Source organism: Thermogutta sp. (genome assembly GCF_039793925.1).
GTDB lineage: Bacteria > Planctomycetota > Planctomycetia > Pirellulales > Thermoguttaceae > Thermogutta.
In genome coordinates this window covers 1-47,310 of record NZ_JBAMME010000200.1, presented here as the reverse complement: position 1 = coordinate 47,310, position 47,310 = coordinate 1, and the positions used below count along the sequence as shown (strand labels likewise).

Here is a 47,310-nt window from a genome sequence, read left to right as displayed (position 1 = left end):
CACCCCCTTTCGCCGGGGACTGAAGTCCCGGGCGCAAAGCGGGGCTAAAGCCCAGCACTCCATATGTTCCGAGTTATCCGGTCGTTCGGCGTTCGCCAACATCCCTCCGCGCGCGTATCATTGACAAATGGGCGTCCTTACATGGACAGAACGTGAATCGGTCTCCCCTCAGGATCGCACCTCTATACCGGTAATGTTCCAAAAATAATCGACACAGCCTCTGGGCTCATGAATACTTCCCCAGAGGGACGATTGCTTTGCAATAAAATCTATACGGTACTTGACAGGCGTTTAGCACAGCCTCACGCAGCCATGTACGATCCGACAGCACTTCTGAATGAGCTTATCCGCCAGCGCATCTTGATCCTCGATGGTGCGATGGGGACAATGATCCAGACCCTGCACCTAGACGAGGCGGCCTACCGGGGCGAGGCCTTCGCGCATCACCCATTCCCTCTCAAGGGGTGTAACGATCTTCTCTCGATCACTCAGCCCGATGCTATCACGGGCATCCATCTCGGCTATCTTGAGGCGGGCGCCGACATCATCACGACCAACACATTTAACGCCAACCGGATTTCGCTGGCCGACTATGGCCTGACGGACCATGTCGCCGCCATCAACGCGGCCGCGGTTCAGTGCGCCAAAAATGCTATTGCCCAGTATCAGTCTGCGCATCCCGATAGCGGCCCCTGTTTTGTGGCGGGATCGATCGGCCCAACCAATCGGACGGCCTCCCTTTCGCCGGACGTTAACCGACCGGGATATCGCGCGGTCACATTTGACGATCTCTACGGGGCCTATCGAGAGCAAGTGGAAGCCCTTTTGGCGGCCGGGGTGGATCTCTTGCTCGTGGAAACGATTTTCGACACGCTCAACGCAAAGGCCTGCTTTGTGGCGATTGAAGACGTTTTTGAAACTATCGGGAGGCGGGTTCCGGTGATGGCCTCGGTGACGATCACCGATCGGAGTGGTCGGACGCTTTCCGGACAGACGCTGGAGGCTTTTTGGATTTCGATCTCGCATGCACCTCTTTTCAGTGTGGGGATTAACTGCGCGCTGGGTCCGGAGTTGATGCGCCCGTTCGTGGAAGAGCTTTCGACCATCGCACCTATCTGGACGAGTTGCCATCCCAATGCGGGACTGCCCAATGAGTTCGGCGGCTACGACGAAACGCCGGAGCAGATGGCCGCCGTTCTGGCGGAGTTCGCCCAGAATGGATGGATCAACATCGTGGGCGGCTGCTGTGGGACCACACCTGCGCATATTCGGGCAATCGCGGAAGCAGTCCGAGACAAGCCTCCGCGGACGCCTCCCGACATCCCGCGCTGGACGCGTCTCGCCGGGCTAGAGCCGCTGGTCATTCGTCCGGACAGCAACTTTATTCTCATTGGCGAGCGGACAAACGTCGCAGGGTCGCGGCGGTTTGCGCGACTGATCCGGGAAGGCCGCTACGATGAGGCCGTGGCGATAGCACGCCAGCAGGTGGAAGGTGGGGCGAATATTCTCGACGTCAACATGGATGATGCCCTTCTGGACGGCGAGCAGGCCATGCGGGAATTCCTCAATCGACTGGCCGCCGAACCCGATATCGCCCGCGTTCCCATCATGATTGATAGCTCCAAATGGTCGATCCTGGAAACCGGGCTTAAGTGTCTTCAGGGCAAAGGGATTGTCAACTCAATCAGTCTGAAAGAAGGCGAGGTTGTTTTTTTGGAGGAAGCGCGAAGAATTCGCCGTTACGGGGCGGCGGTTGTGGTCATGGCGTTCGATGAGGAAGGCCAGGCAGTCACGATCGAACACAAGGTCCGTGTAGCGGAGCGGGCTTACCGTCTGCTGACTGAGAAGGTGGGCTTTCCGCCGGAAGACATCATCTTTGACCCCAATATACTGACGGTGGGGACGGGAATCGAAGAACACAACCGGTATGCGATCAATTTCATCGAGGCCGTCCGCCAAATCAAGGAGCGTTGCCCTGGTGCTAAGACTTCCGGCGGAGTGAGCAACATTTCGTTTTCTTTTCGCTCCAGCGAGCCGGTTCGCCGCGCGATGCATTCCGCGTTCCTCTATCACGCCATTCAAGCGGGCCTCGATATGGCGATTGTCAATGCGGGGCAACTCGACGTGTACGAGGAGATCGATCCCGAATTGCGGCAACTTGTGGAAGACGTGCTTTTTGATCGTCGGCCAGATGCCACCGAACGTCTTATTCGCTTTGCGGAAAAACTTTCCACGACCTCCACGGATGCCGCGGCCAAGAGCGAACAAAAATGGCGACAGGCCCCGGTCGCGGAACGGCTCAAACATGCTCTTATTCACGGGATCGACGAGTTCATCGAACAGGATGTCGAGGAGATCCGTCAGCAGATGCCGTCAGCCCTGGCGATCATCGAGGGCCCCCTCATGGACGGGATGAAAGTTGTTGGTGACCTTTTCGGCCAAGGGAAAATGTTCCTTCCCCAGGTTGTTAAATCCGCGAGGGTGATGAAAAAAGCGGTGGCCTATCTGACACCCTATATGGAAGCTGAGAAAGCCCTGGCCGGGGGCAATGGGGAACATCGGGGAACCATAATTTTGGCAACGGTTAAGGGCGACGTGCACGACATCGGCAAGAACATCGTGGGCATTGTCCTGGCCTGCAACAACTATCGCATCGTCGACCTGGGGGTAATGGTCCCCTGTGAAACAATCCTGGACACAGCGGAGCGTGAGAAAGCCGACATTGTCGGACTGTCGGGTCTCATCACTCCCAGTTTGGAAGAGATGGTCCATGTCGCCCGGGAGATGAATCGTCGCGGGATGACGCTACCGCTTCTTATTGGTGGAGCGACGACCAGCGCGAAGCACACGGCGGTGAAAATTGCTTCGGAGTACTCGGGAATCACGGTGCATGTGCCCGACGCCTCAAAAAGTGTGGGTGTCGTGGAGCGGCTGATGAATCCCGTGGAGCGAGCCGCTTTCGCACAAGAAATTCGCCGAGAGCAGGCCAAACTGGCGGAGAGTTACGCCCAGCGTCGCACGGCCAATTTGGTTCCCTATCGGGAAGCGGTGGCGCGTCGATTCAGGTGCGATTGGGGTACTGTGGACATCCCGCAACCGAGCTTTCTGGGCACGCGGACCGTGGAGGTGTCCGTGGAGGACCTCATTGGCTACATTGATTGGACGCCGTTCTTCATTGCCTGGGAATTGCCCGGCACATATCCCAAAATCTTCAGTGATGCCCGGTTCGGTCAGCAGGCAGAGGCCCTCTGGCGGGACGCGCAGCGGATGCTTGAGGAAATCGCCGCTGGCAATCTTCTTCATCCGCGGGGAGTTTACGGATTTTGGCCGGCCAATTCGGAGGGTGATGATATCCTGGTGTACACCGACGAGACGCGCACCCAGGTGCTTGCACGATTCTATACATTGCGGCAGCAGTGGCGACGGCAGGGGCAGGAAGTGTTTTTCGCCCTGGCTGACTTCGTCGCACCGGTGGAGAGCGGCCGTCCGGATTACATCGGTGCGTTTGCCGTTACGTCGGGACATGAGGCAGCGGCGCTGGCACGAGAGTACGAAGAACAGCGCGACGACTATCGGGCAATCATGGTGAAGGCGCTGGCCGACCGGCTCGCCGAAGCATTTGCGGAAATGCTCCATGCCCAGGCCCGGCGGGACTGGGGTTATGGGCAAAACGAGAACCTTTCCAACGAGGACCTGATCAAGGAACGGTATCGGGGAATTCGACCGGCACCGGGATACCCGGCATGTCCGGACCATACCGAAAAGGCCACGCTTTTCAGGCTTCTTCGAGCCACCGAAACGACGGGTATTCGTCTGACGGAAAGCTTTGCCATGGACCCACCGGCCTCGGTGTGCGGATGGTATTTCGCCCATCCCCAGGCCCGGTATTTCACGGTCGACCGCGTGACCCGCGACCAGGTGGAGGACTACGCCCGCCGCAAAGGGATGCCCGTGCAGGAAGTTGAGCGGTGGCTGGCCCCGTATCTTGCCTACGAACCGGAGAGCTGATCGCTATTCGCGTTACTTCGCACTAAGGATAGACCGCCGTGGTCAAACCGGTGCTGGCCTGCACCTGGTCAGCGATGGCTTCCAGCTCTTGGCGCGATAGCGCACTGACGAATGATTCGGCAGGCGGGCGCGCCACGGAGTAAATCTGCACCAGTTTAATCTGCCCGCCAACTTCGAGGATTTCATTCAAACGTTCACAGTAAGCGGCGATCTCGGCGGCTGGTGGTGCCTGGCCTTCCAACCGCATAAAAAGCGATTGGATGACAAGCGGGCGAATGCGAGCGGCCTGTGTGATGTTTTCCAGAATTCTCCGGAAAGGAATGGACGTGCGGGCAATCCTTTGGAAATATTCTTCGGTGCCCGCGTCCAGTTTGGCCCAAATTTCACCTCCATGGGCATCGAGAATGGCCAGTCCCCGCTGGACACCGGGGCGGTGGAACATGGAGGCATTCGTTATGAGAACCAACTTGACCTCATCCAAGCGCTCAGTCTGGCGAACATCTGCCGCCAGTTGGCAAATTTGCTCGAAATTGGTGAACGTGGTGGGCTCGCCATCTCCACTGAACGCAATGTCGCGGAGGTGTCGGAGAGGCAGCGGCGTATCTACGAACTTCTCCATCGCAAAAAGCTCACCCTGCCGAACGAGCCGAATAGCCTCATGGAGCTCTTCCCGAAGCCGGTCCATTTCGACGAAAACGCGACCCGGCATCTCCCGCCGATCCACCTGACAATAGACACAATCGAAATTGCAAATTTTATCGGGGTTAAGATTGACGCCGATGGAAACCCCCCCTGCCCGACGGCTCACTACCGGATAGACAAACCGGAAGCTTCCGAAGCTGCGTTCGTGACGGGTGAAGACGGCAGGCAAATGATCAGGCGACGACATTGGTGGGCAAGGTAAGCTGGGATCAATGAGCTCCGATCACTGATGAATCAGGGGAAGTTCTTGCGGGGATTCGGATCCCATTAAAAAATGCCGCCCCCAAACTTCCATAGATTGCCGTCCAACGGAATCCCTTCAACAACGGACGAATCTTCACGGTGCTCGCCGGATCACAGTGAATTCGTCCAGCGTGACAGTGGTGAGCTCACCGTCCGGGAGCTCAAGGAGAATCACATCGCTATAGGTTTTTTCGTCTGGGGCCCTATCGAAATGGAGGCCATGAGCGACCCGCTCGGTCCGCACCACCGTCCCCACGGTGCGGGTGGTCCAGCTTTTGCTGCCCACCGTAACGCGGTGTTCCACCTCGATCCGATCACCAGGTTTGAGCTCCTCGATGCACGGAATCGTGTCCAGTTCGCTCCCGATCATGACTCGACCCTCACCTTTGCCCGCCGATGAAAAGATGCCGACCCCGACTCTTAATTAGTCTACCAATCCAACCCCGAAAAAGACAAGTTGACATTTGCGATCTAATTTCTACGTTTATTTATTCGCTTCAGCGATTCCCTGATCGTGACCTGGGGGGCCTACCCAGTTGTCACGATTTTGGTTTCGGTCGAGCTCGAACCGACGCGATTGCCGGATTACTGGCGAGCTCTGGTTGCCCTGGCCTCGTTTGCAAAGGCCTGTTCAGGCGGAAAACCTTTTGCGCAACCTTACGGTCGCAACTTTGATTGCGCTTTCTCCGCCGCTGTGATGGCGTCGTCTTCCTGCTGGATTTTGGCCTTGAGGTCTTCCGTAGGCGGAGGCGGTGTCGCGCTCCGACCGCAACCAATCGCACTCCCTAGCGTAAGCCCCAGGAAGACCGCACCAACCACCGCCCATTTGCGGGAAGAACTTCTTTCATTGCGGGCCACTGTCAGAATCCTCCATTAACTTAACTCCAGAAAACCTCAAAAATGTTGCTTCACACAGCGCCCAAACTCGTTGCCAGGCGTATTCTGTGGCTGACGTCATCGAGCGCGAGGTAACGACCACGATTGTCGCTCTCGCACCCTCGGTGGATGGCTTTTGCTTTCTTCGAACGTTTCCCTTCAGCTCTGAGCATCGTTTTCAATTTGTCTGCGTTGTCGGCGAGTTGTTTCGACGACGGACAAAAGATGGTCGGCTGCCCGCGAGGCTCTGGCGTGGTGACACACATGGGGGGAGGGTCCGCGGGCAGCCAACCGGCGGCGTGAGGGTGGGGAGAGTTTGAATTTGCGGAGCACCTCTCAGTACTGGACGGGCTCGCCGTCATCGCTGAGGCTCAGCCGTCGAAACACTTGATGCTCAATCGTGAAGCTTAGGAACCGCACACCTCCATCGGCCATACAGGCGTTGAATCCACCTGGATGGGACGACCCAAAGAAGGGATGCCACTGGCCCCACACCCGGCCATCTACGTCCACAACGGTGGTCCAACCGGAGCCCGGATTGTAGGGGGCTTTATTGTCTGGGATGGGCGTCAGCCCGTATTCTGTGCCGTCAGTTTTGCGGAAGGCACCCCAGCGGATGATGTCTTCATCCCAGCCCGGGTTGTTCCACCTCTCGTTGTCTCCCCCTTCTGAACCGAAGGCCTTAGGGTTGAGCGCTTTCTCAGCCACCATGATCGTGTTGGAAGAGCCGTCACGAACCATTTCGACACGGATTCGTTTGGCATCTGTTTGAATCACGACGCCGCGGAGACCGTTACTTCCCGAGCCTCGCACATTTCCGCCATCGCGCTGACCTCCGTTTCCAGCATAGTCCGAGCGGTAAAACCTCCCGCTGCCGTAGAACTCCATGTAGCGGCGGGACGGGCAATAATAGGTCGGGATTCCCTGCTGCGCCACGATGTTTTCCTTGCTGTTCTGACCTGAACCGGGGGTAGGCGGATCGTCAGCGTCGCTGGCTAGGTCATAGATGGCTTTCTGCTCGATAAACGGAGTGATGTGGTAGAGCCAGCTCCAGCCATGGCGGGTCCGCGAATTGCAACAGGCGTCCAACGGATCGGGAACCCGGTGGTCACCATCCCGTGCTCCGTTCGGCAGCCAACCGTACACATCCTGAAAATTGTGGAAAGCCAGCCCAATTTGCTTGAGGTTGTTGCTGCACTGACTTCTCCTTGCGGCTTCGCGGGCCGCTTGGACCGCCGGCAGAAGCAACGCGATCAGAATCCCGATGATCGCGATGACCACCAGGAGTTCGACTAGTGTGAAACCGTGTTGCGAGGGTCTGTCACTTCGACCAGCACGAGTCATGGACTTCCTCCTACTCTGGAGTGCGGGACCCCTTCCCGCTTCCGCGTTGGCGCTGTCCCCGAGAGGGTCCCTATCCCGGAGACTCGCACAGATTGCCGGATCATGTCCCGTAGCCTTGGTTTGTCTTCCGTTGTTCGTTGTTCAAAGTCACTATACGGAGGCTGTGTTAGGAAACCGTTATGAGAGCGCTAAGAATCTGTTAAAATGGCGTCGCATTGAGGGAGCCGAAGGAATCCCGCCAAGTGAAGTGTTTGGCAACAGTACAAGGTGACTTTATGCTGAAACGCGTCTTGCCTACTGTTCTTTCAGTAGCAATTCTGAGCCTGAGCAGCTTTCTGAGGTCGCTGGCAACCGAGCTTCCCGACGAGCTGGTGTTGGGATTTCGTAATCCCCCGGACTCCGCACGACCGGCTGCCTACTGGTGTTGGATGAACGGCTACGTCGATGTTCCCCAAGCCCTGTGTGAGCTGCGACAATTCCGGGAAAAGGGCCTCAGCAGTCTGTACGTCTTCGATATCGGCGCGCGTGACCCCGACAAGGTCATCCCTGCAGGACCGGCTTTCATGAGCCGAGAATGGGTTCGCCAGCTTGTGCCACTCCTCAGCAAGGCCAAAGAGATGGGCATGGAAATTGGCCTCATCACGTCAAGTAGCTGGAATGCGGGTGGTCCCTGGGTAACCCCCGAATACGGGGCGATGGGGCTTTTCACCAGCCAGGTCAGTTGCGAGGGTCCCGGGCATATCGAGACCACTGTTCCGCACCCGCAACTCCCTCCCACTGCGTACAAACATCCTAGGGGATTTTCACCGATTTACCGGGATATCGCGGTGCTGGCGGTACCGGCCGACAGGGTTTACGATCGACCCACGTTTGTTTTCCAACTCGCACCACCTGGTCGCCACCTGGTCGATCACCTCATCCTTTGCAACACAGAGTCGGAAGACGCTGGCAAAACGGGGCCGCTTCACCGGTTCGTGAAGGGTTTTGCGGTTTACTTGTCAGACACCAGCGATGCTCCGGAAGCGTTTCGCCTTGTTGTGAAAGGCGAACTTAAACCGACGAAGGAGCCGCAGCGGTTCGATTTTCCGGCCACTTATGCGCGCTATGTCAAGCTGGAACTTCTTTCCAAACACAATCCCCGGGAATCGCGATGGGAACTGGGGGAATTTGAGCTCTACACCCCAGAAGGCCAGAACGTGGTCTGTCGAACGGTCGATGGTGGAAGCCGGACTGGGGCAGCTCTCGTGCGATTCACCACGCAGTGGAAAACATCGGGGCCCTGGTCTGCTGATTGCATTCACGACGGCATTCGCAACGGCCCGCGGAACAGCTGGGCATCGGCCGAGGAACCGCCCGTGGTTATCGCGTCTCCCACTCAGGTCATCGACCTCACAGAACGGCTGGAGCCTGACGGCAAATTGCATTGGGAGGCTCCTCCGGGGAAATGGCGAATTATTCGCTTTGGCTATGGGAACACGGGGCAACAGCTCGTTCTTCCCAGTCCCAATTCCGCAGGCTGGGCCATCGACCATTTCAATCCGGCGGCTACACAGTGGCATTTCAAGCATATCTTGGAACCATTGATCGCCGAGTTGGGACCGCTCGACCAGACGGCCCTCAAGCAGCTCTATGTCTGCAGCTACGAACTTCGCGGCGCCACCTGGACGCCGAACCTTTTGGAGGAGTTTCAGCGCCGTCGTGGCTACGACATGAAACCGTTCCTGCCGGTCCTTCTCGGATGCATCATGACGGACGAAGCGACGACGCGGCGCTTCATTCGCGATTACGAGACAACGCTTTCTGATCTGATTGTGGACGCTTTTTATGGTCGGGCCACGGAAATCTGTCATGAGCATGGACTGAAACTCTGCGCAGAAGCCGGTGGCCCCGGCCTGCCACTCCATCCTGTCCCAGTGGACGCCCTCAAAGCCCAGGGCGCTATCGACATCCCACGCGGCGAGTTTTGGGTGGATGAGCACATTTGGGTCGTTAAAGAAACCGCCTGCGCCGCACACATTTATGGAAAGCCGATGGTCGACATGGAGGCCTTCACGAGCTGGCGACACTGGCAGGATGGGCCCGCCGAGCTCAAGCCCATCGCGGACCGGGCATTCTGCGAAGGCGCCAACCATTTCACGTTCCACACGGCAGCGCATCGACCGGCCCAGGCCAAACTCCCAGGATGGGTCTACACGGCGGGTACGCATTTTTCGCCGTCGATTGCTTGGTGGCCGCTGGCCGGTGGATTCGTGGACTACATCGCACGGTGCAGCTTCCTCCTCCAGCAGGGCGAACCAGTTGCAGACGTATGCTATTACTACGGCGATCGGGGATTCAATTTCGTCATGCCCAAGAGCGTCGATCCCGCATTGGGCTTTGGCTATGACTACACGGTCACCGATACGAAGGCACTTCTGGAGCGGGCAACCGTACGCCAAGGGAGAATCTGCTTCGGCCCCCACGATGAGGGAATCCCGGTTCTCGTACTTCCTCCGGGAAGTGAAGTGACGCCGCAGGTGATGCAGAAGATCGCCACTTTGATTGAAGATGGAGCCACCGTGGTGGGCGAAAAGCCACAAAAAAGTCCTTCTCTGTCAAACTATCCCCAATGTGATGAAGAGGTCAGAAGGATAGCCGACCGCATCTGGGGTGAAGGCCCTTCACCGAGCGGTCAAAGAAAATATGGTGCAGGTCAAGTGTTCTGGGAAATACCGCTTAAAGAAGTGCTGCGGCAACTGGGCATTCCACCCGACGTGGTGGTGCGTACAGTCCCAGGGGCGTCCATCGATTATGTCCACCGCAGGACTCCGGACGCGCATATTTATTTCTTCTGGAATCGCTTGCCGCGCTGGGAAAATGTTGTCGCACGGATTCGCACGGAAAGCGGAACTCCCGAGATTTGGGATCCAGTCGCCGGAAAAAGAGCGAAACTCGCAGCCTTTCGCCCGACCGCCGACGGGATGGAACTGCCTCTTTCGCTTCCACCGCTGGGAAGCCTCTTTGTGGTCGTCCCTCGCCATGACAAAGACCAGGTGGCGATGGACCCGGTTGTGAGTATCACTCGGGAAGGGAAAGAGCTCCTCTTCAGCCCCTCCGCAGGCAGGCCGCGCGTACAGATTGTACTCGGCGACGATGGTTCGCGGAAAGTGTGCTGCGAAACGCCCGGCGAGTATGAGCTTGTTCTGGCGTCCGGGAAGCGGATTTCGTTCATGGTGGCACCGAGTCAGCACGAGATCTTAACAGGTGCGTGGCAGGTGGAGTTTCCACCAGGTTGGGGAGCTCCGGAGAAGACAACCTTCCGCGAGCTGATCTCCTGGACCGATCATCCTGAGCCGGGCATCAAATATTTTTCGGGTGTGGCAACTTACCGAAAGACTTTCCAGGTCAGCGAAATTTCGCCCGATCAGCGGGTACTCATTGATTTGGGGGAAGTTCGCTTCGTGGCCGACCTGATGGTCAACGGCCGCTGGATGGGTTATCTCTGGACACCGCCTTATGAAGTGGACATCACACATGCCGTTCACCGCGGCGAAAATGAACTGGTCGTCCGCGTGGCCAACGTGTGGTCCAACCGACTGACCGGGGACGCCCGGGAACCACAATTCGGTACATTCACTTATACCAACATCAAGAACGCACTGGCCTGGCGCGTGCCGTGGAAAGAGGCACCGCTTCACCGCTCGGGCCTGTTAGGACCGGTGACGGTGAGAATCGTGACGCCCGTTGACTTGCTGCACGAAGAGACCAACCACCAGTAACTTTGGAATGCCCGGCCTTTCTGGAGTGCGGGGCTTTAGCCCGCTTTCGCGCGGGAGCTTTAGCTCCCCGCAGCGCGACCAAAATATACAAGCGTGAGAAATGAAAAAATACAAGCCTCAGAATACAAAAGAAGACAAGCGTCAGAATCCAGGCGCCCACAGCCGGTTTCGCAACGGCTGAAGCCGTCTTCAAGAAAGCGGCGATCAATCGCCGCACTCCAAAAGGAGGAGATGATCATGCGAGCGTTGATGAATTCTCTTGCTAGCTGGCGGAAACCGAAAACACGTGCGACGGCCATCCTGACCATCACAGTGCTGGGCGTGGTATTTGCCAGCAGCTTGCCGATTGCAGCCGAGAACGGCGCGGTTTCTCCGGAAAATTCCTGCACTAACGGCTCCTTTGAGATTCTCGGGAAAAATGGTTTCCCGGTGGATTGGGGCCCCGTAGGCCGCGAGGTGAGCCTCTCATCCGACGCGCATTCTGGAAAATATGCCCTGCGGCTTGTCCGCACGGCCGAGACGGCAACACCGGAGACCGGGCTCAACCGCACCCGGCTCATTACCGAGCTCAAGGGCGGCATCGATTTCTGGTACAAGGCCGTTTCTGCGGAAGGCGCGCAGCTCAATATTTACGTCATTCCGGTCAATGAGGAGGGGATCGAACGGACGGGCTCCCCCCGGGCGACGTTCACCATCCCGGAAGACCACATCGGCGATGGCCACTGGCACCATGCCAGGTTGAAGTACGATTACACCGATAATCCCAAGGTCAAGAGTGTACACTTCGCAGCGCGGATTGTGGGCACGGCGGGAGAGCTTCTCCTTGATGATTTTCAGTACGTCGCCAAGGTAGGTCCGGTCCCTCACATCAAAAAGGTGCTGCTCGAAGAAGATCCCCAAACCCCGGGGCGGGAAGCTCGGATTCGGGTGTTGCTGGCCAATGCAGGGGATCGTCCGGCCGATAATGTGGAGGTGACGATCAGCCTTCCCGGGCAGGTACGCGATCGACCGAAAAAAACAACCGTTCCGCGGCTGGCCCCAGACGAAATCAGGCCCCTTTACTTCGCATGGACAGGAGTGCGCGATCGCCCCACGACGCTTTTGGCCACCGCCGTTTGTGGGGAACTTCAAGATGTGCGAAGGTTGGAACTCAAGCCGGCCCTGCGTGTTCGCAGTTTCGGGCCGGCGGAGCCTGTGGTTACCGTAGGTCAGACAGTTGTCCTGGAATGCGAACTGGAAAACACCGGCCAGGTCAATGTGGGTGGCATCACCGTCACGTTTGAAACACCGCAGGGGGCGACGCGGCAGGTAGTCAAAGCGCTCTTTCCTACCCGACGCACCGTTGTGCGGCATACCTTTGTCGCCGATGCGGAGACTCCCAACCTGCCCGTTAAAGTCTCCGTCCAGGCGAAGGACGTTCCCATCACGGAGAGTTCCGGAGGGGTGTGGTCTGGGCAATCGCGGGTGATAGTCGTCAAAAGCATCTCGCCGCCCCCGCCTCTGGGCCGGTTCTCGGTCGCGCCGCGACCCATTCCGGTCCTGGAAAACGAAAATCTCCGCCTTGTGTTTTACCCCTGCCAGCAACGGTTTTTTGCTGGGCGACTGGAGGTGAAAACCCCCCAGGGCTGGAAAGCCGCCGGCTGGTTGGTCTCCATGGGGCGGCTGGTTCTCCGCGATAGCGACGGGCACGTAGCAGAATCTCTACTGGCGGCGAAATCGTGCCAACTGGGCCCATCACCGACCGGTTCCGGCGGCGTTCTGGTGTTCCCCTGCACCGTCAAAACCCCCGATGGTGCCACCATCACAGCGACTGTGAGATTTTCTCTAGACGCCGGGAGCAACACCTGCCGGTTGGATGCACAATTGGAAAGCGATCGCTCGGTTGATATTTTGGCCTGGGGGTTGCCCATGGTGTATATCCACCAGCGCGACGAGGCGGTCTTCCCAGGGCTGGAGTGGCTGGTGGACGACGAATTGTCGAGTGACAGTCTCGACATTGCGGAAGATCATCCCGACCGCATCCGTTATGTTGTGCATCCCAACATGATCACCATCCCTGCAGTGGGAATCCATGGGCCACATGGCACAGTGGGCCTGATTTGGGAAAACCGTCCGGTGGATGACCGATTTCCCCCGGCGTTCGCGTTCGCCTCCCCGGACCGCTTCAACCATCAGCGAAGCCACCTGATGGAGCTGTTCCTGCCGCCCGTTCCCGAGTTCACACCGGTTAACAGTCGTGTCGCATCAAAGGCCTACACGCTTGAATCCAACCGACCGCTCCGCTTAACAGCCAATCTCTGGACAGATGGTCAGGCAAGCGATGCGCTTGCCATCATCACGGACTTCGTGAAAAGTCGCAAGATTGGCCCCGCCCATCCCCTGCCCCACACTTCTTTAGCTGGTGAAATTGTGTTTTCCACACGTGCCTACCTGGAATCATTATGGGATCCCGAAACACACCAGTGGTGGACAACCAAAGGAAACGCTCTTCTTTCTCGCCAGGCATTGCCGCCCGATTTTGCCGCCGACCTGGTGCTCGGGAGCATGCTGACCGATGATCAAAACCTCAAGAAACGGTGTGAGGAGCGCCTGGCGGAGGTTTGTGGGCGGATCAAACTCCCACCGCGACTCGATGCTCTGCGGATGGGCGGTCGCGCGGACCAGGTCTGGGCAAACGCCAACCGCGTGGCAGCTCTGTTGGCTTCTCGCCGTGAAGACGGCACCTGGCGGTTTGACGCTGACTGGCCGGGCAGTGGACCTTTCGTCGGTATGGACTACCGGGAACTGGGCCCCCATGAGGCCCTGGAGGTCGGCACCTGTGCCCGAAATGCTTACGAAATCCTCGCTTTCGCGCGGATAACAGGTGACTGGGGCCTCTACGAAGAGATGGTGAAAACGCTGGAGCTGATGGAAACGTTCCGCGTTCCCCGAGCGGCGCAGGTGTGGGAGGTCCCCGTCCACACCCCGGACATCCTGGCCGCTGCCGACGCCGTCGATGCGTACATCGAGGCCTACCGCCTCAGCGGGGAGAAACGTTGGCTCCAGGATGCCGTTCTCTGGGCCAAGCGGGGATTACCTTTCGTTTATCTCTGGAGCGATCCCCAGAAGCCGTTTCTCCAGGGGGCCAGCATTCCCGTCTTCGGCGCCACATGGTACCGCGGTTCATGGTTCGGACGTCCCGTCCAGTGGAACGGCCTGCGATACGCTTACGCCCTCCTCAAACTGGCGGAGTATGATCAAAGTCTCCCATGGAAAGAGCTGGCCACTATCCTCATCCACAGCGCCATCCATCAGCAGGACCAGGAGGGCGAAAACGTGGCCCTCTGGCCCGACAATATCAGTGCCATCACCGGTGAAAAATGTCCCTGGGTGTTCGCTCCTCGGCAGATCATCGGATGTATCACCAAGTTAATTGGACGGGACGAAGAACCTCGCAGCGTCTACGCCGGGCCCGAGGATCAGCGGTTCGCACTCACATCCCTCGGGAGGATTGACCAGGTCCGCTGGGGCGGTGAGACCCTCGAATTTCAGATCAAGTTTCCTCCGGGAGAAGTCGGCCCGGTGTTGATCGCCAACATCGCGAGGCCGCAGGAAGTGGCCATCAATGGTGAGCCGATCCACCAAAGCGATCAGCCACACGTGGAAGATGGCTCTGCCTGGTGCTATGACCCGGGAAGCGCGCTGCTGACCGTTCAGGTGGGAGCGACGGGACCGGTGACCGTCTCCATCAAACCGGCCGTCTACCGCACTGTGGACCGCATTCCGCGGTTGGCGAAGCTCCTCACGTTCACATTCGATGCGGGATTGGAAGGTTGGATTGCGGCCCATGATGTGACCGACCTGGCGGTGAAAGACAGTACGCTTGTGGGACGCATCACGGGCCCCGACCCCTACATCATTCGGCCCAACCTCCGCATTCCGGCTGCGGCTTACAAGACCGTCGTCATCAGGATGAGCACCACCGCCGGAAGAATGGCGCAGCTTTTCTGGGCGACCGAGCGTTCGCCAAACTTCGACGAAGAAAAATCGCTCCGGTTTGCGGTGGAGCCGGATGGCCAGCTCCATGACTATCGTCTCAGCCTGGCCGATCATCCTGACTGGAACAATCAGATTATTGTGGCCCTGCGGCTCGATCCGGGCGGCGGCACGGCCGAGGGCCAGTTCCAGGTGGACGCCATCCTTGGTGAATGAAAAGAACAGAGGAAGACCGGTGCAAATGAAGTGCATGGGCACCGCTGGGAAACCTCCAGGGATTGCTGGGGGTGAACGATGGAGATATTGACTGGTGCACTTTCATTTCCCCGAAAATATTGCGGCATCATGCGCGGAGATTTATGCTAAATTTGAGCGTTTTTTCGTTTACACCAAGCACCCAAACGTAGTCGGGCGTTCCCGGTCGGCTTGCGACACTGAACACGCGTAAGGGAGAGAGTCATGCTGGATCAGGCCGTCATCGTTGTTCTGGTGGCGTTTGGCCTACTCTTTCTGGCCTACCAGGTGTATGGTCGGTTCCTGGCACGGAGGGTGTTTCAACTCGACCCCGATCGTCCCACCCCTGCTCACACGATGTACGACGGCATCGACTACTGTCCTGCCAAAACTCCGGTGCTGTTCGGACATCATTTCGCTTCGATTGCAGGCCTGGGACCGATATTGGGGCCTGCCTTAGCTGTTATCTGGGGTTGGTTACCGGCGGTCCTGTGGGTTATTTTCGGTGCCATTCTGATCGGTGCTGTCCACGATCTGGGAGCTCTCGTGGTGAGCCTTCGGCATCGGGGGCGTTCGGTGGGCGAAGTTGCGTATTACGTGCTTGGCCCACGTGCCCGGCTGCTTTCGCTGCTGATCATTTTTTTTCTCATGTCGCTGGCGATGGGCGCGTTTTGCAACACGCTGGCCGATTTGTTCCTCAATTACAACCCCGACGCGATTATTCCCTCTGTGGGGTTGATGCTGTTGGCCGTCCTCTTTGGACTGTGCGTCTATCGATTGAAAGTACCGCTGCTCCCCGCTACGGTGGGCGCCCTCGTGGTGTTTGCCGGACTCATCTACTATGGAGAAAAGGATCCGGTCCTGACGTATGAATGGCTGTGCACCCCTCAAACCCGACAGGCGTTGGAAGAGGCTCGCGATGCGAAGCCCACCATGGGACGGCCGGGGTTTTCGCGTCCCTACGGCGCAGCCGCCGCCATCGATTACTTCACGGCACAAGGTCGCGATGATGTGGTTCGCGAACTAGGGGCGATTGGCGACGCGACAACCGTTTTGGGCAAGGCCAATTACGCGTGGATTGGAGCGCTCCTTTTGTATGCCTTTTTAGCCTCTGTGCTGCCGGTTTGGCTTCTCCTTCAGCCGCGGGATTACATTAACAGTTTTCAGCTCTATTTCGCTCTGATTGCCCTGTTCGTCGGTTTGCTGATCGCTGCAGCCGTGGGTAGCGAATATGCCAGGATCGACGCTCCTGCGATCCGGCCTAGTGTCCCGGGGGCCCCACCGCTCATCCCCCTTCTTTTCGTGACGATCGCCTGTGGTGCAGTGAGTGGTTTCCACTCGTTGGTCTCCAGCGGAACGACCGTCAAGCAGCTCAATCGGGAAAAAGATGCCCTTTTGGTGGGCTATGGCGCCATGCTCGTGGAAGGTGCCCTGGCCGTGCTCGTGATTGCCGCGTGCACTGCCGGGCTTTCCCAGTTTGACTGGAGCGATAAGGGTGTTTATGCAAGCTGGACTGCCATTCGAGGACTGGCCGCCCAGCTCAATGCTGTGGTTCGCGGAAGCGCCAACATTCTCTCTCACCTAGGAGTTCCCACTGGTATTGGTTCTACGTTCATTGCGGTGACCGTCACGGCGTTCGCACTCACCACGCTCGATTCCGCAACCCGCCTGCTCCGCTTTAACGTGGAAGAGCTTTGCCAGGCGGTGGGTTTGAAATTCCTTGCCAACCGATATTTCGGCTCGCTCATGGCCGTAGCAGGAATCGGTTTTTTTGCGGTCGTTCCCGCGGGCAAAGCCCTCTGGACGCTGTTCGGTACGACCAACCAGCTTCTTGCCGGTCTGGCCCTGTTGATCGTGAGCGTGTACCTCTATCAGAATCAGCGGATGTATGCCTTCACGCTCGTACCGATGATTTTCATGCTCCTCATGACCGGGGCTGCAATGATCTACAATCTGATTGGATTTTATCAGGAGGGTAAGACCGTTTTGTGGGTAACCACGGTTATTGTTCTGATCATGGCGGGCTGGCTGATTGTGGAAGGCCTCGCCGCATTCCTCCGCGGTCCGCAACGTTCAGTCACCACTCCGCGCGAAGAGCCGACCATTTCACCTCAAGAGAAGCGCGAAGCGGCGGAAACTGTGCTCTGAAGCGGTACAGCTCAGGACTAACGCAGCCAGTCGGTGGGCGATTGTGGGCTGACCAGGCGCCATCAGGGCGAACTTTTTCTCCCCGTGATCCGGTTGAGCGCGTCATGAACGGTTGATTGAAGCACAGGCGTCCCCTGACGGGCCAGCTCCTCCAATTGCGGCACAGCAGACCGGGCCGCGGGACCAAGTTCTCCTAATGCTTCCACTGCTGCCATTTGTACGTTGGGGTCGGCATCATGAAGTGCGCCAGCAAGGGCTTCCACGGCTTCTTCACTCGTCGCTCGGCAGCGGCCGAGTGCCCGGGCAGCCGCCATGCGCACCCGTTCATCCCCGTCCTTCAGGGCTTCACAGAGGGCGTGCACAACCTCAGGCGAAGCCTGACCGATGAATCCAAGACTCTCCGCTGCCACGTCTCGTCCGTCCCAGGTTTGATCCTGAAGAGCCTCCACGATCACAGGAATTGCAACGGCGGCGCGGGGACCAAACGCACCGAGGGCCCTGATCGCCGCCATGCGCGCCGTGGGTTTGCTGCGATCTTGTGCCATCTCGGCAAGAAAGGGAACCTGCTTTGGCCCATATTTAACCAGGGCATCAATCGCTTGGTCCCTCACCTGGGGATTGGGGTGCGCGAGGAGCTCGCGCCACTGTTCGGGTGTCTTGTCTGTGTATTTGACTTCATGGAATTCGGTTCGACGCGATGGCCTTCTCGACTCTTTGGTATTTTCCCCAATGGGGGGCATCGGACGGCAGGAGGCGACAACAAGAAAAATAAAGGCAAGAAAGACACACGGACTCACTTTTTTTGCGCGGAGCACACCATCTGGCATCAGCCACCACCAGCATTTCTGCAACATGTCGCTGTCCTGCACGTGGTGCTTTCCTCTCACAAAAGGGATCATGCGATCTGGATCAGATTGATTAGGGAGCCCACGGCCAATCGTCTCCAAGCGCTTCTCGCTGGAGGCGCGTCAGTTCCGCGATCCCCTGCGCAGCCAGGTCCAGGATGCGTTCAAGGAGCAGCCGATCGAAGGGCTCGTGTTCGGCTGTCCCCTGAATTTCCACGAACTTTCCGCTCCCCGTCATGATGACATTAAAATCCACAGCCGCCTCATTGTCTTCCTGCTGGTTGGGATCCAGGACGAGGTCTTCGCCCCATTGGGCAACGCTGACTGCCGCCACGCTGTCATGGAGAGGTAAACGTTCTGGGTTGGGGAGTTCGGCCTGAATCGTCCGGAGGGCATCCACAAGAGCGATGAACCCGCCGGTGATGCTGAGCGTTCGGGTACCACCATCTGCCTGAAGCACGTCACAGTCGATCGTGATGGTGCGAGGCCCTAGCGACGGAAGATCGACCACGCCACGCAGGCTGCGACCAATCAGGCGCTGGATTTCGGCAGTCCGGCCTTCCACACGACTGCGTTCCCGCTGCTTGCGTGGAGACGTGCTGCCAGGCAGCATGCTGTATTCTGCGGTGAGCCAACCACTTCCCTGATCCGCCAACCAGGCTGGCACCTGCGGCTCGACATTGGCCGTGCACAGGACGATACTCCGCCCGGCAGAAATAAGGACACTTCCCGCGGAAGCCGTTGTGAAGCGCCGCTGGATGGTTATCGGTCGCAGCTCATTCCAGGTTCGACCATCCCCCCGCATCGCCACGTCGCTGACTCCCTATTCACAAGATTTTGAAGGGCTTCAACCGAAACTGTTCACGCATGCGCCCCAAGGAGCCACGCCAGAATGCCCTTCTGAACGTGCAACCGGTTGGCGGCCTGTTGGAGGACGACACTCTGCGGCCCGTCGATTACCTCGTCCGTCACTTCTTCTCCTCGATGGGCCGGGAGGCAGTGCATGAACACCGCGCCTTTCTGCGTATGGGACATCAGTTTGGCATTGACCTGGTAGGAGGCGAAATCCCGGCGGCGCTGTTCCGCTTCTCCCTCCTGCCCCATACTCGTCCACACGTCTGTGTAAACCGCGAGCGCATCCCGCACGGCGTCTTCGGGACGATCCACCACTTCGAACTGGAAATCCGGATATTTTTTCCGCAAGCGATCCACAAACTCCGGTTCGAATCGGTACTTTTCCGGGGTGGCCATGACAAATCGCACACCGAGTTTGGCGCAACCTTCGGCAAGGCTCCGTGCCACGTTGTTTCCATCACCCACCCATGCCAGGGTATGCCCCCGCAGTTTACCGGCAATTTCCCGCAAGGTGAACAGATCGGCCAGCGCCTGACAGGGATGGGCGTAATCGGTCAGGCCGTTGATCACCGGGCAACTGGAATACCGGGCCAGCTCTTCCACAGTTTGATGTTTATTGCCGCGAAAGACAATGACATCCACATACTGGCTGAGGACCGAGGCGAAATCAGCCATCGTTTCCCGTTTTCCAAACCCCGCGTCCTGTCCCAGGAAAATGGCACTCCCGCCGAGATGGACCATGGCTGTTTCAAAACTCACCCGAGTGCGAAGCGAGGGCTTCTCAAAAATCAAAGCCATGACCCGTTGCGGCAGCAGCGGCTCACGAACACCTTCCAGAAATTTGGCCTTGAGGTCTTCACTGATCGAAAAGATCCGTTCGATCTCGGCCGCCGAAAGATCCTCCACCGTTAACAGGTGCCGACGTTCCAGTTTTATCATCATGGAGCCCTCCGCGCTTTAGGGAGCCGCTTATCGGGTTCGGTAATCACGGTTTGCCAGCCGACTCCAACCGGCCTGCCGCGTAGGCGCCGAGCACGTCCGCCAGAATGTCACAGCCTTCGTGAACCTGATCATCAGTCATGATCATGGCCGGTAACAGGCGGATCACTGTGTTATGAGTACAGTTGATGAGCAGACCGCGACGGAGACAGGCATCCACCACCGGAGCCCCTTCCAGCGTCAACTCAATTCCGATCATCAGTCCAACAATGCGGACTTCGCGAATGATGGGACAGGTATTCTTCAGTTCTCCCAGGCGTTGGGCGAAGATCGCACTGATGTGCTTTGCCCTTTCGAGAAGATTTTCCTTTTCAATCATTTCAATGGTGGCCAGGCCCGCTGCCGCTGCAATGGGATTTCCCCCGAAAGTGGACGCATGCATGCCCGGACGCAGGCTGGCGGCTACCTCAGGCTTTGCCAGCATCGCTCCACCCGCCAGACCGCCGCACAGTGATTTGGCCAGCGTCATGATATCTGGAGTCACACCGAAATACTGGTAGCCGAACCAGTGGCCAGTTCGGCCGCATCCGGTTTGCACTTCGTCAAACACGAGCAGCAAATTGTGCCGGTCGGCAAGCTCGCGGAGCCCTGCCAAAAAACCATCGGGCGGAATCACCACCCCCCCTTCTCCCTGAATGGGCTCCACCATGATGGCCGCCGTCTCGCTGTCGATAGCCCTGGCCACCGCATCCAGATCGCCGAAGGGACAGTACACAAAGCCGGGCAGTAGCGGTCCCAGTCCCTCATGATACTTGGGCTGCGCCGTGGCAGAGAGCGATCCCATCGTCCGCCCGTGAAAACCGCCCTCAAACGTGATGATCTTGTACCGCCCTTTCGGACTGTACAAGCGAACGAGCTTGATGGCCGCCTCGTTGGCCTCGGTTCCCGAATTGCAAAAAAACGCCTGACCTCCGAAGCTCCGCTCGGACAGTGCCTGAGCCCATAGTCCCTGGAGCTCCATGTACCAGGTGTTGGGGACGTGAATGAGGCGGCCAAGCTGTTCGCGAACGGCGTCCACCACCCTTGGCGGACAATGACCCAGAAGGTTACAGCCCCAACCAGGGAAAAGGTCGAGATAGCGATTTCCTTCGGCGTCCCAAACGTAGACACCTTCTCCACGCACCAGCGCCACCGGAAACCGCCGGTAGTTGCCGATGACATACCGATCAAACAGGGTAATGATTTCTTTGGAGCTCAATTGAGGGCGATCCACCTCAGTGCTTCCTTTTCCGACCGAATCAGGCGATCCCGGACCCCGAAAAACAGCCGAGATTACGCAAAAGTAACTCGCATCAAAACCTTAACTCCGTGTTAGCCATTCAACTTCTCCAATCCCCGCTCCGCCATGCAACTTCAGAAATATGTTCCCCGAGAAGTGACCAATCACACCACGGCAAAAGGAACCCGTCTCTCAACTCAAGATGCCCCGCAGGTGCCGTTGGAGGGTGTCGAACCGTCGCGAATGATTTCCGTGCCGACACCTGTCGTGGTGTACACTTCCAGCAAAAGGGAATGACGCAGGCGGCCATCGATGATATGTATCTTGTTGACCCCGTGCTTGAGAGTTTCCAGGCAGGCCTCCACCTTGGGAATCATCCCCGCATCAATGACCCCCTGGCGAATCAGCTCGCGGGCCTGTTCGGCCGTCAGCGAGTGGATGAGAGAATCGGGGTCATCCTTGCGGAGCCGAACACCGTTGACATCGCTGAGGAAAACAAGCTTTTCGGCCTTGACGGCCTGGGCCACCGCCGTGGCTGCTGTGTCCGCGTTGACATTAAGCTTCATCCCGCTCCCATCGTCAGCCAAGCACATGGATGGTATGACCGGCACCACTCCCTGATTGCATAACTCTTTGATGGTATCCACATCCACCCGCGTGACCTCGCCCACGTACCCGAGATCGACAGGCTCACCGTTTTCGTCGTGAAGCACGAGCTTGCGGCCGAACAGAACGTTTTTCGTCCGGAAATTGAGTGCCTGAGCGTGACCACCGAGTTCCTCGATACCGCGAGCGAGGCTTTCATTGATTTCGTACGCCAGGACCTCCTCCACAATCTTGAGCGTTTCTTCGTCCGTGTAGCGCCGGCCCCGCACAAATCGCGGCTGGATGCCGGCCTTTTGCATCGCCCGGCTGATAGCGGCGCCACCGCCGTGCACCACCACGGGCTGCATTCCCACGGTTTCCATAAAAAGGATGTCAAGCAGCAGGTGCGTCATTGCCCGCTGCTCTTCCATCACACTACCGCCCAATTTGATGACCGTAATCTTGCCGCGGAAGGTGCGAATCCAGCGTAGGGCCTCAATGAGTACGTCCGCTTTTTCAATGGCTTGCTGCAAGGTTCGAACCTCTCCCGGTGACCAAAAAGTGAAAAAAGCACCCGCCCAAAAAAGGAAAGACACCGCCCAGGCCGGGCGGTTCTCCGCGACATCAACCAAAAATTGTTATTTTGCTACGCCGACCGCGAAACAGTCAACGCCCCGCCCGATTACTACCACCTGGTGCGAAATCTTCCAGGGGCAAGAGCAAGGAATTAGCAAAGGGCGAGGGGATGTTCCGTGCAACCAAAGTGCAAAAATGCACGCTTTTTTGCCGGTGGGTCACACTCGTCGCGCCCGGTGAACGGGATTGGATGCACCCCGGCTCGACAAACGGATTCGACAATCGGGTCTCTAAGATGCGAGTCATCAATCGATTTCGTTGGCGAGAGCAGACAGGCTTTCGACCTCAGCCACCGGACTGGGCATTTCCAATTCGATGGACTCATCGATGACCGCAGGCTCGATGACCCGCATCTCACGCCAATGTCCCTGGAGAAATCGAAGGAGGTAGATCAACCCCAAGGCGCAGGTCCAAAGCGTGAGAACCACCCAGGAGAAAAGCAGTCCCGCGCCGAAAAACTCGGTACCGAGCCACGTGAGGGCTGCCGGGATCGGGCACATGATTAGCCCGACTCGGAGAATAAAGCGCGTGTCTCCCGCTCCCCGGAGCGCCCCCGAGAAAATGAGGTTCATGGCATCAAAAAGACAGTAGGCCGCTACAAATCTCAGCAAAAAAATGATGGTTGGCCGCAATGCGGTGAAGCTTTCTCCAGCGGTCCCCGCAGAATAGGCAAAGAGGAAAATATCCGGGACTAGAACGTAGGCGACCGCTAGCACGCCAGTATAAAGGGCAGCCAACTGGAAAGCCGTCCACGTGGCGCGTTCCGCCCGCCGCGGCCGATTGGCCCCCAGTTCCTGCCCTACCAGGGTTGTCACGGCGATAGAAAGTCCGAGGGGAGGAATGAAGGCGAGGCTGTTCACATTAAAGGCGAGATTACTGGCGGCCGTGGCCTCTTCTCCCAGACGCCCCACCAGGAGCAAAAACCCCGTGAAACCGGCTCCCTCCAGAAACCATTGCCAGCCATTGGGAGCCCCAAAATACCACAGACGACGGAGGAGCGGCCATTCCAGGCGACGTGCGTCGGCAAGGCGGTATTCTCCATATCGTGGGGACGACATCAGCGCGAAATAGCATAGCACTTTGAACCACTGGGCAACCGTACTGGCCCAGGCTGCCCCTTCCAGACCTCCTTCCGGAAACCCCAGCTTGCCGAAAATCCACAGATAGTCGAGTACGAGATTGATCACTGCGGCGGCGGTATCCACGAGCATCACACTGCGTGTATCGCCCCGACCCGTGAAAAACCCAGCCTGGACCGCCGAGAAGAGCATCGCCCCTGCCGAAAGCATGGCCACCTGATAGTAACGGGCCTCCAGTTCCGCCAAATGCGGAGGATGGCCCACCGCTAGGAACATCCACCGGGCGAGCGGAATTGTCAGCATGAGTGGCGGCAAAAAGAAGACGGAAAGCCAAAGTCCCTGGCCGATGACGGGCCCCACTCGATGGGGCCTTTTGGCCCCTTCATACTGGGCGACAAACGTTGTCACGTAGCTGACCAGCCCCATGGCGAAGGAAACCAGCGTCCATTGGACCATCCCGGCGGGCAGCACGGCAGCCACGGCGGCAGTATCGTACCACACCAGAAACATCCGGTCGGTGAAATTCATCACCGTCCAGGATGCGAACGAAATCACAAGCGGTAGTGCCAACGCCAGAACTGCCCGGGCACCACACGGTTGCAACCACCAGCGACGCCAACGCCTCAGCATACACAGCCCTTTTATCGATAGTTGGGTTATTTCGTCAGACTGCACTGCTACAATACAGCCTTACTTGGCTGGCAGAGAGATCGTTTGACGGGGCCCCACTCCGACGCCTCAAAAGGCCTGCGCAGGAGAACTTCAAAAAAGCCGTCCCCAAATTCTGCGCTTGCAACGCGCCGCGCAATAGGGACCATGCACAGGGGTCGTCACCGGGGAGACCCCCATCAGACGAACCCCCCTTACGGGGGCCAAAAGCAGACACATTTCAGGAGGTTGTAGGAGTGAGTCATCGCAGTCCCATTATAGCGGCCGGGCGTGCATTCGTCTTTGCCGCCGTTGGAGCGATTGTCACCACAGTTTGGGGTGGTGTCCGCCTCGTTCAGGGAGGAGAGTCCACTATTAGAGAGGGATCTCACCCCAATTTCATCTTCATTCTGGCGGACGATTTGGGCTATACGGATCTCGGTTGCTACGGCAGTCGATACTACGAGACCCCCAACATCGACCGCATGGCAGCCGAGGGCATGAGGTTCACAGACGGATACACCGCGGGACCAAACTGTCAGCCAACACGAGCAGCTCTTATTAGTGGACAGTATGGCCCCAGAACGGGGGTGTACACGGTGGGGAGTATTGAGCGGTTCCCCTGGCGCACTCGACCCCTCCGTCCGGTTGATAATGTGGAGAAACTGCCGCTGGATAAAGTAACCCTGGCTCAGGCGCTCAAGGGTGCCGGGTATGTGACTGGCCTATTCGGAAAATGGCATTTGGGAGAGGATCCCGAGCACCATCCCAGCGCCCGCGGTTTCGATGAAGCCATCACCTCCGCGGGACGGCATTTCAATTTCGTGACGAATCCGCGCGTTTCCTACCCGGAAGGCACCTATCTGGCGGACTTCCTGACGGACAAAGCGGTGGACTTCATTAACCGTCACTCCCAGGAGCCGTTTTTCTTATGCGTGCATCACTTTGGAGTCCATTCTCCCTACCAGGCCAAAGCGGAACTGATTAAGCACTTTGAACGAAAGCCCCCGGTGGACGGTCACAGTAACCCTGTCTACGCTGCGATGATCGCCAGTGTCGATGAGAGCGTGGGGCGGATCCTGGCCGCGCTGGCAGAGCTCGGATTGGACAAGAATACGCTCGTCATTTTCACGAGCGACAACGGGGGCGTGGGCGGCTATGAACGTCTCGGAATTATGGGCGGAAGCATCACCGATAATGCGCCCCTTCGCGGCGGTAAAGGCATGCTTTACGAGGGAGGGATCCGCGTGCCGTTTATTTTCCGCTGGCCTGGTCACATCCCAGCCGGTGCGGAATGTCGCGTGCCAATTCACAGCGTCGATATTTATCCCACGCTCCTTGAACTGGCCGGCGCGAAGCCGCCCGCCGATTACGTCCTCGACGGGGTAAGCCTGGTACCGTTGCTACGCCAGGGTGATAAAGCCCAATTCCCAGAAAGACCGCTGTTCTGGCATTTTCCCGGCTATCTGGGCGCCGGTCAGGGAACCTGGCGCACAACACCCGTCGGCGCTATTCGGCTGGGGGACTGGAAGCTCCTGGAATTTTTCGAAGATGGGCATCTGGAACTTTATAATCTCCGCGAGGACATCGGCGAGGAAAAGAATCTGGCCTCGCAGAATCCCCAGAAAGCCGCCGAACTCCATGAGCTACTCAAGAAATGGCGGGCAGAAATCCATGCGCCCATGCCCACTCCCCACACGCCGGAACCGGCCGGAAAAGCCCAGCAGTCAGAGAACCGCCCCCGACGAGCCCAGCGACGGGCACAGCAGAGCAGCCCATAGGATATCTAGAACCACGTGTTGGTCCGATAGGTGGCGTGAGGGGGGGCCGCGATAGCGGGCGGGGGTCAAGCATGTTTGTAGCCTAGGTGTTTTTCGTATGCGGTTTCCGATCCAGGCTCTGTGACGCCTCGGGAGACGAAACACTCACTTCTTGGTGGGCTTTTGCGGCAGCACGTCAGCCTGGGGGGTGACACGGCTAAAATTAGCCGGGAGCTCCACATCCACATTCTTGAGAACCCAGTTCAATCCCGCCGTCACAAACGTGGCAAAGATGGGGCTCGTCCACACGTCTTCCGTGTGTCCCATGGAGGTGAAAAACACGTGTCCCTTTCCTTCTCGCCTTGCCCAGGTGCACGGGAAAGGCGGACGCCGGTAACAATCCCCCTCGAGATACCGCGTCTCCTGCACAAGGATGACGTGCATGTCAGGGTTGAAGTTTTTCAGGGAATACCACTCGTCGAAGAACGCGACCCCCTCCGCAATGCCTAAAGAGGCAATCGGCGGGAGACGGTGGGACACGAGTGTCAAAGACGCCTCCTGCTGCGGACCGTGGGTGAGAAACTCCGCCCCGACCATGCGAAGAAATGGATCCACCTTTTCCGGCGGAGCATTTGCATAAAGGTCCCCTGGAGTTCGCCAGCATGCACAGGTAGAGTGGAAACCGAAAAACCCTTTTCCCTCACGAATAGCCGTCAGAAGCCGCTCCTTTCCCGCGGCGCTCATGGGGGGCTCATTCGCGTCGTTCGGCTGAGTCAAATCTCCGTTGCAATAGAAAGCGAAGGCATCGTATTGGGACAGGTCTTGATCGAACACCCGGCCATCTTTGGTACACACGACTTCCACATCCATGTCCCCAGCGATTTCAACAAGCCGCTGCTCGGCGAAGCTCAATTCATTGGGGGTCTTCCGTTTCACAATGTCGTGGTAGTAACCGACGTTGCGGGTGAAAAAAAGCACTTTCTTCTTTTGCTGGGTTCTTCCGGCGTGGGCGACGGAGTGCGTCATCATCGCCAGGAACCCGCCCGACACCAGCTTCAGCATCTCCCGACGTCGCATGATCAGCCCTCCCCAACTCGATTTCCGTGACGGCAGTTTAAGTTTTATTAGTTCTCTCCAAAAGTTCAAAAGGTTTGCTGCATTTACCCCACCCCGCTGTGTCCCTTGGTACCCGAAGCTGGAACACCGACGCTGCCATGCCTTGCCTTCGAAGGCCCGTCAACGATCATCGGAAGTTCCCTTCAGGGGGAACAATTGCATGTTTTCCATGGCAATCAGTGCAGGGAGAATCCTTTCTCACATACCGGCCATTTTCACGCCGTTTGCCGAGATTTTTCTGGAGGTAGGTCTCCACTTCAGCGGGGTGCCGGTGTTGAGGGTGACATTGTTTGCAAAACGGCTCGATCTCCGCCCGGCCCCACATCACGTCCGGCTTCACGACATTGAACTCGTCTCCGCGATGGGCAAGCGAGTCACCATGACACCCCATGCAGGTGATCCCGGCTCGCAAATGAACGGCGGAAATCGGCTCTTCTTCAAAATCTGCGTGGCAGACCATGCAAGAAGAATTGTCGGTTTCCTCTCCCCTATCAAACAAAACTGGCTTATCCCGATTGAACCGGGGATTTTCAACCAGGATCATCCGAGTCCCCTGTCCACTCGGCGAGCGGGTGGGCTCCGACGGCGTGTCCAAGTTCGCTTTCTCTGAACCACCACCGTTATCCTTTCCCCTCAATCCTTCCTCACGGGCTGATGCTTTCGATCCCGTGGTGCTCGATGCGCCCGCCTGAGCATCCTGCTTTTCTACAGCAGGCGTCTCCCGCCCAACACCTTTTCGCAATCCCAAAACAGCGACGACTAAGAAGAGCAGAGCCGTAGCGCAAACGATGGTTCTCGGGTTCCTCATTCTGCTGACTCCCGGAGCATATGCTTTTGGCCCGATGCGTGTTTCTCTCAATCAAACCACAACTCGCCCTGTCCTGCTTTCGTTTACCCAGGCAGCACTCTTGGGCACGTTTCAGCGCCTATTTTACGAGGGTCACCACGATACCCGCGTGGCCTCACGTCTGGCGAAAGAAACACCCCCAAAACACCGATTGCGGACTGATGGTCCAACCGACGCATGAGCTCGATCGTGGCTGGCTCCGGATCACCCGGCTTTACACCCACTCCCACTGTCGCAGCCAGGCGTAGTCGTGGGGCAGGTTTTTCCACATGTGATCGGCGATCTCCTGGATTTCCGCCTGTTCGGACGCCAGCAGGTCTTCTTTGCGGCGTTCGATGATGGCCAGAGCCGCATTTTTTACCTGGTCCACGGTGATGAGGCCAGGGATCGCCGTTGTCAGTTGAGGGCAGCTCAGCACATACCGAAGGACCAACCTTGCCCGACGATCATCTTCTTCTTTGGTAGAAGAATCGGGCATACCACGCGACTTGAACACCGCCCCACTGGCAAACGGCTTGATTCCAATGAAGCCCACGTCGTATTTCTCAAACGCCTCGAACATACTTCCCTGCGGTGCTCGCTTGCTTCCGGCCGTGTATGGCGTCACGATGACTTCCAATTGCGGGTACTTAGCCACGGCCTCGGTGATCCAGTTCCGATCGTGACTGGAGACCCCGGTAAACCGGGCTTTGCCTGTTCGTTTTGCCCAGCCCAGCGCTTCCATGGCAATTTCGATTTCCTTTTCGGTGTTGCTGCGGCTGGTCTGCTCGTGCATTGTGATCCGCCACAGATCGACATAGTCGAGACCACCCGCCTTAAGCCCCATTTCGAAACCTTCCTTCATTTTTTGCAGCGATCCACCCCATTCCGGGAATCGACTCTCGTGGGCACCAAACGAATATCCAAAGTAAATCTCGTCACGACGACCTTTGATCGCCTCACCGTAGGCGATGACTTCATGATCCCAGCAGGCATCGACGTAGTTGATTCCGTGGTCCAGACAAGCAGCGATCACCTCCCGGCGATTTTTCTTGAATTCCGGGGTATTGTACTCGTAAGGGATCTTTTTCCAGTGACCCCCCAAACCGATGGCCGATAGCCAGAGATTCGTTCGGCCGAGCCGCCGGTATTCCATGTTTTCGTTGTAACTGCGGGTCTTGGTGGGATCACCGCGATCAGTTGGGTTAGCGGAGCCCGAGGCCGCGCTCAGGCCAGCTGCCGCAGCCGTCGCCGCTGTGGTCGTGATTCGAACAAACTCGCGCCTATTGAGTTCGCGAGAATCCATGGGAGCCCTCCCGAGATTTTTCCAATACCTGTCTCTCCAGCCGACTTATTGGTGCCGGAGCGAACCCGATGCAAGGGCCAACTTGGTCCCTTGGCGCCGTTCAATATACTTCGGAACGTGCTCCCTCACAAGCAAAATAATCTGCCCGCCGGATTCACGTTTAAATTCGCAGGCCCTTTTGCAGTAACTGCTAATTGAGGCAATCAGCCGGCCAGCTTTCAGAACCCACAGCACAATGCCTTTGCATCCGCAGTTGATCATTGTTTATCGCTCAGTTCTAAGGCGGACGTGACAAGGAGGTCCCTCCGGAAGTCCGGAGGGGCACGCTTCTCGTGCCCGCTCTGAGCCGTTTTCCGGACTCCTTCAACCCGCGCAATTCAGATCTCTTTCCATTGCCCAGGCACGGGCACCGGGTAGAATCCTCGCTCATCGGGTTGGATTGGCGGGGGTGTTTCGGCTGTCATTTGATCAATGTTAGGGCAGAACTGGAACTCGGAAGCCACCGCCTCCTCCCAGGTAACGATTTGACCGGAGTGCACAGCCGCGCGACCGATGATGGCCGCCAAATTCGCCAGCGCCGCTCGCTCGGCTTCGTTGTGGGGCTTGTCGTTGCGAATGGAGTCAAACAGGTCCGCCCATTCCGCCTGCCAGGGAGTCAGCTTCTCTTTGGGGGCCTCCCAGAGGATGTTGTCTTCCTCAATCCTCTGGTCCTTGAAGATCCTCACGATACCCGCGTGCCCTGACCCAGAAAACTGCGCCGCCCGCTTGCTGCCGTGAATATAGGTGGCAAAGTGGTTGTAACAGTTGGTAACATATCGCACGACGTCGATCCCCTGTGTGCCATCGGGAAAGGTCCATTCCGCGAAATAGGAATCGAGATTCTGGCTGCGATCTGTACTATTGACCGCCCTACCTCCTACCCCATGGGCGCGGACCGGCCAGGCATCCTTGATCCAGCAGATTTCGTCGATCTGATGAATATCCATTTCGCTGAAAAGTCCTCCGGAGACCCAGAAAAACCGGAAGAAATTGCGGATCTGCCAGAACAGTTCGGGAACATCAGCGGGCTTGGGTCCGAGAGGTCCCACGGCTTCCATACGGTATGCCCGCACTGAAATGATGTCGCCCAGCTCTCCGTCTTTGATGCGCCTGATCAATTCCTGTCGGTTGACCGAATGCCGGCACTGGAGTCCCGCAGCGATCTTGACGTTTTTCTCCTCAGCTTTCTTGCCTGCGGCAATCACCCGCCGCACGCCCACCGGATCGCATGCAAACGATTTCTCCATGAATACGTTCACACCTTTGCTGATGGCATACTCGAGCTGCATTGGCCGGAATGCCGCATATCCGGTAAGCATCGCTACATCACCGGGTCGCAGGCAATCGATGGCATGTTTGTAGGCATCGAAGCCCACGAAGCACCGGCCTTCCACGTTGACCTGTGGGCCGAACATTTCGGAAAGCACCTTCCGCGAACTCTCCAGCCGGTCTTCAAAAATATCCGCCATCGCGTACAGTTCCACAGGCCCGTTGGCCACAGAAAAGGCGTTTTTAACTGCTCCGGACCCCCGACCGCCACAACCGATGAGCGCCAACCTGATGGTGTGACTCTCCGCAGCATGGACAGCCGGGATGCTTCGCGTCATCAGCGCCAAGGCACCGGCTCCCGCGATGCCCCCTGCCACGAGAAAATCGCGCCGCGAGGTTTGCAGAGACCGCTCTTGACCTTTGCTCGTCGATGCAGACATGCTCATCTCCTCCAACTTGCAGGTTCACTTTTAAAAAACGTCGAGACGAATGGGGGCCTTCAATCTGCCACAAGCCACCTCCCAAGATAAATCGCCCAAATGGGAAATGCAACGGTTCCTGCAAATCCAAATTAAAAGGGCGACAGCGAAAAGAACTCACTGTCGCCCGACGCCAGCGCACCAAATCAAGGCTGATTTACCTGCTCACATACCTCTCAAAACAGTGCGCAATGCCTCATCAAGGAGATGGGACAGTGGCATCGGGAATGATGGCCTTCAAAATGGGCTCCACCCAGCGATTGTTGGCAATATCGTAGAGGATGAAATCGCCGTCAAACTGCCAGTAGGCCCAGGCCCATCCGCGGCGCTCCGCTTCCCGGGTCACAAAACCGAGCCAGGCCACCCGATCTTCCTGAGGGGCCTTATCATACACCCCAAACTCGCCGAGATAAATGGGTCGCTGATGCTTTTCCGCCCAGGTTTGGGCACGGTCGAAGTCCTTCCGCACCGCTTCGCGATCCTGTTCGGAACCCCAGTGAATGCCAACCTTGTCCGCCTTCCCCGCCCAGGCAGCCCCCTGATGCGTGAAGTCGAACGGACTGTAGTAGTGGACAGTCACAATAATGTTGGGGTCGTCGGGAAGCTCCAGTTTGTCAAGGGCTGCAATGTTATTCCATTGTCCTGGACCGATGATGACGGTCCTTTTTGGATTCGTACGCCGAACGATGGCCAGCGCTTCCCTCGCCCATGTGTTCCACAGCTCCGGCGTCATTGCTGAGTTCGGCTCGTTGAGAAGCTCGAAGAGGACCTCGGACGGCCGATTCTTCTCCCGCTCAGCAATTACTTCCCAGCACGCCATATATCGCGCTTTGAGGCGATCGGGATCCTTCCCGATGGCGGTGAATTCGTGAAAGTCTAGAACCACCAGAAGCCCCGCCTGAAGGGCCCGATCCACGGCCCAGTCGAGCGTTTCCAGATACTCCGGCCGTATTCCTGCACCTTCTCCATTGAAGTCGGGATTGTCGCGGAAGGGATGGAGATTGATCCGTACATGCTGGAAGCCAGCTTTGCGGATCATTGGAAAGAATTCTTCGCGAAACCGTGCCCGGGATCGGTCCCGCCACAACGGATCATAACCGATGATGTTCACGCCTCGCCCCAGGCGTTTTATCTGCGTCGCGGCATCGGGCCAATCATCGGTGTTCGTACTTTGGGCCCGACAAACCGCCAGCCCGATTGAAGCGAGGCCGACCGCCCACGCTGCCATCACCACCGTTGTTCGCCGCCACATCGGTCACCTCCATCAGCGTGTTACCGTAGCACAGCAGAGCGATCCAACAAACTCCCCACTATTATGCGTGGACGTCAAAGCCTGCCGCAACAGGCGAGCCTCCGTCGGCAGGAGAAATCATGTCAGAGGATTACCTTTGAAAAATGTCAACCGTTTCTTGGAAAAATACGGTTAAATACGCAAAAGATGGACGTCCTGAGAAAAGACGGACCTGACAAGCACGTCCCTCCGGTGAATCGCTCTGGAGGGCGAAGGCGACAAGCGACACCTTGACTCCCAAAACAGCGTCTCGGCTTGTTCGCGGCGCGATGATCCAAGATTCGCCCAAAACCGTGTGATTCTGCTCGGGCTAAGCTTGCGGATCGGGCGATGATGAAGATTCGCTTGCTTTCGTAAAGGGATTGGCCGGTGATTTCTCTGTGTAATAAAGATGGATATCTCGCTGGGGGAAGGGAATCGTGATGCCCTCTTCCGTCAACCGGCGGTACACCGCTGCATGGAGCCCGTTAATCACGGCCAGACGATTGTCGTAATTCGCCACATACGCGAAGAGCTTGAAATTAAGAGAACTATCCCCGAATCCTTCAAACAGCACAACGGGAGCCGGATCCGACATGACGTGGGGGTGGTTCCTGGCAACATCGAGGAGCAGGGAGATGACCCGATCGGGATCAGTTCCGTAAGCCACCCCCACCGCCACTTCCACACGGTTGGTGCGATCGCTCAATGTCCAGTTGATGACTTTTCCTGTGATGAACTCCTTATTGGGAATAATCAGCTCACGACGTTCAAAATTGAGAATCGTTGTCGCACGAATGCGGATTTTCGTGACAACTCCCGAGAACTCACCGACTGTGACAAGATCGCCCACCCGGATTGGCCTCTCAAAGAGAATGATGAGACCGGAGACAAAATTTGCGAAGATTTCCTGCAATCCGAACCCCAACCCCACACCCAAAGCCGCCACGAGCCACTGGGCTTGCGACCACTCTAATCCCAAACGTCCACAGGCCAAAATAATGGCCACTCCAATAACCACGTACGAGGCCACCGTGTGCAGGGCGTAACGCAGGCCAGGATCGACGGGCAACCGTTGCGGCAGCAGAATTTCCATCAGGCCCGCGATATTCTTCGCAAACACCACACCAATCACTAGCGTGATCATCGCGAGAAGCACGTCCGCCAGAGTGACCGTCCTTCCTGGAAGAGGGAGCGCTGCGGCCTGAGGTCCTCCCTGCCCGGACGCAGTGCCCGAAGGCACCCCCGACACCGTCCCTGCCGCCGAGGCTGCCGCGGGAGTTCCCCCCCACAATCGCACCTGTCGCAGCATCCCCAGGGCCGGCAGGACATCCGCCCAAATCCACCACAATAGGAACACCGCCAGCACGACCTGAAGGGTCCCGAACAGTCGACGGGTTTGCGAACCGAGCAAAGACAGATCCGGCTCGGATTCGGCTGGGCGCGCCACGACCCCACCGCTTTCTGTGGCCGCTTCGGTACTTTGTGCTTCCGCCATGCGCTTTTGCCGCGCGCGATTGAGGCCGATCCGCTGCTTGCGGACAATGAGCCAGCGGTTGAATAACTCTTCGAGAATTCCCAGACCCAAGGGTAAAACAATTGTCTCTCGAAATCGCTGAGCTAACTCAATCGCCGTGTAGCTGTAACCCAGCAAGGAAAGCACAGCCAAGACAATCGGGGTTCCTGTACCGGCAAGCCACCAGACTGTCCGACCCCGATAGAACCATCCCCGCTCGTTGTGAACGCGCACCGCTTCCCAGACGGGTCCCCGCGGGCGGAAGAGGATCGTCGCCATCGCCGCGTAAAGCGCCATCATCGCCAGGAAGCTCAGACGTCCGGGGCCGGCCTCCCACCGTTGGTCGTTACTGGCATGGATGGCTGCACAGAAATACGTGATAACCACCCCCAGGACGACGAACCAGCGGAGGTGACGTCGGAGGGCCGCCGTGAGGTTCGGCGGCCACCCAAAATGAGCCTCTCCCAACCCGCCGGAGGCTGCCACCCGCCGCAACCCGTCAAAGACTAACAAGAATTCCGCTGCCGAGCGCAGTCCCGCCGCAAGCACCAAGGCCAGGGAAGTGCTTTCCAAAGGGGACACCAGTCGCCATGCCAAAAAGAGAAGGGCCGAGGGCAGCCAGACTGTTTCCGCCGCCGTAATGGCCGCCGCGTGAAGAGTAGGCCAAAATCCGTAGAAGGCTCCGCGACTGACTCGGGCGGCCAGATCGGGCAGACCCCTTCTCAATCGGACAAGAACCAACCCCCAAACCAGCAAGAGCAAAACGGCCGAAATCCACAAACTGGGATTATTGACCACATCTCGCGCAATAATCCTCCCAACCTCAGACCACGTTTCCGCCCCTGCGAGCATGTTGATCACCCCCAGCGTCAAACGGAAATGCTCGGCCCATTGTGACGGTTCGAACGCGGGGGTGTTGGGGATCCACAAGATGTGTTCGTCGATGAACCGGCGATACTCTTCGATGAGCCGAATGGTCGCTCTTTCCGTACTGTCCAGATCCACCAGGTCATTGAGCCAGCGGTTGTAGAGTTTGACCTGCTGTTCGAGAAGCGAATATGACTCCGTGAGGAGTTCCCGAAGGACTTCTTCCCATTCCGGATGATGATCCAGATCCTCCCCCATCAGACGACTCCGCCACCGCGCAATTTCTTCCTCCAGGGGTGGTGCCTGCGCGTGCCGATCGCTGATTTCCAGCACATTCCACTGCGCTATGCGGATATCTTCCTGACGCTTGCGGATTCTCTGCCAGAGGGTATAAGTGTCGGGAAGTTTCGCGCGCTGCGCCCGCAGCCAAAGTCCCAGCGTCCCCGTCATTCCCACCACCCCCATTCGGTCCTTGGTGGTTTTGAACTGTTGCTTGAGGTCCTCCATCTGCTGGCTGGCGCGGGTGAGTTCAGCCGATACGGCATTGACCTTCGCCGTAAGCTGGGCGACCTCGGCAGCCGATTTCTCCACCTGTTCGGCCACACTGCGGAGAGCGGCCGGAAGCTGCTGCCGTCTTTGTTTGGCTTTCTCTGCGCGAGAAACCGCCTCGGCCTGACGCCGCTGTGCCAGGATCTGCTGCCATTGCTGGAACTCGCTTTCCGCCACCCGATACCGCTGTGCGGCTACCCGTCTTTGCAACGGGAGAAGGGCTTCGTCGGCTTTATCGTAATAGGCCAGTTCCTCTTTGCTGACCTCGGCTTCCCAGCGTGCCGATTCCAACTCCGCCTGATGCAGAACACGTTCCGCTTCTGTCAAAGCGGGGAGCTGGTCGGCTTTCGCAAGCGTTGCCAGCGCCTGCCGGGCGGCCTCCATCCGTTTCTGTGCTGTGTCGGCCCTCTGCTTGGCGGATTGCCGGGCGGAATTGCGTCGGGCCACTTCCGCCTCAACAGCATCACGGGCACTGCGTGCCGCGTTGAGCCGTTCCTCAGCCTGCTGGGCCGCCTTTTGAATTTCTTCCAACGAGAGGTTGTCCGCGCTCACGCTCCCCGAGGCCGCTTCCAGGGAAGCAAGCTCTGCCTCCAGCTTTTTGATCTCCTGCGCAATGGATTCCCGTTGCTGACGGAATTGCTCGGCCTGCGTTCGCGCCTTCTCCGCGGCAGTAAGTTCCTGCAGCGCCCGTTCGTACAAACCGGCAATCTGAGATTTGACCGAATCCTCGACATTGGGGTCCGATTGAACCCGTTGAATTCGAAGTTGCAGGTCCTCGGGCGATAGTGCGGGCATTGAAGAGTCAGCGGGGGTCTGCCCCCCAACTCCAGGGGTTACAGGCGAGAGTGGAGGCGTGCCTCCGTTGGCGGCTGGCTGCGCAGGAGACTCCGGTTCCTCAACACGAGCGATGCGAAGCGGCGGACGGACGGAATTGAAGCGTGGCGCTTGTGACTGCGCCAAAAGCTCTTCCGACCCTGAACGCCGTTCCTGCGCACCGAGGATGTCATCCGCTAAAGCCCTATCCGCGGTTCGCGTGCCAGATTGGGCCCCAAGCAAACAAGTCGCAACAAGTAATATCTGGACAACACGAAAAGATTGCATCATCCCATTTTTCCTGGTTTACCGAATCGACCGCGCCTCGCCCACGCTCGTCGAGCATAACCGACTGGCATTGTCCGGAATGGCGTCTCTGATGACAATGCCACTTTAGTGGCGCGTCCCGTCCGCGGACGCCAAATTCACCTGGTTGCGGCGCTTGAGCCTGAATTAGTTGTAGCGGTTATGTCTGTCGCTCGGCCGACAGATGCCGCTCCCGAACCTCTATTTCCCAGGGGGGATCATCCGGACCGCCTGGCTCGGGTTCCCGCGTGGTACAATCTTCTGAAGCCAAATTTGAAGGTCGCAGCGCGTGCAGCAGACGACTTTTGGGCTTCCCACAGGCCACGAGGAGGCGAAAAGCCGAGCCATGGCAAACTTTGAATGGCGTGGAAGGTCTTGGCCGCCGGAAGCCGTTTCAAAAGGCGGTCGAGGACCTTCACGTGGCAGTGTTCGCCAAGTTTTTCACCAGGTAGCCCCGGTCTTTTTGCGAGTCCCTGGTTACTTTGCCAGGTTAGCGTTCTTACATGTGCAGCGTTGTGGTAGAAAATCTCGCCAAGCATTATGACGACCTCCGTCGGGGGCGAATCGTGGCCCTGGAAGGGCTGAGTTTCGTGGCCCGGCCAGGCGAGGTTTTCGGACTCTTGGGCCCCAATGGAGCCGGTAAAACCACCACGCTGCGGATTCTTGCCACGCTCCTGAAGCCGACCTCTGGCCGAGCGGTTGTCAACGGTTTCGATTGCCTGACGCAGCCAGACGAAGTTCGGCGGTCGATCGGATTCATGTCCGTCAACACGGCCGTGTATGACCGCATGACCGCCTGGGAGATGGTGGAGTACTTTGGACTTCTTTACGGGCTGCCGCGGGATGTGCTGCACGCTCGAATGGAGGAACTATTTAATCGGCTGCGGATGTGGGAGATTCGTGATGTTTTGGGGGCCAAGATGTCCACCGGGATGAAGCAGAAAGTCTCAGTGGCCCGCGCCCTTATTCACGATCCGCCCGTGCTTATTTTCGATGAACCCACCGCGGGCTTGGACGTCCTGGTGGCAAGAGCGCTGCTGAAAACCATTGGAGAGCTGCGAGACCACGGCAAATGCGTCATTTTCTCCACGCACATCATGCGCGAAGCCGAAAAACTCTGCGACCGCATCGCCATCCTCTATCGGGGGAAGATTCTGGCAGCGGGCACACTGCCGGAACTCCGCGAAAAGTACTGCGAGAATGATCTGGAAGAGCTGTTTTTCCGGCTGATCACTCAGGTCGAATCGGAAGGCCGCCAATCAGAAGCGAGATCTGAGAAGAATGGGCGCCAAGTGGACCACGGCGACAACGCGGGAGCTGATGATGACGCGGAGAGAGAATCAGTGGCAATAGAGCGTCCGACATGACGTGGCGAAACGTTCGTATCATCTTTGCCCGCGAGATTCGCGATCAGTTGCGTGATCGCCGGACCATCTTTATGGTGGCGGTCCTGCCGGTGTTGCTCTATCCACTTCTGGGCCTCAGCTTCTTTCAAATTGCCCAGTTCATGGGGGAAAGGCCCAGTCGGATACTAGTCATCGGAGCTCGCGAACCGCTCGATCCACCGCTGTTCGAAAATAATCGTTTTTGTGAAATATTTTTTGCAACCCCTGGGGAAGCTCGCCTTCTGGAATTGATGTTTTTTCGCGAGGAGCCCGAGACTCACGTCGCTCCCACAATGCCTGACGGCTGGGAAGCTCTCGCCAAGGAGGCCATCACATCGCAAGATTTTGACGCCGTACTGGTCTTTCCACCGGGATTCGCCGGTGAACTCGCGCGATTTCGAGAGGAGATCCGCCGTCAGTTGGCAGCACACTCTCCTTCCGATAGTCAAAATCCACTCCATGTACGTTCTGAAAATATCGCGCCGGAGAGCTTAGAGGAATCGAGCAACCGTAATGAGATCTCGGATGGGAAGGGCCAACCGGTCATTGTAGCGCGGTCGGCTATTCCCTCGCCACAGATTTACTACTCTTCCGCCCAGGAAAGATCGCAAACCGCCTACAATCGATTGCACCGGGTCCTGGAACAATGGCGCACGCAGGTGATGATCGCCAATCTGGCGGCCGCCCAATTGCCGCCGGAAGCCGCCCGGCCTTTCCGCCTTGAAATCGCGGACGTCTCGGCGGGGACAGCGCTGCAGGGGGCAGCTATTTGGGCCAAGATCTTCCCCATTCTGCTGGTCGTCTGGTCCCTCACCGGCTCGTTCTATCCCGCGGTGGATCTGTGCGCTGGAGAAAAGGAACGGGGAACGCTGGAGACGCTTCTTTCCAGTCCCGCCAGCCGGAAAGAAATCGTCCTCGGCAAGTTGGCCGCCATCACGCTTTTCAGTATGGCGACTGCCGTCCTCAACCTGGTCAGCATGGGACTGACAGGCTGGCTGGCGTTTGGCAACCTGCCACAGTTTTCCGCTCCCCCGCTGTCTTCAATTCTGTGGCTGGGACTGGCGCTGGTGCCAACTTCGGCCGCCTTCAGTTGTTTGGCGTTGGGCATTGCCGCGTTTGCGCGAAGCACAAAAGAGGGCCAGTATTATCTGATGCCCCTGCTTTTCGTCACCTTACCCTTGGTCGGCCTGCCCATGGCGCGAGGCCTTGAGCTGGACCTGGGGACTTCTCTCATTCCGATTACCGGCTTGGTGTTGTTGTTGAAAACCCTCATCGAGGGACAGATCGCCGAGGCCCTCCGCTTCGTTGCGCCGGTGGCTGCGGTCACTCTTGGCGGATGCCTTCTCATGCTCCGTTGGTCTGTCCAGCAGTTCAATCGCGAGCAGGTGCTTTTCCGGGAAAGTGAGCGATTTGATGTCACTGCCTGGCTGCGATATGCCACACGGCGGCGTCCCGTTCCCACCCCGGCACTGGCCGTTTTGTGCGGGGTCAGCATTCTCCTCATTCGCTTCGTGCTGACGCAATCTCTCGCCCGAACTTCGCTGACCCTCAGTTTCATGGAGCAAGCGCTGATCACACAGTTGGTTGTGGTGCTCCTGCCGATGGTGATCATGACGTGGCTGTTCGTGGACAACCCGGGTGAAACACTCCTCCTTCGGTGGCCTCGTTGGCGGCATGTATTGGGCGCAGCGTTACTGGCCGTTGTGCTCTGTCCCGCATTCACTACGTTCAAACTGTGGGTGACGAAGCTGTATCCGGTCGATCCGGCCATTGCAGAGTACCTCAAGCAGCTTTCCCCGGGCGTGCCGGACTGGCCTACGCTCCTGTTCGTGATGGCCCTTGTCCCGGCTGTGTGCGAGGAGCTCACCTTCCGCGGATACCTGCTTTCCGGGTTTCAGAGCGGTCTGCGATCTCTGGAGGCCGTCGTGTACTCCGCTGTGTTTTTCGGTCTCACTCACGCACTCATGCAGCAGTCGGTGGTGGCCTTCGTTGCGGGATTGCTGCTGGGAATGCTTGCTCTTCGGACGCGTAGTCTTTACCCCTGCGTGGTCTATCATGCTTTGCATAACGGCCTCGGCCTGGCTTTGGGATCGATCACCGCCGAGTTCTACCGCCAGCATCCCTGGCTGGAATCCCTGGCCAATTGGACGGAGGACGGACTAATGTTTCGCGGGCCGATTGTGGCCGCCGGCATTCTCGCTGCCGGACTGATTGTCTCCTGGATGATCCCTCCGTGGGCCAATCGGCCGGCCACGGAGGATGATGGAGATTGAGATGGTGCCTGGTCACTCGCTCGGAATAGCTGTGAACCTCGAAAGAAGCTCGACACGACTCCCATCGCGCAAGTGATGCCCGACTTCACTCTTCGTCGACTGTCTGCCGACTGGGTCATTTCCCCCGGGGAACATCCCCGACGGTTGGGCAGCGTTCTTCTGTACCAGGATCGCCTGCTGGCCGTCGAGGATGATTCCTCTGCCGGTCGTGTTGTGGACGAACTGCGGGCGAGCTTGCCCGAAAGTGTACGGATCTTCGTCGAAGAGTATGCCTATCCTGGCTGCGCGATCCTTCCCGGACTCATCAATGCCCATACACATCTGGAGCTGAGCGGCTGGGACAGAGGCTTTACGGAGGGACAACCGCTGTGGGAGTGGATTCCTACGGTGGTCGCGTTTCGTCGATCGGTAGCCTACCGTCCGGGAGAGGCTGTGACGCGCGGCATTATCGAATGCGTTGCGGGCGGTGCCTGTGGGATTGTGGACATCACGCAGCCCGGCTGGGCTGCCTGGGGGCTGGAAAGCTTTCCACCCGATCGATGCCCGTCTCCGAGAACAAAGCCGCATCCCCGCGTGCTCAGTCTTCTGGAATGCATCGCCGTGCGGGAAGATGTGGCAGAGGCACTCCCTTCCCAACTGGATACCCACCGCCGGGTCTGTACACTGCTGGGGCTGGAAGCAGGAATAAGCCCCCACGCCCCTTACACCGTTCCGCCTGCCGTCCTGAGGCGGGTGGTTGCGTACGCCAATGCGCAGTCTTTTCCTGTGGCCATCCACCTCGCAGAGACGCCAGAGGAAGAAGAGTTCCTCCAGCATCAGACAGGGCCGTTTTACAAGATGTTCGCCGATCTGGGAATCGATGTGCGATCTCTTTTCGGAATCGGTACAAGCTGGGCCGAGTACATCACCATTCTTTCCCAAAGTCGGCCCCTACTGGTGGTCCACGGGAATTATCTGACATCACTCGAGCGGAGTTTGCTCCGGCAATCGGCCCGGCGGGTTGCCATGGTGTTCTGTCCGCGAACGCATCGCCGATTCGGCCATTCCCGTTATCCCCTGGACGAGTATCTGGCAGCCGGTATTCCCGTCATTTTGGGAACGGATAGTCGCGCGACCAATCCGGACCTGAGTATCTTGCGTGAATTGCAAACCGTGCGGGAACTTTTTCCCCATGTGCCCGGATCGCAAATCCTTGCCATGGCAACATCTCAATCAGCAAAGGTCCTGGGATGGCGAGGCTGGGGATATCTGCGGGACGGGGCTTCTGCTCAAATCACGGTCGTCAAGTTGGGCGAGCGAGCCGACGAAAGAGATCCTTTCGAGGCCGTGCTGAGTCCTCAGTCCACCGTTCGTGCCGTCTGGATCGATGGGCAACTGGCATACTCGTCGGACAACGAAAGCAGTCGAGGAGCCTGCTAAGAGAACAAGGAAGCATACGCCTCAACCGAAGCCCCACTTTGTGTGATCAACGCGGCTTTTTCCAAAATTGTTTGTCTTATAGCAGACAACTATTTTTTGCCTTCTCCTTTAAGCACCGTGCTTTTGCGGCCACGGCGTTTTATAATGATGGCGACAACAGGGCAGCCCTTTCCTGCCCCATCTTTCACACATTTTGCGGGAGGCATTCTCATGCAACGCGTGATCCACGGCTTGGCGGTGGGTTTGATCCTCGCACTGCATTCCACCAGCGTGGCCCAGGAACGTCTCCACAACCCGTGGAATGTGGTCGTCATTTTGGTGGATGACCTTGGAGCCACCGACCTTGGATGCACCGGTAGCCGATTTTACGAAACACCTCACATCGATCGTCTCGCCTCGCGGGGAATGCGCTTCACCCAGGGCTATGCCGCGTGCACCGTGTGTTCACCCACCCGGGCGGCCCTTCTGACGGGCAAGTATCCGGCGCGATTGCACCTGACCGATTGGATACCCGGCCATGTGCGTCCGCGGGCAAAACTCCGCATTCCCAACTGGACGATGTACCTTCCCCTCGAAGAACTTACCCTGGCCGAACGCCTCCATGCAGCAGGTTACGCGACGGCCCATGTGGGAAAATGGCACTTGGGCGATCCACCGTATTTCCCTCAGCACCAGGGATTTGACCTCAATATTGGCGGAACTCAATGGGGTTCGCCCGGCAGTTACTTCTGGCCGTACGGAAAAGGAGACCGCCGCGTTCCCCTGGAGGGCGGTCACGAAGGGGAATATCTCACCGATCGCCTCACAGACGAAGCCATTAAGTTCATTAGCTCGAACAAGGAAAAGCCGTTTTTCCTGTATTTTGCCCACTATGCCGTGCATACGCCGCTCCAGGCGAAGGAACAGCTTGTCCGCTATTACGAAAAAAAGCTCGCAGAAGCTACCACCCGGGGGGACAACCTGGATGGCCAGCAATGCCCGGTGTATGCCGCGATGATCCACAGTTTGGATGAGAGCGTGGGGAGGATTCTCGAGACCCTGGACAGTCTCCAACTGACCGAGCGAACGATCGTCATCTTCACGTCCGACAACGGCGGACTGGTTTTGCCCGCCTGCCAGAAACGGCCGGTCACACACAACATCGGTCTGCGGGCGGGAAAAGGTTCGGCCTATGAAGGTGGCGTCCGTGTTCCCTGGATTATTCGCTGGCCTGGGGTGACTGCCCCGGGCAGCGTGTCCCATGAACCGATCATGACGATCGATCTTTATCCCACCATCCTCGACATACTCGGCCTTGCCGACGATCCTTCACACCATTGCGACGGCATCAGCCTGGCCACCGTGCTGCGCGGCCAGGGTTCGTTGCCTAATCGTGCCCTCTTCTGGCACTATCCGCACTACCATCCAGGCGGCGCAACTCCCTACAGTGCAGTGCGGCAGGGAGACTGGAAATACATCCACTTCTACGAGGATAATCATGGGGAGCTGTACAATCTCAAGGAAGATCCCAAGGAATCACAGGACCTCGCCGGCCGTTTCCCGGAAAAGGTTGCAGAGCTCCGGGCGAAGTTGGAAAAATGGCTGAAGGAGGTCGATGCCCAGCTACCAACCCCGAATCCCGATTACCAACTCGAATAACCCTCCCCATCACAGGGAACCCGTGATACCCGCAAATCAACAGACGTGATCGGTCCCATCGGCTATGGGACCTACGTGATTCTCGGTCCTCTAACAAGGAGATGGCACCATGAGGAAGTGTGTTCGCTGGTTGATGTGTGGCGTTTTTGTGATGGGATTGGCCGCCTCGGCCGTCGCAGAAGAAGGCTGGATCACTATTCCAATCAAACCGGGTCTACCGGGCTGGAAGCTCAAGGGGAGCCCCGAGCAAAGCAAATGGCAGGTAGGAACGGCGGCTGTCGATTCGAACGATCCGCGATCCCTCATCTGCAAACCCGGAGGAGAAGAACTGGTGAACGTCGGCTCCCACGGCGTGGACATCTACACCGAACAGACCTTCGGCGATGCCATCATCGAGATTGAAGTGATGGTCCCGAAGGCGTCCAATTCCGGCATCTATGTGATGGGCGAATACGAGATTCAGGTGCTCGACAGCTACGGCAAGGAAAAGCTGGGCATGGGAGACATGGGTGCACTCTACAGCATCGCCGTTCCCAAAGTGAATGCCTCCAAGAAACCCGGCGAGTGGCAAAAGTATGTCATCGAATACCGTGCCCCCCGTTTTGACGCCACGGGCAAGAAAATCGCCAACGGCAAACTGGTGAAAGTGGTTCTCAACGGTCAGGTCATCCACGAGAACCTGGAATTGCCCTCTCAAACCCCCGGCGGCGTCACCGGCAAAGAAGTGCCTCGCGGCCCCATTATGCTGCAGGGTAATCACGGTCCAGTGGCCTATCGCAACATCCGCGTCAAGCCGCTCGACTGATTCAAAAACCTGCCCGACAGGTCAAAGGTGGAAATCATCCGCGCCCGGTAACGCTCCATTCATTTCTCACCTTGGATTGCCCGGCACGGTGAAAAAACAAGCGGAGTGTTTTGGCAACACTCCGCTTGCTCATTTTCTTGTCACCCCAGGCTGAACCGTTTCGCTTTGTCCGAGTTCGGCCGGGATGCCTCTTCGCGTTTTCCGAGTCCTCGGATCAGAATTCGACCGTGCAGCCGGTCAACTTCTCTCGAAGCTGTTCCACTCCGGCTTCCGTCACGCCGCTCTGCTGGAGCGATAACTTTTTCAGGGATGTGAGTTTCACAAGATGGGACACGGCCTCGTCGGTAACGTTACGGCACTCCTTGAGCGAGAGCGCGCGAACCCGGGAGAGATTCACCAGGTGAGCCAAGCCGGCACTGGTGACTGGTGTTCCATCCAGGACCAATTCTTCCAACTGCTGAAGCTTGCCGAGATGGGCCAGACCTGCATCGGTAATTTGAGTATGCCAGAGATCCAGAACCTTCAGGTTCGGAAAATTGAGAAGCGCCTCGGCAGTCGTGTCATCCGCCTGCGTCTCGGCCAGATCCAACTCTTCGAGATTTTTGGCATCCGTGAGTTCCTTCAGCCCATGACCGGAGATATAAAGTCCGCGGAGGAAGAGCTGCCGCAACTTGGTGAGCGGCTTGAGCGCGGCGATTCCTTCATCTGTGACGCCATAACAACGCATGAGGTTGAGAGTCTCCAGATTGGTCAGCGCTGCAATTTGCTTCAGGCCGGCATCGGTAATTCCGGAATCTTCTAAAGCCAAGTCCTTCAAATTCGTCAATTGCGCGATCGTAGCGATCCCCATATCGGTGACGCTGGGCTGATTCCGCAACTTGAGGGCCCGTAATTCCTTCAGGTCTTTCAATTGTTCAAGGCCCGCATCCGTGATCATGACACATCCCCGCAGGTCCAGGTTGCGGAGTTTTTTGAGCTGCCTCACCCACTTCATCCCGGCATCGGAAAAATTGTTGTACAGCAGGGCCAATTCCTGAAGGTTTTCCAGCGTCACCAGGTGCTGAAGTCCATCATCTGTCAAATTGGTGCTTCGCCGCAAATTGAGCGACCGCAGGCTTTTAATCTGCCCCAGGAATTTCATTCCGTCATTGGTAATGCTGGTGTTTTCCAGAATGAGCACCTGAAGGTTGGGAAGCTTCGTCAGTTCCTGGATTCCCGCGTCGGTAATGTCGGCGCCCCACAAGCTCAATCGCTGGATGGTCGGGACCCGCGCGATGAGTGCCAGATCTTGATCGGTCGTCTGCCGCTGAAAAAGGTCCACAGCCACCGGCTTGCCATCCGCATCTCGCTCAAGCTTGCCGTTCAACTGGGTGACTCGCTCTTCGAGCTTTTTCACAAGGCCCGGGTCAACGCTCACGGTCGGCTGAGTCGCCTTCGTTTCCTTCGCAGGTGGTTGTTTTTGCTCTTCACCTTGCGGGGCGGGTTGCGGTTTCGGACATCCTGCAAACACCAGGGCAACAATCAGAATGGCGCTGAATCTTGCAAATGGACGCATCGAGCCTCTCCCATCGCGAATGCCAATTTATCCTGTTGTCATCAACACAAAGTTGGAGCCCCAACGTTGATAACACCATTACGCTACCACGGCCAGCGGGAGTTCGCCAACCCGGGGGAAGACGCGATACACGCAACGCATATGATTTTCCACAGGCATTCGCAACGCAATCTCGTCAATCTCTGCGTTTGTTTCGGCATACCGTCTTAATGTGCGCGTTTGCAGCGATCCGCCGGCAGGTTGGGGCCGGGGAGTCACCTCCCGGACTTCCTGCGATAGATTTGCCAGGGAATGCCGAGTTTGCGCATTCTGGAGCGCAGAGTGTGCGGGTTGATCCCAAGCAAGGCCGCCGCGCCTTTGGGGCCTTCGATCCTGCCGTTACAGCGCCGAAGAGCTTCTTCGATATGCCGCCGATTGACTTCCTCCAATGTGGGAAATGCCTCCTCGCGGGATTTATCTTTCTCATGATCCATCGTGCCCGGTGAGGCACCAATTCCCAGGGCCTTCGCAATCTGAAGTCCCCGACCATCTCCCAAAATCGCCGCTCGATCTATGACCGCCGCCAGTTCCCGAATGTTCCCTGGCCAGTCGTAGTTCATGAGAAGGCGGATGTCCTCTTCCGTGGGCAATTGGAGCGGCAAATTGAATCGCACCGCAGCCCGTTCGGCAAAATGGCGGGCAAGTGCGGGGATGTCCTCGAGACGGTCCCGGAGCGGCGGGAGAAAAATGGGAAACACCGCCAAACGGTACCACAGATCTTCGCGAAACCGACCCGTCCGAACCATCTCCTGCAGGTCGCGATGTGTGGCCGCGATGATCCGCACGTCCACGGTGATGGGATGACGCCCGCCAACTCGTTCGAACGTTCCATCCTGAAGAACCTGGAGGAGACGGACTTGGGCGTCCAACGGAAGCTCTCCAATTTCGTCCAGGAAAAGCGTCCCACCATCAGCCCGTTCAAACCACCCCTGATGCGTTTCTACCGCCCCCGTGAAACTTCCCCTCTCGTGACCGAAGAGCTGGGAGTCAACCAATTCGGGAGGAATCGCCCCGCAATTCACGCGGAGAAACGGTGCTTTTGCTCGAGGAGAGCGAACATGAATGGTCCGCGCAATCAGCTCCTTGCCGGTGCCTGTCTCCCCCAGCAAAAGGACCGGGACATCCGATCGGGCCACCAACTCCACACGTTCCATCACGTGCTTCAGGCCGGCGTCCGCTCCCACGATTGTGTCGCCAAGCGACTTTCGACCCAAACGCGCTAGAAGAGATTGTCGCTCGGCCTCAGCGGCTTCCCGAAGGACGGCCAATTCGCGGACCCGGGCATCATTCTCCAGACTCACCGCCAGCGGCTCCAGGATGTCCTGAAGGAGCTGTCCATGCGGCTTCGTCAAGGAAGGCCCGTTTTTACGTCCCACCAACATTGCCACGCCGGTGGCCTTCCCGTCCGAGACCAGTCCACCCACCAGAACGGCCGAGGGGACGTTCCCAAGCAAGCTTTCCAAATCCACTCCGCAGAGATCTCGCCGACCAGGCGTCACCAATAGAACCTCCCGCCGCAAGCACCACTCCATAAGGCGAGAAAACGCAATATGGCCAAGGGGGGTCACGCGGTGTCCTAACCACCTGGGGACTGTCGGTGCAACCGCGACGGTTTCCAGGGCCGACTCGGCCGGCTTTAAGCGCCGGACAATCATCAATTCGAAAGGGATGCACCCCTGGAGAATTTCGGCGATCCCGGCTACGGATTCGGCGATCTCGATGTGGCGGCACGCTGCGCGCCAAATCTCAACCAGAAGTGTCTTTTGATCGACCATTCGCAGAGCCTGAGAACGAATCTAGGGCATTCCGTGACATTTAACGGATTCCATCGGAAACTACTCCGACTAGTGTTCTGCAAAGTCAAACAACATGGACGCAATCCCGTTAAATATAACGGATAATGGTTGGTGCGTCCAGTATCTTCCG

The 47,310-nt window shown here is 57.8% G+C and carries 28 protein-coding genes; 10 read left to right on the top strand and 18 right to left on the bottom strand.

Annotated features, from left to right (window positions below; translation table 11 throughout):
* The first annotated feature begins 312 nt into the window (after positions 1–312).
* On the top strand, positions 313–4,008 hold the full coding sequence (gene metH, locus ABJK56_RS07900) for a methionine synthase (RefSeq protein WP_347244119.1): 3,696 nt from the start codon (positions 313–315) through the stop codon (positions 4,006–4,008).
* 22 nt (positions 4,009–4,030) lie between these two features.
* Here the strand turns inward: metH and ABJK56_RS07895 are convergent, their stop codons facing one another.
* From ABJK56_RS07895 to ABJK56_RS07880, 4 genes are all read right to left on the bottom strand, one after another.
* Positions 4,031–4,897 (bottom strand): radical SAM protein, encoded by an 867-nt coding sequence (locus ABJK56_RS07895; protein ID WP_347244118.1) that lies wholly within the window; start codon positions 4,895–4,897, stop codon positions 4,031–4,033.
* Between the two features lie 150 nt (positions 4,898–5,047).
* Positions 5,048–5,323 carry a hypothetical protein gene (locus tag ABJK56_RS07890; protein ID WP_347244117.1) on the bottom strand — a complete coding sequence of 92 codons (276 nt, stop codon included), beginning with the start codon at positions 5,321–5,323 and terminating at the stop codon, positions 5,048–5,050.
* Between the two features lie 287 nt (positions 5,324–5,610).
* Positions 5,611–5,811 (bottom strand): hypothetical protein, encoded by a 201-nt coding sequence (locus ABJK56_RS07885; RefSeq protein WP_347244116.1) that lies wholly within the window; start codon positions 5,809–5,811, stop codon positions 5,611–5,613.
* Between the two features lie 354 nt (positions 5,812–6,165).
* Positions 6,166–7,173, bottom strand: coding sequence for a DUF1559 domain-containing protein (locus tag ABJK56_RS07880; RefSeq protein ID WP_347244115.1), 1,008 nt, complete (start codon positions 7,171–7,173; stop codon positions 6,166–6,168).
* 275 nt (positions 7,174–7,448) lie between these two features.
* Here ABJK56_RS07880 and ABJK56_RS07875 point away from each other — a divergent pair, with 275 nt between their 5' ends.
* The 3 genes from ABJK56_RS07875 (at position 7,449) to ABJK56_RS07865 (ending at position 17,288) form a co-directional block, all read left to right on the top strand.
* On the top strand, positions 7,449–10,931 hold the full coding sequence (locus tag ABJK56_RS07875) for a glycosyl hydrolase (RefSeq protein ID WP_347244114.1): 3,483 nt from the start codon (positions 7,449–7,451) through the stop codon (positions 10,929–10,931).
* Positions 10,932–11,168: 237 nt separating this feature from the next.
* Positions 11,169–15,122, top strand: a complete 3,954-nt coding sequence (locus ABJK56_RS07870) for a hypothetical protein (RefSeq protein ID WP_347244113.1) — start codon at positions 11,169–11,171, stop codon at positions 15,120–15,122.
* 243 nt (positions 15,123–15,365) lie between these two features.
* On the top strand, positions 15,366–17,288 hold the full coding sequence (locus ABJK56_RS07865) for a carbon starvation protein A (RefSeq protein ID WP_347244112.1): 1,923 nt from the start codon (positions 15,366–15,368) through the stop codon (positions 17,286–17,288).
* Between the two features lie 62 nt (positions 17,289–17,350).
* Here the strand turns inward: ABJK56_RS07865 and ABJK56_RS07860 are convergent, their stop codons facing one another.
* The 6 genes from ABJK56_RS07860 to ABJK56_RS07835 form a co-directional block, all read right to left on the bottom strand.
* A complete protein-coding gene (locus tag ABJK56_RS07860; protein WP_347244111.1) occupies positions 17,351–18,142 on the bottom strand; it encodes a HEAT repeat domain-containing protein in 792 nt (263 codons plus the stop codon).
* A 64-nt stretch (positions 18,143–18,206) separates the two neighbouring features.
* Positions 18,207–18,938 (bottom strand): ribonuclease PH, encoded by a 732-nt coding sequence (rph, locus tag ABJK56_RS07855; RefSeq protein ID WP_347244121.1) that lies wholly within the window; start codon positions 18,936–18,938, stop codon positions 18,207–18,209.
* Positions 18,939–18,994: 56 nt separating this feature from the next.
* Positions 18,995–19,930: an ornithine carbamoyltransferase gene (argF, locus tag ABJK56_RS07850; protein WP_347244110.1), complete on the bottom strand. Its 936-nt coding sequence runs from the start codon at positions 19,928–19,930 to the stop codon at positions 18,995–18,997.
* Positions 19,931–19,973: 43 nt separating this feature from the next.
* Positions 19,974–21,200, bottom strand: coding sequence for an aspartate aminotransferase family protein (locus tag ABJK56_RS07845; protein WP_347244109.1), 1,227 nt, complete (start codon positions 21,198–21,200; stop codon positions 19,974–19,976).
* A gap of 203 nt (positions 21,201–21,403) precedes the next feature.
* Positions 21,404–22,324, bottom strand: coding sequence for an acetylglutamate kinase (argB, locus tag ABJK56_RS07840; protein ID WP_347244108.1), 921 nt, complete (start codon positions 22,322–22,324; stop codon positions 21,404–21,406).
* Between the two features lie 348 nt (positions 22,325–22,672).
* Positions 22,673–24,136, bottom strand: coding sequence for an MATE family efflux transporter (locus ABJK56_RS07835; RefSeq protein ID WP_347244107.1), 1,464 nt, complete (start codon positions 24,134–24,136; stop codon positions 22,673–22,675).
* Between the two features lie 275 nt (positions 24,137–24,411).
* On the opposite strand from ABJK56_RS07835, the gene ABJK56_RS07830 reads away from it, so the two are divergent.
* Entirely contained in the window at positions 24,412–25,935 is a 1,524-nt protein-coding gene (locus ABJK56_RS07830) for a sulfatase (RefSeq protein ID WP_347244106.1), read from the top strand.
* 144 nt (positions 25,936–26,079) lie between these two features.
* Here ABJK56_RS07830 and ABJK56_RS07825 read toward each other — a convergent pair whose 3' ends face one another.
* The 6 genes from ABJK56_RS07825 to ABJK56_RS07800 all read right to left on the bottom strand — a co-directional run bounded on the left by ABJK56_RS07825 (position 26,080) and on the right by ABJK56_RS07800 (position 36,255).
* Complete coding sequence (locus ABJK56_RS07825; protein ID WP_347244105.1) at positions 26,080–26,991, bottom strand: ThuA domain-containing protein; 912 nt, start codon at positions 26,989–26,991, stop codon at positions 26,080–26,082.
* A 166-nt stretch (positions 26,992–27,157) separates the two neighbouring features.
* The gene (locus ABJK56_RS07820; RefSeq protein WP_347244104.1) at positions 27,158–27,838 is read right to left on the bottom strand and encodes a hypothetical protein; all 681 of its coding nucleotides are present in this window, start codon (positions 27,836–27,838) and stop codon (positions 27,158–27,160) included.
* 253 nt (positions 27,839–28,091) lie between these two features.
* The gene (locus ABJK56_RS07815; RefSeq protein ID WP_347244103.1) at positions 28,092–29,162 is read right to left on the bottom strand and encodes an aldo/keto reductase; all 1,071 of its coding nucleotides are present in this window, start codon (positions 29,160–29,162) and stop codon (positions 28,092–28,094) included.
* A 377-nt stretch (positions 29,163–29,539) separates the two neighbouring features.
* Positions 29,540–30,910: a Gfo/Idh/MocA family oxidoreductase gene (locus tag ABJK56_RS07810; protein ID WP_347244102.1), complete on the bottom strand. Its 1,371-nt coding sequence runs from the start codon at positions 30,908–30,910 to the stop codon at positions 29,540–29,542.
* A 238-nt stretch (positions 30,911–31,148) separates the two neighbouring features.
* Positions 31,149–32,201: a glycoside hydrolase family 5 protein gene (locus ABJK56_RS07805; RefSeq protein WP_347244101.1), complete on the bottom strand. Its 1,053-nt coding sequence runs from the start codon at positions 32,199–32,201 to the stop codon at positions 31,149–31,151.
* Positions 32,202–32,550: 349 nt separating this feature from the next.
* On the bottom strand, positions 32,551–36,255 hold the full coding sequence (locus ABJK56_RS07800) for a mechanosensitive ion channel domain-containing protein (protein WP_347244100.1): 3,705 nt from the start codon (positions 36,253–36,255) through the stop codon (positions 32,551–32,553).
* Positions 36,256–36,773: 518 nt separating this feature from the next.
* On the opposite strand from ABJK56_RS07800, the gene ABJK56_RS07795 reads away from it, so the two are divergent.
* The 5 genes from ABJK56_RS07795 (at position 36,774) to ABJK56_RS07775 (ending at position 43,790) form a co-directional block, all read left to right on the top strand.
* Complete coding sequence (locus ABJK56_RS07795; protein ID WP_347244099.1) at positions 36,774–37,637, top strand: ATP-binding cassette domain-containing protein; 864 nt, start codon at positions 36,774–36,776, stop codon at positions 37,635–37,637.
* A complete protein-coding gene (locus ABJK56_RS07790) occupies positions 37,634–39,928 on the top strand; it encodes an ABC transporter permease subunit/CPBP intramembrane protease (protein WP_347244098.1) in 2,295 nt (764 codons plus the stop codon). The genes ABJK56_RS07795 and ABJK56_RS07790 overlap by 4 nt, the downstream gene beginning before the upstream one ends.
* 75 nt (positions 39,929–40,003) lie before the next feature.
* Positions 40,004–41,347, top strand: coding sequence for an amidohydrolase family protein (locus ABJK56_RS07785; protein ID WP_347244097.1), 1,344 nt, complete (start codon positions 40,004–40,006; stop codon positions 41,345–41,347).
* Positions 41,348–41,557: 210 nt separating this feature from the next.
* Positions 41,558–42,985, top strand: coding sequence for a sulfatase (locus ABJK56_RS07780; protein ID WP_347244096.1), 1,428 nt, complete (start codon positions 41,558–41,560; stop codon positions 42,983–42,985).
* 133 nt (positions 42,986–43,118) lie between these two features.
* The gene (locus tag ABJK56_RS07775) at positions 43,119–43,790 is read left to right on the top strand and encodes a DUF1080 domain-containing protein (RefSeq protein ID WP_347244120.1); all 672 of its coding nucleotides are present in this window, start codon (positions 43,119–43,121) and stop codon (positions 43,788–43,790) included.
* Between the two features lie 214 nt (positions 43,791–44,004).
* Here ABJK56_RS07775 and ABJK56_RS07770 read toward each other — a convergent pair whose 3' ends face one another.
* Positions 44,005–45,345, bottom strand: coding sequence for a hypothetical protein (locus ABJK56_RS07770; RefSeq protein ID WP_347244095.1), 1,341 nt, complete (start codon positions 45,343–45,345; stop codon positions 44,005–44,007).
* Between the two features lie 254 nt (positions 45,346–45,599).
* Positions 45,600–47,159 (bottom strand): sigma-54 dependent transcriptional regulator, encoded by a 1,560-nt coding sequence (locus ABJK56_RS07765; RefSeq protein WP_347244094.1) that lies wholly within the window; start codon positions 47,157–47,159, stop codon positions 45,600–45,602.
* Positions 47,160–47,310 lie beyond the last annotated feature (151 nt).

Excerpts from the sequence above, each read along its gene's own strand:
- metH (WP_347244119.1), top strand. The coding sequence starts at position 313 with ATGTACGATCCGACAGCACTTCTGAATGAGCTTATCCGCCAGCGCATC.
- ABJK56_RS07895 (WP_347244118.1), bottom strand. The coding sequence starts at position 4,897 with ATGTCGTCGCCTGATCATTTGCCTGCCGTCTTCACCCGTCACGAACGC.
- ABJK56_RS07890 (WP_347244117.1), bottom strand. The coding sequence starts at position 5,323 with ATGATCGGGAGCGAACTGGACACGATTCCGTGCATCGAGGAGCTCAAA.
- ABJK56_RS07880 (WP_347244115.1), bottom strand. The coding sequence starts at position 7,173 with ATGACTCGTGCTGGTCGAAGTGACAGACCCTCGCAACACGGTTTCACA.
- ABJK56_RS07875 (WP_347244114.1), top strand. The coding sequence starts at position 7,449 with ATGCTGAAACGCGTCTTGCCTACTGTTCTTTCAGTAGCAATTCTGAGC.
- ABJK56_RS07870 (WP_347244113.1), top strand. The coding sequence starts at position 11,169 with ATGCGAGCGTTGATGAATTCTCTTGCTAGCTGGCGGAAACCGAAAACA.
- ABJK56_RS07865 (WP_347244112.1), top strand. The coding sequence starts at position 15,366 with ATGCTGGATCAGGCCGTCATCGTTGTTCTGGTGGCGTTTGGCCTACTC.
- ABJK56_RS07860 (WP_347244111.1), bottom strand. The coding sequence starts at position 18,142 with ATGTTGCAGAAATGCTGGTGGTGGCTGATGCCAGATGGTGTGCTCCGC.
- rph (WP_347244121.1), bottom strand. The coding sequence starts at position 18,938 with ATGCGGGGGGATGGTCGAACCTGGAATGAGCTGCGACCGATAACCATC.
- argF (WP_347244110.1), bottom strand. The coding sequence starts at position 19,930 with ATGATGATAAAACTGGAACGTCGGCACCTGTTAACGGTGGAGGATCTT.
- ABJK56_RS07835 (WP_347244107.1), bottom strand. The coding sequence starts at position 24,136 with ATGCTGAGGCGTTGGCGTCGCTGGTGGTTGCAACCGTGTGGTGCCCGG.
- ABJK56_RS07825 (WP_347244105.1), bottom strand. The coding sequence starts at position 26,991 with ATGCGACGTCGGGAGATGCTGAAGCTGGTGTCGGGCGGGTTCCTGGCG.
- ABJK56_RS07820 (WP_347244104.1), bottom strand. The coding sequence starts at position 27,838 with ATGAGGAACCCGAGAACCATCGTTTGCGCTACGGCTCTGCTCTTCTTA.
- ABJK56_RS07815 (WP_347244103.1), bottom strand. The coding sequence starts at position 29,162 with ATGGATTCTCGCGAACTCAATAGGCGCGAGTTTGTTCGAATCACGACC.
- ABJK56_RS07810 (WP_347244102.1), bottom strand. The coding sequence starts at position 30,910 with ATGTCTGCATCGACGAGCAAAGGTCAAGAGCGGTCTCTGCAAACCTCG.
- ABJK56_RS07805 (WP_347244101.1), bottom strand. The coding sequence starts at position 32,201 with ATGTGGCGGCGAACAACGGTGGTGATGGCAGCGTGGGCGGTCGGCCTC.
- ABJK56_RS07800 (WP_347244100.1), bottom strand. The coding sequence starts at position 36,255 with ATGATGCAATCTTTTCGTGTTGTCCAGATATTACTTGTTGCGACTTGT.
- ABJK56_RS07795 (WP_347244099.1), top strand. The coding sequence starts at position 36,774 with ATGTGCAGCGTTGTGGTAGAAAATCTCGCCAAGCATTATGACGACCTC.
- ABJK56_RS07790 (WP_347244098.1), top strand. The coding sequence starts at position 37,634 with ATGACGTGGCGAAACGTTCGTATCATCTTTGCCCGCGAGATTCGCGAT.
- ABJK56_RS07785 (WP_347244097.1), top strand. The coding sequence starts at position 40,004 with ATGCCCGACTTCACTCTTCGTCGACTGTCTGCCGACTGGGTCATTTCC.
- ABJK56_RS07780 (WP_347244096.1), top strand. The coding sequence starts at position 41,558 with ATGCAACGCGTGATCCACGGCTTGGCGGTGGGTTTGATCCTCGCACTG.
- ABJK56_RS07775 (WP_347244120.1), top strand. The coding sequence starts at position 43,119 with ATGTGTGGCGTTTTTGTGATGGGATTGGCCGCCTCGGCCGTCGCAGAA.
- ABJK56_RS07770 (WP_347244095.1), bottom strand. The coding sequence starts at position 45,345 with ATGCGTCCATTTGCAAGATTCAGCGCCATTCTGATTGTTGCCCTGGTG.
- ABJK56_RS07765 (WP_347244094.1), bottom strand. The coding sequence starts at position 47,159 with ATGGTCGATCAAAAGACACTTCTGGTTGAGATTTGGCGCGCAGCGTGC.